43 protein-coding genes and 1 pseudogene are annotated in these 44,171 nt (G+C 72.7%); 22 read left to right on the top strand and 22 right to left on the bottom strand.

Features of this window, described 5'->3' with window-relative positions:
- On the top strand, positions 1–1,130 hold a 1,130-nt coding region (locus HUW36_RS02095), incomplete at its 5' end, for a heavy metal translocating P-type ATPase (RefSeq protein ID WP_174526501.1).
- Positions 1,131–1,216: 86 nt separating this feature from the next.
- On the opposite strand, the gene HUW36_RS02090 is transcribed toward HUW36_RS02095, so the two are convergent.
- The 6 genes from HUW36_RS02090 to HUW36_RS02065 form a co-directional block, all read right to left on the bottom strand.
- Positions 1,217–2,083, bottom strand: a complete 867-nt coding sequence (locus HUW36_RS02090) for a universal stress protein (RefSeq protein ID WP_174526500.1) — start codon at positions 2,081–2,083, stop codon at positions 1,217–1,219.
- The gene (locus HUW36_RS02085; protein WP_174526499.1) at positions 2,080–4,482 is read right to left on the bottom strand and encodes a phosphoketolase family protein; all 2,403 of its coding nucleotides are present in this window, start codon (positions 4,480–4,482) and stop codon (positions 2,080–2,082) included. Before HUW36_RS02085 ends, HUW36_RS02090 begins: the two co-directional genes overlap by 4 nt.
- Positions 4,483–4,610: 128 nt before the next feature.
- Entirely contained in the window at positions 4,611–5,441 is an 831-nt protein-coding gene (locus tag HUW36_RS02080) for a universal stress protein (protein WP_174526498.1), read from the bottom strand.
- A gap of 66 nt (positions 5,442–5,507) precedes the next feature.
- The gene (locus HUW36_RS02075; RefSeq protein WP_174526497.1) at positions 5,508–6,332 is read right to left on the bottom strand and encodes an oxidoreductase; all 825 of its coding nucleotides are present in this window, start codon (positions 6,330–6,332) and stop codon (positions 5,508–5,510) included.
- Positions 6,329–6,895: a TetR/AcrR family transcriptional regulator gene (locus tag HUW36_RS02070; RefSeq protein WP_174526496.1), complete on the bottom strand. Its 567-nt coding sequence runs from the start codon at positions 6,893–6,895 to the stop codon at positions 6,329–6,331. The genes HUW36_RS02075 and HUW36_RS02070 overlap by 4 nt, the downstream gene beginning before the upstream one ends.
- A gap of 67 nt (positions 6,896–6,962) precedes the next feature.
- On the bottom strand, positions 6,963–7,763 hold the full coding sequence (locus HUW36_RS02065; RefSeq protein ID WP_174526495.1) for a PP2C family protein-serine/threonine phosphatase: 801 nt from the start codon (positions 7,761–7,763) through the stop codon (positions 6,963–6,965).
- 104 nt (positions 7,764–7,867) lie between these two features.
- Here HUW36_RS02065 and HUW36_RS02060 point away from each other — a divergent pair, with 104 nt between their 5' ends.
- The 6 genes from HUW36_RS02060 to HUW36_RS02035 all read left to right on the top strand — a co-directional run bounded on the left by HUW36_RS02060 (position 7,868) and on the right by HUW36_RS02035 (position 13,141).
- A complete protein-coding gene (locus HUW36_RS02060; RefSeq protein ID WP_174526494.1) occupies positions 7,868–8,104 on the top strand; it encodes an HTH domain-containing protein in 237 nt (78 codons plus the stop codon).
- Positions 8,104–8,679 (top strand): Clp protease N-terminal domain-containing protein, encoded by a 576-nt coding sequence (locus HUW36_RS02055; protein ID WP_174526493.1) that lies wholly within the window; start codon positions 8,104–8,106, stop codon positions 8,677–8,679. The genes HUW36_RS02060 and HUW36_RS02055 overlap by 1 nt, the downstream gene beginning before the upstream one ends.
- Before the next feature lie 91 nt (positions 8,680–8,770).
- Positions 8,771–9,778 carry a diacylglycerol/lipid kinase family protein gene (locus HUW36_RS02050; RefSeq protein ID WP_174526492.1) on the top strand — a complete coding sequence of 336 codons (1,008 nt, stop codon included), beginning with the start codon at positions 8,771–8,773 and terminating at the stop codon, positions 9,776–9,778.
- A complete protein-coding gene (locus HUW36_RS02045; protein WP_174526491.1) occupies positions 9,771–10,772 on the top strand; it encodes a YihY/virulence factor BrkB family protein in 1,002 nt (333 codons plus the stop codon). The genes HUW36_RS02050 and HUW36_RS02045 overlap by 8 nt, the downstream gene beginning before the upstream one ends.
- 76 nt (positions 10,773–10,848) lie before the next feature.
- Positions 10,849–12,339 (top strand): phosphatase PAP2 family protein, encoded by a 1,491-nt coding sequence (locus HUW36_RS02040; RefSeq protein ID WP_174526490.1) that lies wholly within the window; start codon positions 10,849–10,851, stop codon positions 12,337–12,339.
- A gap of 4 nt (positions 12,340–12,343) precedes the next feature.
- On the top strand, positions 12,344–13,141 hold the full coding sequence (locus HUW36_RS02035) for an endonuclease/exonuclease/phosphatase family protein (protein ID WP_174526489.1): 798 nt from the start codon (positions 12,344–12,346) through the stop codon (positions 13,139–13,141).
- Here HUW36_RS02035 and HUW36_RS02030 read toward each other — a convergent pair.
- Positions 13,138–13,773 carry a GAP family protein gene (locus HUW36_RS02030; protein ID WP_174526488.1) on the bottom strand — a complete coding sequence of 212 codons (636 nt, stop codon included), beginning with the start codon at positions 13,771–13,773 and terminating at the stop codon, positions 13,138–13,140. The genes HUW36_RS02035 and HUW36_RS02030 overlap by 4 nt on opposite strands.
- A gap of 224 nt (positions 13,774–13,997) precedes the next feature.
- Positions 13,998–14,960 carry a TIGR03557 family F420-dependent LLM class oxidoreductase gene (locus HUW36_RS02025; RefSeq protein WP_174526487.1) on the bottom strand — a complete coding sequence of 321 codons (963 nt, stop codon included), beginning with the start codon at positions 14,958–14,960 and terminating at the stop codon, positions 13,998–14,000.
- Positions 14,961–15,323: 363 nt separating this feature from the next.
- Between HUW36_RS02025 and HUW36_RS02020 the strand changes: the two genes are divergently transcribed.
- A complete protein-coding gene (locus HUW36_RS02020) occupies positions 15,324–16,724 on the top strand; it encodes a cellulase family glycosylhydrolase (protein WP_174526486.1) in 1,401 nt (466 codons plus the stop codon).
- Positions 16,725–16,893: 169 nt separating this feature from the next.
- Here the strand turns inward: HUW36_RS02020 and HUW36_RS02015 are convergent, their stop codons facing one another.
- Together HUW36_RS02015 and HUW36_RS02010 are read right to left on the bottom strand one after the other, a co-directional pair.
- The gene (locus HUW36_RS02015; RefSeq protein ID WP_174526485.1) at positions 16,894–17,328 is read right to left on the bottom strand and encodes a hypothetical protein; all 435 of its coding nucleotides are present in this window, start codon (positions 17,326–17,328) and stop codon (positions 16,894–16,896) included.
- Positions 17,329–17,364: 36 nt separating this feature from the next.
- Complete coding sequence (locus HUW36_RS02010; RefSeq protein ID WP_246247794.1) at positions 17,365–18,633, bottom strand: magnesium transporter MgtE N-terminal domain-containing protein; 1,269 nt, start codon at positions 18,631–18,633, stop codon at positions 17,365–17,367.
- A 349-nt stretch (positions 18,634–18,982) separates the two neighbouring features.
- On the opposite strand from HUW36_RS02010, the gene HUW36_RS02005 reads away from it, so the two are divergent.
- Together HUW36_RS02005 and HUW36_RS02000 are read left to right on the top strand one after the other, a co-directional pair.
- A complete protein-coding gene (locus tag HUW36_RS02005) occupies positions 18,983–19,267 on the top strand; it encodes a hypothetical protein (RefSeq protein WP_174526483.1) in 285 nt (94 codons plus the stop codon).
- Positions 19,268–19,429: 162 nt separating this feature from the next.
- The gene (locus HUW36_RS02000) at positions 19,430–20,002 is read left to right on the top strand and encodes a hypothetical protein (RefSeq protein WP_174526482.1); all 573 of its coding nucleotides are present in this window, start codon (positions 19,430–19,432) and stop codon (positions 20,000–20,002) included.
- A 30-nt stretch (positions 20,003–20,032) separates the two neighbouring features.
- Here the strand turns inward: HUW36_RS02000 and HUW36_RS01995 are convergent, their stop codons facing one another.
- From HUW36_RS01995 to HUW36_RS01985, 3 genes are all read right to left on the bottom strand, one after another.
- Entirely contained in the window at positions 20,033–21,295 is a 1,263-nt protein-coding gene (locus HUW36_RS01995) for an RNA polymerase sigma factor (RefSeq protein ID WP_174526481.1), read from the bottom strand.
- Positions 21,292–21,684 carry a YciI family protein gene (locus tag HUW36_RS01990; protein ID WP_246247792.1) on the bottom strand — a complete coding sequence of 131 codons (393 nt, stop codon included), beginning with the start codon at positions 21,682–21,684 and terminating at the stop codon, positions 21,292–21,294. The genes HUW36_RS01995 and HUW36_RS01990 overlap by 4 nt, the downstream gene beginning before the upstream one ends.
- 118 nt (positions 21,685–21,802) lie before the next feature.
- A complete protein-coding gene (locus HUW36_RS01985; protein ID WP_174526479.1) occupies positions 21,803–22,213 on the bottom strand; it encodes a RidA family protein in 411 nt (136 codons plus the stop codon).
- 79 nt (positions 22,214–22,292) lie between these two features.
- Between HUW36_RS01985 and HUW36_RS01980 the strand changes: the two genes are divergently transcribed.
- The gene (locus HUW36_RS01980) at positions 22,293–22,670 is read left to right on the top strand and encodes a winged helix-turn-helix transcriptional regulator (protein ID WP_174526478.1); all 378 of its coding nucleotides are present in this window, start codon (positions 22,293–22,295) and stop codon (positions 22,668–22,670) included.
- 3 nt (positions 22,671–22,673) lie between these two features.
- Here the strand turns inward: HUW36_RS01980 and HUW36_RS01975 are convergent, their stop codons facing one another.
- The 4 genes from HUW36_RS01975 to HUW36_RS01960 are packed head-to-tail and all read right to left on the bottom strand — an operon-like array spanning position 22,674 to position 28,092.
- Positions 22,674–24,905: an alpha-galactosidase gene (locus tag HUW36_RS01975; protein ID WP_174526477.1), complete on the bottom strand. Its 2,232-nt coding sequence runs from the start codon at positions 24,903–24,905 to the stop codon at positions 22,674–22,676.
- Positions 24,902–25,786: a carbohydrate ABC transporter permease gene (locus tag HUW36_RS01970; protein WP_174526476.1), complete on the bottom strand. Its 885-nt coding sequence runs from the start codon at positions 25,784–25,786 to the stop codon at positions 24,902–24,904. Before HUW36_RS01970 ends, HUW36_RS01975 begins: the two co-directional genes overlap by 4 nt.
- Positions 25,783–26,739 (bottom strand): carbohydrate ABC transporter permease, encoded by a 957-nt coding sequence (locus HUW36_RS01965; protein WP_174526475.1) that lies wholly within the window; start codon positions 26,737–26,739, stop codon positions 25,783–25,785. Before HUW36_RS01965 ends, HUW36_RS01970 begins: the two co-directional genes overlap by 4 nt.
- A 21-nt stretch (positions 26,740–26,760) precedes the next feature.
- Positions 26,761–28,092 carry an ABC transporter substrate-binding protein gene (locus HUW36_RS01960; RefSeq protein WP_174526474.1) on the bottom strand — a complete coding sequence of 444 codons (1,332 nt, stop codon included), beginning with the start codon at positions 28,090–28,092 and terminating at the stop codon, positions 26,761–26,763.
- Positions 28,093–28,321: 229 nt separating this feature from the next.
- Here HUW36_RS01960 and HUW36_RS01955 point away from each other — a divergent pair, with 229 nt between their 5' ends.
- The 3 genes from HUW36_RS01955 to HUW36_RS01945 all read left to right on the top strand — a co-directional run bounded on the left by HUW36_RS01955 (position 28,322) and on the right by HUW36_RS01945 (position 32,175).
- Positions 28,322–30,313, top strand: coding sequence for a beta-galactosidase (locus HUW36_RS01955; protein WP_174526473.1), 1,992 nt, complete (start codon positions 28,322–28,324; stop codon positions 30,311–30,313).
- A complete protein-coding gene (locus HUW36_RS01950) occupies positions 30,313–31,089 on the top strand; it encodes a DeoR/GlpR family DNA-binding transcription regulator (RefSeq protein WP_174526472.1) in 777 nt (258 codons plus the stop codon). Before HUW36_RS01955 ends, HUW36_RS01950 begins: the two co-directional genes overlap by 1 nt.
- Positions 31,090–31,206: 117 nt before the next feature.
- Positions 31,207–32,175, top strand: coding sequence for a sporulation protein (locus HUW36_RS01945; protein WP_174526471.1), 969 nt, complete (start codon positions 31,207–31,209; stop codon positions 32,173–32,175).
- Positions 32,176–32,240: 65 nt separating this feature from the next.
- On the opposite strand, the gene HUW36_RS01940 is transcribed toward HUW36_RS01945, so the two are convergent.
- Positions 32,241–32,576 (bottom strand): hypothetical protein, encoded by a 336-nt coding sequence (locus HUW36_RS01940; RefSeq protein WP_174526503.1) that lies wholly within the window; start codon positions 32,574–32,576, stop codon positions 32,241–32,243.
- 318 nt (positions 32,577–32,894) lie between these two features.
- Here HUW36_RS01940 and HUW36_RS01935 point away from each other — a divergent pair, with 318 nt between their 5' ends.
- Positions 32,895–33,317, top strand: a complete 423-nt coding sequence (locus tag HUW36_RS01935) for a hypothetical protein (RefSeq protein WP_174526470.1) — start codon at positions 32,895–32,897, stop codon at positions 33,315–33,317.
- A gap of 55 nt (positions 33,318–33,372) precedes the next feature.
- On the opposite strand, the gene HUW36_RS01930 is transcribed toward HUW36_RS01935, so the two are convergent.
- Positions 33,373–35,658 (bottom strand): HelD family protein, encoded by a 2,286-nt coding sequence (locus HUW36_RS01930; protein WP_174526502.1) that lies wholly within the window; start codon positions 35,656–35,658, stop codon positions 33,373–33,375.
- Positions 35,659–35,827: 169 nt separating this feature from the next.
- On the bottom strand, positions 35,828–36,970 hold the full coding sequence (locus HUW36_RS01925) for a LolA family protein (RefSeq protein ID WP_174526469.1): 1,143 nt from the start codon (positions 36,968–36,970) through the stop codon (positions 35,828–35,830).
- A 95-nt stretch (positions 36,971–37,065) separates the two neighbouring features.
- On the opposite strand from HUW36_RS01925, the gene HUW36_RS01920 reads away from it, so the two are divergent.
- The gene (locus HUW36_RS01920) at positions 37,066–37,722 is read left to right on the top strand and encodes a response regulator transcription factor (protein WP_174526468.1); all 657 of its coding nucleotides are present in this window, start codon (positions 37,066–37,068) and stop codon (positions 37,720–37,722) included.
- Positions 37,722–38,687: pseudogene (locus HUW36_RS01915) on the top strand (histidine kinase dimerization/phospho-acceptor domain-containing protein); the annotation flags it as partial. The gene HUW36_RS01920 and the pseudogene HUW36_RS01915, both read left to right, overlap by 1 nt.
- A gap of 30 nt (positions 38,688–38,717) precedes the next feature.
- Here the strand turns inward: HUW36_RS01915 and HUW36_RS01910 are convergent.
- Together HUW36_RS01910 and HUW36_RS01905 are read right to left on the bottom strand one after the other, a co-directional pair.
- Complete coding sequence (locus HUW36_RS01910) at positions 38,718–39,794, bottom strand: adenosine deaminase (protein ID WP_174526467.1); 1,077 nt, start codon at positions 39,792–39,794, stop codon at positions 38,718–38,720.
- Between the two features lie 47 nt (positions 39,795–39,841).
- On the bottom strand, positions 39,842–40,261 hold the full coding sequence (locus tag HUW36_RS01905; protein WP_174526466.1) for a PPOX class F420-dependent oxidoreductase: 420 nt from the start codon (positions 40,259–40,261) through the stop codon (positions 39,842–39,844).
- A 48-nt stretch (positions 40,262–40,309) separates the two neighbouring features.
- Here HUW36_RS01905 and HUW36_RS34265 point away from each other — a divergent pair, with 48 nt between their 5' ends.
- The 5 genes from HUW36_RS34265 to HUW36_RS34020 all read left to right on the top strand — a co-directional run.
- Entirely contained in the window at positions 40,310–40,495 is a 186-nt protein-coding gene (locus tag HUW36_RS34265) for a hypothetical protein (RefSeq protein WP_246247790.1), read from the top strand.
- A 383-nt stretch (positions 40,496–40,878) separates the two neighbouring features.
- Positions 40,879–42,468 (top strand): DHA2 family efflux MFS transporter permease subunit, encoded by a 1,590-nt coding sequence (locus HUW36_RS01895; protein WP_174526465.1) that lies wholly within the window; start codon positions 40,879–40,881, stop codon positions 42,466–42,468.
- Between the two features lie 138 nt (positions 42,469–42,606).
- Positions 42,607–42,834: a hypothetical protein gene (locus tag HUW36_RS01890; RefSeq protein ID WP_174526464.1), complete on the top strand. Its 228-nt coding sequence runs from the start codon at positions 42,607–42,609 to the stop codon at positions 42,832–42,834.
- 36 nt (positions 42,835–42,870) lie between these two features.
- Positions 42,871–43,959: a PIN domain-containing protein gene (locus HUW36_RS01885; protein WP_174526463.1), complete on the top strand. Its 1,089-nt coding sequence runs from the start codon at positions 42,871–42,873 to the stop codon at positions 43,957–43,959.
- Positions 43,960–43,988: 29 nt separating this feature from the next.
- On the top strand, positions 43,989–44,171 hold a 183-nt coding region (locus tag HUW36_RS34020; protein WP_217428750.1), incomplete at its 3' end, for a hypothetical protein.

Genomic DNA, 44,171 nt, shown 5'->3' with positions numbered 1-44,171 from the left:
CTCTTCCGATCTGCCAGCTCGACGGCGAGCCGCCGGAGTGGGCGGACCGGGCGCGGGAGCGGGCCGAGCGGGCCGGTCTCTCCACGGTCTGGGTCAGTGACGAGCACGGGCCGCTCGGCGCGATCCTGCTGGAGGACCCGGTCCGCGCGGACGCCCGGCGCACCGTGCGGCGGCTGCGCGAGGCGGGGCTGACCCGGCTGGTCATGGTGACCGGCGACCGGCCGCGCACCGCCGCCCAGGTGGCGCAGGTCGTCGGCGTCGACGACGTGATCGCGCGTTGCTCGCCGGCGGAGAAGGCCCGACGGGTACGCGAGGAGTCCGCCCGGGCGGTGACCGTGATGGTCGGCGACGGGGTGAACGACGCCCCGGCGCTGGCCGAGGCGCACGTCGGGGTGGCGATGGGCGCGACCGGCGCGACCGCCTCCGCCGACGTGGCCGACGCGGTGCTCACCGTGGACCGGCTGGACCGGCTCGCCGACGCGGTCGAGATCGCCCGGTACGCCCGCCGCATAGCGGTGCAGAGCGCCACCGTCGGGATGGGCCTGGCCGTGCTGGCCATGCTGGTGGCCGCCGCCGGCCGGCTGCCCCCGGTCGCCGGCGCGTTCCTCCAGGAGGGCATCGACGTGCTGGTGATCCTCAACGCGCTGCGCGCCCTCGGTGGCGGCCTGCGGCGGCGCGAGGTGCCCCCGCACACCCGGGACATGCTCGACCGGTACTCCGGCGAGCACGGCGGCGTGCGGGACGTGCTGGCCCGGCTGCGGGACACCGCCGACCTGGTGGCCACCCGGCCGGACGACCCGGAGTGCGTGCCGGCGCTGCGGGACGTGCACCGGCGCCTGGTCGACGAGGTGCTGCCGCACGAGGCGGCCGAGGAACGGCAGCTCTACCCGGCCCTGGCCGGGCCGCTGGGCAGCGACGAGGCGACCTCGACGATGAGCCGGGCGCACGTCGAGATCGCCCGGCTGGTGGAGCGGATCGGCGGTCACCTCGCGGCGTCGCCGGACGGCCGGCTGCGCCGCGAGGAGGTGACCGACCTGCTGGCCGCGCTCTACGGCCTGGACGCGGTGCTGCGGCTGCACCTGGCCCAGGAGGAGGAGGACTTCTTCTCCCTCAACCCGTCCGACGCCTGAGGCGTCCCCGATCGCTGACGGGTCACCCCCGGCGGTGCGCTCGGGCCTCACCCACGGTGAGGACGGTGTGCACGGGCACCGGCGGATCAGGGCTCGCGGACCACCGCCACCGGGCAGTGCGCGTGCTGGATGAGCTGTTGGCTGACCGAGCCGAGCAGCATGCCGCGCAGCCCGCCCCGGCCCCGGCTGCCGACCACCACCAGCTGTGCCGACCGGCTTGCCTCCACCAGCAGCGCAGCCGCGCTGCCGGGCACCGCCTCGATCTCCACCGGCACGTCGGGGAAGCTCTCCCGCCAGGGTGCCAGCTCCGCCTCGGCGGCGGCGCGCTCGGTCGCGGCGGTCTCCTCCGGGTCGAAGTCCGGCGGCACCCAGCGGTCGCCGGGCGGCTCCCAGACCCGCAGCACCCGCAGCGGCACGTCGCGCTGGGCCGCCCGCTCGACCGCGAAGCCGAGCGCCCGCAGCGCCGACTCCGAGCCGTCCGAGCCGACCACCACCGGCCCCGACGTGGCGGCCTGCCCGTCGCGGACCACCACCACCGGGCAGTGGGCGTGCGCGGTCACCGAGACCGCGGTGGAGCCGGCGAGCAGCCCGCCGAAGCCGCCGTGCCCCCGGCTGCCGAGCACCAGCATCCCCGCCCCGGTGGAGCGTTCCTGGAGCACCAGCGCGGGCGGACCGTCGAAGACCTCGCCGTGCACGGTGAGGCCGGGCCGCTCGGCGGCGGCGTCGGCCGCCGCCTTGCGGACCAGCTCCTCGACCTGCCGGCGGGCCGTCTCGTCCGGCCAGACCCCGGGGGCCACGCCCGGACCGATCCACCCGGCCACGGTCAACCACTCGAACACGTACGCCAGCCGTACCGGCCGGCCGGAGCGGCCCGCCTCGTCCAGCGCCCAGTCCAGCGCCACCGACGCGTCGGTGGACCCGTCGTAGCCGACCAGGATCTCGTCGCCGCTCATTCGGCACTCCTCACCGCGGGGTCGGTCTCGCGGATCCAGCGCCACTCGGCGACCCGGGGGTCGTCCTCGCCGTGCTCGCGGGTGTAGTCGCGGCAGGCCTGGCGGGCGTCCACCATCTCCTGACGCAGGTGCGCGGCGCGCGAGCGCAGCCCCGGCACCCGGTCGATGACGTCGATGACCAGGTGGAAGCGGTCCAGGTCGTTGAGCATCACCATGTCGAACGGGGTGGTGGTGGTGCCCTCCTCCTTGTAGCCGCGCACGTGCAGGTTCTCGTGGTTGGTCCGGCGGTAGGTCAGCCGGTGGATCAGCCACGGGTAGCCGTGGTAGGCGAAGATGACCGGCCGTTCGCGGGTGAAGATGGTGTCGAACTCGTTGTCCGGCAGGCCGTGCGGGTGCTCCGACGGCGGTTGCAGGCGCATCAGGTCGACCACGTTGACCACCCGGACCTTCAGGTCCGGCAGGTGCCGGCGCAGCAGGTCGGCCGCGGCGAGGGTCTCCAGCGTCGGCACGTCGCCGGCGCAGGCGAGCACCACGTCCGGCTCGGCGTCGTCGTCGGTGCTGGCCCAGTCCCAGATGCCCAGGCCGCGGCGGCAGTGCTGGACCGCCTCGTCCATGGTCAGCCAGTTCGGTGCCGGCTGCTTCCCGGCCACCACCACGTTGATGTAGTGCCGGCTGCGCAGGCAGTGGTCCATGGTGGACAGCAGCGTGTTGGCGTCCGGCGGCAGGTAGACCCGCACCACCTCGGCCTTCTTGTTGACCACGTGGTCGATGAATCCCGGGTCCTGGTGCGAGAACCCGTTGTGGTCCTGTCGCCAGACGTGGCTGGAGAGCAGGTAGTTCAGCGAGGCCACCGGCTCCCGCCAGGGGATGTGCCGGGTCACCTTGAGCCACTTGGCGTGCTGGTTGACCATCGAGTCGACGATGTGGATGAACGCCTCGTAGCTGGTGAACAGGCCGTGCCGGCCGGTCAGCAGGTAGCCCTCCAGCCAGCCCTCGCAGAGGTGCTCGGAGAGCACCTCCATCACCCGGCCGTCGGGGGAGAGGTGGTCGTCCTCCGGCAGCCGGCGGCCGACGAATGCGCGGTCGGTGACCTCGAACGCGGCACCGAGCCGGTTCGAGGCGACCTCGTCCGGGCCGAACAGGCGGAACGTCTGCGGGTTGCGGGCGATCACGTCGCGGACCCACGGGCCGAGCGCGCCGGCCGCCCCGGCCACCGTGGCGCCGGGCTCCTCGACCTCGACCGCGTACTTTCGGAAGTCGGGCAGGTCCAGGTCGCGCAGCAGCTTGCCGCCGTTGGCCACCGGGTTGGCGCTCATCCGCCGGTCACCGCTCGGGGGCAGCGCGGCCAGCTCGGCGACCGGGCCGCCGGTGGCGTCGAACAGCTCCTCCGGCCGGTAGCTGCGCAGCCAGCGCTCCAGCTCCGCCAGGTGCGCGGGGTTGTCGCGCACCTCGGCGATCGGCACCTGGTGGGCGCGGAACGTGCCCTCGACCTGCTTGCCGTCGACGTCCGCCGGGCCGGTCCAGCCCTTCGGCGTCCGCAACACGATCATCGGCCAGCGGGGACGCGTGACGTCGTCGCCGGAGCGGGCCCGGCGCTGGATGCCGGTGATCTCGTCGACCGCCCGGTCCAGCGTCGCGGCGAGCAGCTGGTGCACCGCCACCGGGTCGTCGCCCTCCACGACGTACGGCTGGTAGCCGTAGCCGCGCATCAGGTCGAGCAGGTCGTCGGTGGGGATCCGGTCCAGCACCGTCGGATTGGCGATCTTGTAGCCGTTGAGGTGCAGGACGGGCAGCACCGCGCCGTCCCGGGCCGGGTTGAGGAAGACGTTGGACAGCCAGCTGCCGGCGAGCGGGCCGGTCTCCGCCTCGCCGTCGCCGATCACGCAGGCGACCAGCAGGTCGGGGTTGTCGAACGCGGCGCCGTAGGCGTGGCTCAGCGCGTACCCCAGCTCGCCGCCCTCGTGGATCGAACCCGGCACCTCCGGCGCCACGTGGCTGGGGATGCCGCCGGGGAACGAGAACTGCCGGAACAGTCGCTGCATGCCTGCTTCGTCCCGGGGGATGTGGTGGTACAGCTCGCTGTAGGTGCCCTCCAGCCAGGTGTTGGCGACCAGCGCCGGGCCGCCGTGGCCGGGGCCGGTGACGAAGATGGCGGACAGGTCCCGGTCGACGATGACGCGGTTGAGGTGGGCGTAGAGCAGGTTGAGACCGGGGCTGGTGCCCCAGTGGCCGAGCAGGCGCGGCTTGATGTGCTCGGGCCGGAGCGGCTCGCGGAGCAGCGGGTTGTCGAGCAGGTAGATCTGCCCGACGGTGAGGTAGTTAGCCGCCCGCCAGTAGGCGTCCAGCCGGCGCAGCTCGTCTTCGGTCAGGGGGCTGTGCAGGTCGAGAGCGGTGTCCATGCTGCGTTAGCCTCTCGTGGCTCGGGGTCGTCTGCCACTCGGGGACGCGGTCGTCGTCCCCGGCGCGTCCAGCCTGGCCTGCCGTCGGGGTGGTCGGTCAGGGCCGTAGGTCCCGCGTCGGGCGGGCGTCACGACCCGTCCCCGGCGTCGTCGCCGACGCCGCGCACGACGATCAGCGGGGCCGGCGAGTGGTAGAGCAGGGCCTGGCTGACCGCGCCCAGTGTGGACCGCACCGGCCCGTCGCCGCGCGCACCGACCACGGTGAGCTGCGCCGACCGGGACCGGTCGAGCAGCACGGCACCGGCGTCGCCGTGGACGGTCTGGCAGGAGGCGGCCACCCGGGGGTGCCGGGCGGCGTGCCGGTTGACCGCCTCCTCCAGCAGGCCGTCGTCGCCGTCGCGCCGCTGCGTCTCGACCACCCGGACGGCGAGCAGCCGGGCGCCCCGGCGTTCGGCGCAGTCGAAGGCGTAGCGGAGCGTGGCCCCCGAGTCGGGGGAGCCGTCGTAGCCGACCAGCAGCGGCCCGGGCGGCGCCACCTCGGTGCGCCCGACCAGCACCGGGCAGCCGGCTCTCGAGGCCAGCTCCACCGCCGGCGCGTCCGCCGGCACGCAGGTGGGACAGGTCGCCATGCCGCCGTCGCCCAGCGCCACCAGGAACGCGGCATCGGCGGCCCGCAGCAGTGCCTCGACCGGCGAGCCCTCGACGATCTCCCCGCTGACCGGCACGTCCGGCGCGGCGTCCGCGGCCACCTGCCCGGCCTTCTCCAGCAGGTTCTCCGCGTCGATCCGGGTGCCGCCGGCCGGTGCCGGCCCCGTGGAGGCGGCCCAGTTGAACGCGTGCAGCAGGTGCAGCGGCCGGTGGTGGGCCGCGGCCTCACCGGCGGCCGTCCGGACCATCGTCAGGTCCTCCGCCGACCGGCCGACGCCGACCACCACCGCGCCGTGGCTCGGTGCCGCCATCCCGGCTCACCTCCCGACCGCGCTTTCCACCCACGGTAGTCGTGGGGCCGGGTCGGTCGGACCGGGTCAGCGGAACTGAAGCCGGTTGACCGCGTCGAAGAACCGGGCGCCGAGCAGCCGGCGGGTGTGCACCATCGCCCACGCGGCGGCGGTGACCAGGTAGCGGGTACGCGGGCGGCGGGCGACGACGGACCGCTCGATCACCCGGGCCACCGCCTCGGGCGGCGCGGCGAGCAGCGGGTTGCGGTAGGACTTCGCCATCGACGCGTCCACCGCGGCGACCATCCGGTGGTACGGCCCGGTCGGGTCCGCGCCGGCGCCGAGCGAGGACGCGGCCACCGCGCCGAAGCCGGTACGGATCAGACCCGGCTCGATGATCGCCACGTCCACCCCGAACGGGCGCACCTCCTGCCGCAACGCGTCGGAGAGCGCCTCCACCGCGTACTTGCTGGCGTGGTAGTAGCCGCCGCCGGGGAAGACCAGCCGGCCGCCCATCGAGCTGACGTTGACGATCCGGCCGCGGCCGGCCCGGCGCATGCCGGGCAGCACGAGCTGGGTGAGCCGGGCGAGCCCGAAGACGTTGGTCTCGAACTGGGCGCGCACCCGCTCCATCGGGGTCTCCTCGACCGGGCCGTACTCGCCGTAGCCGGCGTTGTTGACGAGCACGTCGACCTGGCCGTGCGCGGCCTCCACCGCGGCCACCGCGGCGCGCATGGACGCCTCGTCGGTGACGTCGAGGGGGAGGAGCCGGGCGCCGGTGTCGGCCAGGTCGGCGATCGCGTCGACCTTGCGCGCGGTCGCGTACACGGTGAGGTCGGGGCGGCGGGCGAGCCGGCGGACGGTGGCCCGGCCGATGCCGGAGGAGGTGCCGGTGATCAGGACGGCGGTCATCTGTGGTCTCCCTGAGGTCGGGGCAGTCCCGCGACGACCAGCGCGACGCCGTCGCGTAGCCGCCGTCGGGGCAGGTCGGGGTCGGTGAGCTCGGCCTCCAGGCCGCGGGTGAGCGCGACGAGCACGTCGGCCACCGCGCGGGCCCGCGGCCCGGCGGCGTCGGTCAGCGTGGCGGCCACCAGGTCGGTCAGCCCGGCGGTGTACGCGTCGACGAGGTCGCCGGTGAGCTTGCCGCTGGCGTCGAGCAGCTCGGTGGCGTGCCGGCTCTCCCGGTGCAGCGTGAGGGTGAGCTCCAGCTTGGCGGCGAGTACGTCGTACACCCGGTCGGCCAGCTCGCCGCCGGGCGTGGTGGCGGCCCGCCGGGCCCGGTCGAGCGAGTCGGCGAAGAGCCGCTCGGCCAGTCGCCGGTAGGCGTCGTCCTTGTTGCGCACGTACTGGTAGACCGCCGGCCGGGACATCCCGGCGGCCGCCGCGATGTCGTCCATGGTGGTGCGCCGCATTCCGTGCCGGGTGAAGCACTCGTACGCGGCGGTCAGGATCGTCTCCAGCCGGTCGTTCGACATGCTGACGATTCTTGCACAGAATGTCAGGGCGTCACACGTGTTCCCGGTCACGCGGGGGTGAAGCAGCTCAGCGCGGCGCGGGCAGGGCGGGGTGGACGCGCAGCACGACCGCCGTGGCGTTGTCGTCGCCGCCCGCGTCCAGGGTGGCGGCGAGCAGGGCGCGGACGGTCTGTGCCGGGTCCCGGCGGGCGGCCAGCAGGTCGCGCAGTCGGTGGTAGCCGAGTTGGTCGCTCACCCCGTCGGTGCAGAGCAGCCAGGTGTCCCCGCGGCGCAGCGGCACGGCGAGCAGGTCCGGTTCCGGCCGGTCCGGGTGACCGACGTAGCGCAGGAGCTGGTAGCGGGCCCGCGCCGCCTCCGGCGAGTCCGCCGGCCACCAGCCGTGCAGCAGACCCAGCCAGGCCATGGTGTGGTCCACCGTGACCAGCTCCAGCAGCCCGTCGCGCAGCCGGTACGCCCGGGAGTCGCCGAGCTGCGCCAGCCAGCCCTGACCGCCGTCCGGCTCGACCACCAGCGCGGTGAGCGTGCACCCGGTCAGCCCGGTGTGCCCCGCGCCGGCCCGGCGTACCCGCTGTTGGGTCTCGGCGACGGCGGCGCGCAGGCCGGCGGCGTCGACGGCGGGCCACCCGGCGCGGACCTGGGCCACGAACGTCTCCGCCGCGGTCGTGCCGGCCGCCCGGCTGCCCTCGCCCTCGCCCATGCCGTCGCAGACCACGGCCAGCGGCAGCTCCGGGTCGAGATGAAGCACGTCGTAGTTCTCCGGGTAGCGGTGCCCGACCACGCTGCCGCCGGCGATCTCCAGGGTGAGTCGCCCGACGGTGAGCCGGCGCGCGGCCTCGACCGGCCGGTCCAGAGGGCGGCGGCGGAACACCAGCGGACCGTAGCACCGGCCCGGGTCGCGGATCGGCAGGTCGCGGCCGTGTCACCTGTCAACCGGGGTTGACAACCCCTCGATTGTCAACCTACATTGACAGCATGAGTCGGGCGACGGAACTCGCGGCGGCAGCCGGCAGCACCGATCCCAAGGTCGGTCTGCGGGCGGTTCTCGCCCTGCGCCGGCTGCTCGAACGGCTCGAGGTGGTCCAGGTCGACAACGCCCGGCGACAGGGCTGGTCGTGGCAGGAGATCGCCGACGCCCTCGAGGTCAGCCGGCAGGCGGTCCACAAGAAGCACGCCGGTCGACCGGCGGTGCCCGGAAGCTGGGAGGCGTGATGTTCGAACGATTCACCGACCGGGCCCGCGCGGTCGTGCACCACGCGGTCGAGGAGGCCCGGACCGAGGGCCGGCGCCCCGTCGGCACCGAGCACCTGCTCCTCGGAGTGCTGGCCGACGGCGACAACCTGGCGGTCCGGCTGCTCGCGGCCGGCGGAGTCACCGCCGACGACCTGCGCGCGGCGGTGGCCCGCCACACCGCGCAGGGCGTCGACGGGCTCGGCGCGGCGGACGCGGCCGCGCTGCGCGAGATCGGCATCGACCTCGCCGCGATCGTGGCCCGGATCGAGGAGTCCTTCGGCCCCGACGCGCTGCGCGAGGCGGCACCGCGCCCGCGTCGCTGGTGGCGTCGCCGGCCCCACCTCGGCACGTTCTCGCCCCGGGCGAAGAAGGTGCTGGAGCTGTCGTTGCGCGAGGCGCTCCGGCTGCGCCACCGGCACATCGGCACCGAGCACATCCTGCTCGGCCTGCTCCGGGAGGGCAACGGACTGGCCGCGTCGGTGCTGACCGAGGCCGGGGTCGACCTCGACGACCTGCGGCGGCGGGTCGAGGCGGCGCTGCGCGGGGCGGCCTGAGGCCGGGCCGGATCCCAAACCTGTTTGCGGTCCTCGCAACGTCCGCCCCCGCCGGGTCGCCGCCGCGCCCCGCGTCCTGCACACTGGCGCCGTGGACGGTGCAGACGACAAGCGCCCGGTGACCGCGGAGAACCGCACCCCGCGCTCGGCCGTGGTGGTCAACCCGGTGAAGGTGGCCGACCTGGACGAGTTCCGGCAGACCGTGGACGGCGCGCTCGACGCTGCCGGCTGGCCGGCGCCGACCTGGTACGAGACCACGGTCGAGGACCCGGGTCGGGGCCAGGCGGAGGAGGCGGTCAAGGCCGGTGCGGAGGTCGTCTTCGCCTGCGGCGGCGACGGCACCGTGATGGCCTGCGTGACCGCGCTGGCCGGCACCGACGTGGCGCTGGCCGTGCTGCCCCAGGGCACCGGCAACCTGCTCGCCGCCAACCTCGGCCTCTCCAACGACCTGGCCGCCGGGCTGGAGGTGGCGGTCGAGCGCGGGATGCGCCGCCTCGACGTCGGCGTCGTCGGCGACAAGTGCTTCGCGGTGATGGCCGGGATGGGCTTCGACGCCCAGATGCTCGACTCCACCTCCGAGACCACCAAGAAGCGCATCGGCTGGCCGGCCTACCTGGTCGGCGCCGCCCGACACCTGCGGGACCGGCCGATGCGGGTCTCCGTGCGCATCGACGGCCGGCCCCCGCTGCGCCGCCGGGCCCGCTCGGTCCTGGTCGCCAACGTCGGCCGCCTCCAGGGCGGCGTGCGCCTGCTCACCGACGCCGAGCCGGACGACGGCTGGCTCGACGTGGCGGTGCTGACCCCGCGCACGCTCGGCCACTGGCTCGCCATGGGCTGGGCGGTGGTGCGCCGGCGGGGCAGCGTGCCCCGGATGGAGGTGTTCCGGGCGCGCACCGTCGAGATCGCCAGCAACCGCCCGCAGCCGCGGCAGCTCGACGGCGACCTGATCGAGCCGGGCCGGTCGCTGACGGCCACCATCCGGCCCGAGTCGCTCTGGCTCTGCGTACCGCGCCCGGAGGACGACCCCGACCTGGCGGTGGACGCCGACGCGGCGGCGGAGCGCGGTGAGCAGCTGATCGAGGAGGCGCGCCGTGAGTAGCACCAAGCTGGTCCCCGAGACCCGGTTGATGACCTCCGACGAGCTGTCGGCCGACGACGCCTGGCGCACGCTGCGCCGGCACGGCGGCTGGTGCCTGCTGCGCGACGCCTTCATCCGGTTCCGCTACGGCGACGGCTTCAGCCACTCCCGTGCCCTGGGCCTGCAGCTCTGCCTGGCCGTGGTGCCGTTCCTGATCGCGCTCACCGGCCTGATCACCGACCTGGGCGCGGACGAGGGCGGCAAGGTCGTCGCCGACACCGTGCTGGCGATCACGCCCGGCCAGAGCGAGTCGATGGTGCAGGAGCTGCTGGCCGACACCGACCGCACCGAGGACGCCGGCGAGCTGGCGCTGACCCTCGGCCTGCTCACCGGCCTGGTCGCGCTGACCACGACGATGGCGCAGATCGAGCGTGGCGCGAACCGGATCTACGGCGTCGAACGGGACCGCCCGGCGCTGTGGAAGTACGTGCGGGCGACGGTGCTCGCGCTGGTCGCCGGCGTACCCGCGCTGTTCGGCTTCCTGATCCTGGTCGGCGGTGGAGCGCTGGGCGACTCGGTGCGCCGGCACTACGAGTGGGGCGACTTCGCCACCGCCGCGTGGGACGTGATCCGCTGGCCGCTGAGCCTGGGCCTGACCGTGCTCGCCGTGGCGGTGCTGTTCCGGCACGCGCCCCGGCGCAAGCAGCCCGGCCTGTCCTGGCTGCTCTTCGGTGCCGGCATCGCCATCGCGCTGTGGTGGCTGGCCAGCCTGCTACTCGCCGCGTACGTGAAGTACAGCGGCGGATTCGGCCAGACCTACGGCGCGCTGACCGGCATGATGGCGCTGCTGCTCTGGGCCAACCTCACCGGGATGGCGCTCTTCGGCGGGCTGGCCTTCGCCGCCCAGCTGGAGGCGATGCGGATCGGGGTCGAGGAGCCGGCCCAGCCGGACCTGTGGGAGCCGGAGGCGCAGCGTGAGGAGCTGCTCGACACCGGCGAGATGACCGCTCTCTGACGCCGCGCCGGCACGGCGTGTACGAGACACGCGGATCGGGTACAGCGCGCCTCGCAGAAGAAAAGGGAGGTGCGGTGTGACCGCGGTCAAGGAAACCGGGCGCCGGCCGCTCGGCCACTTCGCCGAGCGGAGCCTGGTCGGCCTGCTCGCGGTGGCCGGCGCGGGAGTCGCATTCGGTGTGCTGCTCATGCTCGTCCGGTTCCGCTGGAGCCCGCTCCAGGACGCCGACCACGAGGCGGCCGAGTGGTTCAACAACCTCGTGGCGCCGCACCACCCGCTGGTCACGGTGCTCCAGGCGATCACCGATCTGGGCGGCCGGCCGGTGCTCATCTGGCTGATCACCATCGCCGTGGTGGGCCTGCTGATCCGCCGCCAGTCCCGGCTGGCGGTCTACCTGATCGTCACCGGGGTGGGCGGGCTGGTCCTCGACCCGTCGCTCAAGGCGCTGGTGGGGCGGCTGCGTCCGGTGGTGGACGTGCCGGTGGCGAGCGCTCCCGGCAACAGCTTCCCCAGCGGTCACGCGCTGGGCTCGTTCGTCGCCTACGGCGCGCTGCTGCTGGTGTTCCTGCCGGCCATGTCGCCGCGCTGGCGCAAGCCGGCGATCGCCATCGCCGCCGTGCTGGTGTTCCTGGTCGGGCTGACCCGGATCGCGTTGGGCGTGCACTTCGTCTCGGACGTGCTCGGCGGCTGGCTGCTCGGCGCGGCCTGGCTGGGCGTCACCGCGTACGCGTTCCGGCTCTGGCGGCGCGAGCGCGGCCGGCCGGTGCCACCACTGACCGAGGGCCTGGAGCCCGAGGCCGGTGAGGAGATCACGCCCGCCCCGGCCGAGGAGAAGGTGCTGGAGCACCCCCGTTCGGCGGTGGCCGAGCTGCTGGTCGGCTGGGTGCTCGTCTTCGGCGCGCTCTACGCGTTCGGCATGTACGTCAGCTACCACGCCAAGGGCACGTTCTTCGCCACCCTCGACACCGACGTGCCGCGCTGGTTCGCCGCCCGGCACACCGACGCGCTCACCGAGCTGAGCTGGTGGTGGAGCAAGTTCGGTGACACCCACGCCATCCTGCTGGTCTCGCTGGTGTTCTGCCCGATCGTGCTGGCCGTGTGGCGGCGCTGGCGCCCGGTGCTCTTCGTGGTGCTGGCGATGTTCGGCGAGCTGAGCCTCTTCCTGGCCACCGCGCGGGTGGTCGAGCGGCCGCGTCCGCCGGTGGAGAACCTGGACGGGCAGATGCCCACCTCGTCCTTCCCGTCCGGGCACATCGCGGCGACCATCTGTCTCTGGGTCGCCATGGCGATCATCGTGTTCCCGCGCACCGACAGGTGGTGGCGGTGGCTGTTCGTGGCGATGGCCGTGATCATGCCGGTCGGGGTGGCCACCTCCCGGATGTACCGGGGGATGCACCACCCGACCGACTTCATGGGCGCGATCCTGCTCGGCACGCTCTGGCTGTCGCTGCTCTACTGGGTGGTCCGGCCGAACGCCGACGTGTACGAGGGCAACCGGCCGGCGATCGAGTCCGAGCAGGTGGACGAGCTGGACGACGAGCTGGCCAAGGCCGGCCGGCCGGACTGACCCGATGCTGCGGATGATGACCTGGAACATCCGTACCGGCGGTCGGGACCGTGACGGCACCGACCGCCGGGACCGGATCGTCTCGGTCGTCGCCGCGCAGCGCCCGGACGTGTTGGCGCTCCAGGAACTGCGCGGCCTGGACCGGACGCTGCCCGGGCTGGCGGAGCGGATGGGCCTGGTGCCGTACCTGGCCCGGTCCTGCTTCGGCCAGCCGGTGGCGGTGCTGGTCCGGCCGCCGCTGCGGGTGCTGCGCTCGGGTCGGGTACGCCGCCCGTTCCACCACGCCGCGGCCCGCGTCCAGGTGGCCACCGGGGCGGGACCGCTCACCGTGTTCAGCACCCATCTCGACCCGTACTCCGGTGGTCGGCGGCGGATGGAGGCGGACTGGCTGGCGGCGGCGGTGCGGCGGACCGGGGGAGGGCTGGCCCTGGTCGCCGGCGACCTGAACACGCTGGAACCGGCGGTGGACCACGACGCGCGCCTGGCCGGGCTCGCCGCCCCGTACCGGCGGCGGCACCTGCGCCGGGACGGCCGGACGGTCGACACCCGGGCGGTGGCCCGGCTGCTCGACGGTGGTCTGGTCGACCTCTGGCCGCGCTCCGGCGGTGACGAGCCGGGCGGGTTGACCGTGCCGACGCGGCACGGCGGCGCGGAGTTCGCCGGCATGCGGCTGGACTACCTGCTCGCCACACCGGCGCTGGCCGAGCGCGCGTACGCGGTGCGGGTGGTGCGCGGCGGGGACGCCGACGACGCCTCCGACCACTACCCGGTGCTGGCCGAGCTGGACCTCGACGCCGCCTAGAGCAGGTCGGACCCGACGATCGCCACGAAGATCAGGATGACCAGCTCGTTGATGATCCAGGAGTGCGCGTTGGACCAGTCGCGCACCTGGGGAAGCAGCCGTTCGGCGCGGCTGCCGAGCAGCACCAGCGCGAGCAGCGGCAGCGCCAGCAGCAGTACGGTCAGCACCAGGAACGGCAGCAGGTGCCACCAGGGCTTGTCGTGCCCGGCCAGGCTGCCCGCGACCGAGGCCATGGTGACCTCGTCGCTGGGCATGGCGATGAAGAGCAGCAGGCCGAGCCCGAAGGCGAACGCGGGCCGGGGGTCCTCCAGCCGGCGCATCCAGCCCGGCGGCTGGTTGCGCCCGCGCCTGAGGAACGTGATCACCATCAGGACCAGCAGCAGCACCAGCACGATCCAGTCGATCAGGTGCCGGCTGCCGCTGTCCCTGGTCCCGTTGCCGGCGCTGTGCCGCACCAACCGGAACACGCCGTACCAGACGGTCAGCGGGACCAGCACGCCCAGCGCGGCGCCGGCCAGGTAGGCCACCGAGCTGCGTCGCGGATCGCGGCTGGCGGCCAGGAAGACCGCGCTGATCAGCTGCGGACCGGCCACCATCACCAGGGCCAGCGGCAGCACGGTCAGCAGGTTCACGACCTCATTGTGTTGCCGCCGGCCGGTCGGTGAGGGCGGTTCTACAGGACCAGGTTGAGCAGCACGGTGAGCACCACCGAGGCGACGATCGAGAAGAGGATCATCAGAAGACAGCCGAACCCGCCGCCGGCGGGCCTGATCTCGGTGTTTCCGATACGCATGACGTCAGCTCCTCCGGGCAGGTCGGGGCGTTGCCGCGCGCACCGCGGCAACGCCCGGGCGGGTCACAGCTCGCGCAGTCGGGGCAGCAGCTGCTCCTGCGCCCAGTCGAGGAACATCGGCTGGCTGTCGCCGCCGACCTGGACCAGCGCCACGTGGGTGAACCCGGCGTCGACGAACTTCTTGAACGCCTCGACGTGCCGGTCGACGTCCGGGCCGCAGGTGATGCCCTCGGCCACGTCCTCCTCGCGGACGAACTGGGTGGCCGCGTCGAACGCGTCCGGGTCGGGCAGGTCGGCGTTGACCTTCCAGCCCATGCCGAACCAGCGGAACTGGTCGTGCACGATCTTGCGGCACTCGGCCTCGTCCGGGCCGTAGCAGATGGCCACCTGCCCGTAGCGGGGACGACCCGCGCCACCGGCCTCCTCGTACATCTCGACCAGGTGCGACAGCGGGTCGGTGGCGATCATGGCGTCCGCGTACTCGGCGGCCAACGTGGCCGACTGCCGACCGGACGCGGCCACCGCCATCGGCACCGGGTGCTCCGGCCGGTCCCACACGTACGCGTCGGGCACGTCGAAGTGGTTGCCGGAGAACGTCAACGTCTCGCCGTTGAGCAGCGGCCGGATGATCTGGAGCGCCTCCTCGAACATCTCGTGCCGCTGCTGCACGTGCGGCCATCCGCCCACCACGTGCTCGTTGAGGTTCTCCCCGGCACCGAGGCCGAGCGTGAACCGGCCGTCCGAGAGCACCCCGATGGTGCTGGCCTTCTGCGCCACCACCGCCGGGTGGTAGCGCCGGATCGGGCAGGTGACGAACGACAGCAGCTCGGGCCGGCTGGTGGCGTGCGCGACCGCGCCGAGCACCGACCAGGCGTACGGCGAGTGGCCCTGCGACTCCAGCCAGGGGTAGTAGTGGTCGGACATGACCAGGTGGTCGAAACCGGCGGCCTCGGCGCGCACGGCGTGGTCCACCAGTTCCTTCGGGCCGGCCTGCTCGCACATCAGGGTGTAGCCGACGTTCACCATGGCGCATCTCCTTCCGGGTGGATCGTCTTCCGATACCCCGCCGGAGGCGGATCAACCCGGCTGTCCGCTTCCCGGGCCGCCCGTCTTGACGTCCGGTCGGATGCTGCCTACAGTCCGGCTTAACCGGTTCAGGCCGGGGTGGCGCACCATCCTGTGGTGGGGATGACCGCCCCTGCGGCGGCCCGTGACTGCGCGGGCCGCCGCAGGACTTAACCGGTTGCCTTCCGCGCCCCATCGGCCTACGCTGATGCCGGCGTCCGCCGGGAGTCACGGGCGCGGCTGTCGGGCTCAGCCGCCACCGCTTCGTCACCATCACCGCACCCCCGCTCGGGCACGGGGTGACACCTTCCCCTGAGGACAGCCATGAAGAAGTTGCTCTCCGTCGCGGGCGCCGCCCTGCTGACGGCCCTCGCCGCCGTCTTCGCCTTCGGGCAGCCGGCGCACGCCGCCGCCGGTTTCTCCGTCTCGAACGGGCGGCTCTACGACGCCAACGGCACCGAGTTCGTCATGCGTGGGGTCAACCACGCGCACACCTGGTACCCGCAGCAGACCAGTTCGTTCGCGAACATCAAGGCGCTCGGCGCCAACACGGTCCGGGTGGTGCTGGGCAGCGGCGACCGCTGGACCAGGAACAGCGCCGCCGACGTGGCCAACGTGATCTCGCTGTGCAAGGCCAACCGGCTGATCTGCGTGCTGGAGGTGCACGACACCACCGGCTACGGCGAGGACGGCGCCGCCACCACGCTGGCCAAGGCCACCGACTACTGGCTGAGCATCGCCGACGTGCTCAAGGGCCAGGAGAAGTACGTCATCGTCAACATCGGCAACGAGCCGTTCGGCAACCAGGGCTACGGCGCCTGGACCACCGACACCTCGAACGCGATCAAGCGGCTGCGGGCCGGTGGCCTCACCCACACGATCATGGTGGACGGGCCGAACTGGGGCCAGGACTGGTCGTTCACCATGCGCGACAACGCCGGCACCGTGTTCAACGCCGACCCGCAGCGCAACACCGTCTTCTCCATCCACATGTACGGCGTCTTCGACACCGCCGCGGAGGTCAGCGACTACCTGGGCCGGTTCCGCTCCGCCGGGCTGCCCATCGTGGTGGGTGAGTTCGGGTTCAACCACTCCGACGGCAACCCCGACGAGGACGCGATCATGTCCTACAGTCAGGCCAACGGCATCGGCTACCTGGGCTGGTCGTGGAGCGGCAACGGCGGCGGCGTCGAGTACCTCGACATGACCACCGGTTTCAACCCGGCCCAGCTCACCAGCTGGGGCCAGCGGATCTTCAACGGGGCCAACGGCATCGCCGCGACCGCCCGCGAGGCCTCCGTCTTCGCCGGCAGCACGCCGAGCCCGACCACCAGCCCGAGCCCGACGACGAGCCCCAGCCCGACCACCAGCCCGACCACCAGCCCGAGCCCGACCACGCCGCCGACCACCACGCCTCCGCCGGCCGGTGGCTGCACCGCCACGTACACGATCGTCAACTCGTGGCAGGGCGGCTTCCAGGGCGAGGTCAAGGTGACCGCCGGTTCCGCCGCGATCACCGGCTGGACCACGAAGTGGACGTTCGCCAACGGCCAGGCCGTCAGCCAGTCGTGGAGCGCCACGGTCAGCAACAGCGGGGCGGCGTACACCGCCCGTAACGTGGACTACAACGGCCGGCTGGGCGCCGGCGCCAGCACCAGCTTCGGCTTCATCGCCAGCTGGAACGGCACCAACGCCGTGCCCGCGGTGACCTGCGCCGCGAGCTGACCGACCCCGTACGCCGGTGGCCGGGCCCGCACGGGCCCGGCCACTTCGGTCATTGCCGGGAATGACGGATGCCAGGCAAGAGAAGACGTCGCCGAGCGGCCACGGAGCTCACTCACTCAGGGGCGAGGTCCTCGTCTGGCCTGATCCGGAACTTCTGGTCGCCGACGAGTCACTGGTATCCCCGGCCGCGGTTGTGGACGTGCAGGTTGCCACCCGCCTGATTGACCTGAGACGTGCCCGACGCATGCGCGTGCAAGTTGATCGTCTTCGTCTGCGCTGGCGGAAGCGCCGGCAACAGATCCTCGCGGAGCAGGCGACGGAGCTCCTCGGAAGCATCTGGGTCCGTAGCGAGCAACCTCCGGACCTTCCCCTGCCACTCGCCGACCAGATCCTTCTGTACGGTCGCGTCACCGCTCCGGAGGGCCGTCAAGAGTGCGGCACGGGCCTCCCCGAGCTCGTCCGCGACGAAGCCGGACCGCTGCGGATGAACTCGCTTCCACAACGCGACCATGGCGTCTCGTGCCGTCGTCCAACTGTCGGTGACCAGCAGGCTAACCACCGTCGTGCCTGCGGTGGACGCCAACGCCACCAGTTCAGCCTCCACTGCGTGACCTCCGGGCAGAGTGACAGACCAGGTCGGTCAACGGATCGAGCGCGCGTAGCTCCGTACGCGACGGCGGCTCTCGCCGGACATCCTGCGCATCACCTCGCTGGACCGTCCATAGGGCTGCATCGCCTCGAGTGCTGCCGCCGCCTCACGAGCGGGCATCTCCTCAGCGACTACCGCCGCGAGTTCGAGCGTGAGTCGCGACAGTACGCGGGCGGCCTTGGCTATGGGCATGTGCCCCAGCGCGCGGCCGGCGACCTCAGCCGGTAGCTCACCGAGCACCTCGCAGACCAGAGAGACGGGAAGCTGGGGAACAGTGAGCACCGCCGACTCATCGGACATCGCCGCAAGCACCTCGATGGCTCTCGCCGACGGGAGCTGTGCCAAGACGGAGGCGGCCGCATCACCTGGAAGCGCGGTGGCTATCGCGACTGCGCAGCCTTCGGGAAGCCTCACCGCGATCTCCGCAGCTTGCACTGCCGGCAGCAGCGCGGCCAGAGCGACCAGTTCAGCTGCTGGGAGGAGAGATAGTGCCTGATCAGTGGAAAAGCGCTCGACGATGTCCGCCCGGCGCCGCTCGGTCAACCTCAGGAGTAATGATCGGAGGCGCCCCTCCGGAACAACCGCGGAGATTGCTGATGCGTAGGCAGCGGTCGTCCCATCGAGGATGGCGGCGAGCATCTCGTCGGAAAGTCCCGAGATCACATTCTGCAGTTCCCGAAGATCATTGGCTGACTGCAGAATGAGGGTTGTCTGGCGCAGCGGAAGGCCGGTCAGCACAGCGGCGCCGGTCTCCGCCGGCATGGCACGCAGCAACTCCACCGCCCGTGGCATCAGCATCGCCGAAAGCAGCGCAGCCCCGTTGACTTCGTCAATTGCACGTATGAGTTCGGCCGCCGGCCGCGTCGGCATCTCGATGAGGAGTGCCGCGAGGTGAGAAGGCGGAATCTCGGTGACAAGACCGCACGCAACACCAGGTGGTATGTCGGCGAGCACCGACGCGGCCACGTCGGTTGGCATGTGGGTGAGTCGTTCCGCGGCGAGTCGCTCATCCATCATGGCCAGCAAGCGACCTGCCCGGCTCGTCGGCATCAGAACGAGGCGTCGGACGGCAGCGGAGAGATCCATCTCCGCAACGACCGCAGCTGCCTCTGTCTCTTCCATCGCCAGCAGTGCCGCCGCTGCCGTCCGTGCGGGCATGGCCGTCAGCGTCTGCGCTTCGCTGCGATCCTTGCCGAAGGTCACGTAGGCGTCGCCGGCCGCCTGCACCACCCGCGCCGAGCCAGCCCCGGTAGCGGTCATGGTCACGAAGCCGGGCGGAGGCGGTTGTCGGGGCGGGCCCACGTGTGCAGCGGCCTGCTGCCCACTGTCCGGAGACGATTTCGGGTCGTCCTTGTGGCGAGGCGTGACTGGCCCGCCTGCCGTCCGGTCCTGCTCGTCGCTGTCCACCTTGTATCTCCGTAGCTATGGTCTCTGCGAATCAGCTGCGGGTGAAGCGAACGCCGGGTAGAAAAAGCTAAGTCGCTCGGCTTGTGCTCTGGCACCAAGGTCCTGCCATTGTGCACGCTGCGTCTCAAGTCAGCGCCTCCCGTTCCTGTCGGTCACCCGACACTGCCCTCGGGATGGCCGCGACGACGATGAGACTGCCCAGATGGAGAAATGGGAGTACGGCAGCCTTTTCACCCTGTATCCGCAGTTCGTTGGTACCGCAGTCGGCCCGGTGTGTGTCTTTCAGAGCGGTGCCGGGGAGCGGGTGATGGAGCATGTAGGTCTAGCTGCCTTCAATGAGCTGGGTCTGGATGGATGGATCATCGATGCAGCCGGACCGTTGCTCTCGAATCCGCCGGGCTGGCTGATGAGCACAGCTTTCAGTCCAGCAAGCGCCGTGCGATCGGCCCAATGGAGCGTCCAGTTCTCGCGCCGCCGGCTCTCCTAGCCGATTCGCGTGCTCGCTTTCCCGAGAGACAATCCGGCGTCGTCCTCCTGAACCAGAAGGCGACTACCTCGCATCTGGTGGCCGGACGTGGGGGCGGAGACCTGCCGTACGATCTGCCGCGCGCCGACCGACCGGACGGCGCGACCGTCGGGAGGGGACGCCATGACTGCGCCGGGGACCAGGGGACGACCGTCGGGGCTCGTGGTCGGCTCGCTGGTGGCCGTCTCGTTCGGGACCGTCTTCGTCCTGGTCAACAGCGGTGGCCTGGCCGCGCCGTGGCCGCTCGTGGTGCGGGTGGCCGGTCTGCTGGTGGCCGCGCTGCTCCTGGTCGGCGTGTTCCGGGTGGCCCGCCGGGAGACGCCCGCCCCGGCGCAGGAGGCGGCCGGCTTCATGGACCGCCGCTACTGGCTCGTGGTGGCCCTGGAGGCGGTCGCCCTCTTCGGCGGCCTGTCCGTGATCAACAACGTGCTGGACCGGCCCGAGGTGGCGGTCGCCTGGGTCGCGGTGGTGGTGGGCGTGCACTTCTTCGGCCTGGCCGCGGTCTGGCGGATGCCGCGTTACCACTGGCTCGGCGCCGTGATGACCGCGCTCGGGGTCGCCGGCTTCCTGGTCCACGCGCTCGGCGGCAGCGCCGCCGCGGTCGGCCTGGTCTCGGGCGTCGGCTGCGGCGCGGCCCTGTTCGCCACCGTGGCCCTGGCCCTGCGCGACGCCGCCACCCCCCGCCCCACCGCCTGACGACCGAGGAGTCCGACGCGAACTCCCGGGTCAGCGTCGAGGGGGTGGCGTGGCCAGGTGGGCGGCGCGCATCCGGAGGTACTCCTGCTCGGGACGGCTGGTGGTCCGCGCGGCGGCGGCGCGGTAGTGGGTCACCGCGGCCTCGCGGTCGCCGGCCATCTCGTACAGGTGGGCGCGGGCCGCGTCGAGCCGGTGCGAGCCGGCCAGCCGGGAATCACCGGCCAGGCCGGTGAGCGCGTCCAGTCCGGCCGTCGGGCCGTGCACCATGGCGGTGGCGACGGCGCGGTTGAGCGCCACCACCGGGCTGCCGGTGAGTCGTTCCAGCACCCCGTAGAGCGCGAGGATCTGCGGCCAGTCGGTGTCCGCCGCGCTCGGCGCCTCGTCGTGCAGCGCGGCGACCGCGGCCTGGAGCTGGTACGGCCCGACCGGCCCGCGAGCCATCGCGGCGGTGACCAGCGCCGTCCCCTCCGCGATCGCGGCGGCGTCCCAGCGGGAGCGGTCCTGCTCGGCCAGCGGGATCAGCTCACCGGACGGGCCGGTGCGGGCGGCGGCGCGCGCGTCGGTGAGCAGCATCAGGGCGAGCAGCCCGGCCACCTCGCTGTCGTCGGGCAGCAGCCGGTGCATCTCCCGGGCCAGCCGGACCGCCTCCTCGGAGAGGTCGACCCGGCGCAGGTCGTCGCCGAGGCTGGCGGTGTGTCCCTCGGTGAAGATCAGGTAGAGCACGTGCAGCACGGCGGCGAGCCGGGCCTGCCGGTCGGCCGGCTCGGGCATCCGGAAGGGCAGCCCGGAGTCGCGGATGCGCTGCTTGGCCCGGCTGATCCGCTGCGCCATGGTGGCCTCGGGGACGAGGAACGCGCGCGCGATCTCGGCGGTGCTCAACCCGCCCACCGCGCGCAGGGTCAGCGCGATCGCCGACGGGGTGCTCAGCGTCGGGTGGCAGCAGAGGAAGAGCAGCACCAGCGTGTCGTCCCGCTCGCCGGTCAGCGGCTCGTCGGCGGCCGGGGCGGTCCGCCGGTCCTCGCCGGAGCGCCGGGCCGCGCGTTCCTCCCGCTCGCGCCGCGCCGTCTCGGCCCGCACCAGCTCGATCATCCGCCGGTACGCCACCTGGGTGAGCCAGCCACGTGGATGCTCCGGCAGCCCTTCGGCGGGCCATTGCCGGGTCGCCGCCAGCAACGCCTCCTGCACCGCGTCCTCGGCGGTGGCGAAGTCACCGAACCGGCGGGCGAGCACGCCGAGGACCTGCGGCGCCAGTTCGCGCAGCAGGTCCTCGACGGCGTGGTCGGTGAGCGTCACACCTCCTGCGGCGGGCCGGACATCACCGGGTGCACCTCGATCGGCATGTTCAGCGGCCGTCCGCCCGGGCCGGGCGCGGTGGAGATGAACGCGGCGATCTCGGCCGCCCGCTGCGGGGTCTCGCAGTCGACGATCCAGAAGCCGGCCAGGAACTCCTTGGTCTCCGCGAACGGTCCCTCGGTGACCACCGGCGCGCCGTTCGCCCCGGCCCGGACGATCCGGGCCTGCTGCGGCCCGCCCAGCCCCTCGCCCTGCACGAACTCGCCGTCGGCCACGAGCTTGGCGTTGACCTCGCCCATGAAGTCGATGTGCGCCCGGAACTCCTCCGGGGTCCAGGTGTCCACGGACGGGAACTCGGCCCCGGCGGCGCTGAACTGCATCAGCAACATGTACTTCACGATTCGCTCCTCACGCCCGAGCACCGATTGTCGGTGCTTCCACCCTCCGGTAGAAGCTGCCACCCCGGTTCTCGACATCCGTCGGCGAGGAAGTTCGGGGAAAGTCCGGTCACCCCGTGATCGCGGTCGCCTCCAGCTCGACGAGCACGTCGGGCTCGAAGAGGTGCTCCACGCCGATCAGCGAGGCCGGCGGCAGCGGACGGGGCAGACCCAGTTCCTCGGCGACCGACTCGATCCCGGCCATGAACGGCCCGATCCGCTCGGGCTTCCACCCGGTGACGTAGAAGGTCAGCCGGACCACGTCGTCGAAGGAGGCGTCGGCGCCGGCGAGGGCGACGGCGGTGTTGCGCAGCACCTGCGCGACCTGTCCGCTCAGGTCGTCCGGTGCGACGGGCGTGCCGTCGCCGCGTCGGGCGATCTGTCCGCTGACGTGGATGTGGCGCGACCCGGTGGACACCGCCACGTGGTCGTAGGGCGTGTGCGGCTGAAGGCCGTCGGGGCTGAAACGGATGACAGGCATCAGGTCTCCTCTGGTGGACGTGCTGAGGTTTACCATTGATACCTAGTTGACGGAGGACACTTCAAGGAGACCTGGTTTCATGCGCGATACCACCGCCCCCCGGGCCGGTGAGCTGCGAATCGACGCGCCTCACCGCGACCTGCTCGACCAGGTGTTGGACAAGTGGTCCCTGAGCATCCTCAACGAGCTGTGCGAGCGGCCGTGCCGCTTCAACGAGCTGCGCCGCGCGATCCCGGCCGTGACCCAGAAGTCGCTGGCCGCGACGCTGCGGCGACTCGAACGCAACGGCATCGTCGAACGCCGCGTCGTGGCGACCCGCCCGGTCGCGGTGGAGTACCGGATCACCCCGCTGGGCAAGGCGCTGCGCGGTCCCGTCGACACGCTCCTCAAGTGGGCCGACGCACACCTGCCGCAGATCGAGAACGCCCGCAAGGCGTTCGACGCCGCGGAGGACTGACGCTCAGGCGGCGACGGCCTCCAGCAGCAGCGCCTGCTCCGGGTGCAGGGCGGGCAGTTGCAGACCGACCGAGGCGAGCACCGACCCGCTCAGCGTCACCCCGGCACCGGACGCCAGCCAGGGTGGCGGGACCAGCTCCAGCACGGCCGGCTCCGGCACCCCGGCCGGCGGCCGCACCCGGTAGCGCCGGTCCGGGTCCAGCCCCGGCAGGCGCACCACGCCCGGCACCTGTGCCGCCGAGGTGGCCAGCCGGCTGACCGCGTACACCGCCGCGGAGCGGTCGTGGGCGACCACGCCGTGGGCCTGCACGGCCGGGTCGGGATGGTCGACCCGGACCACCCGGCCGCCGTGCAGCAGCGGACGCAGCCGCTTGTGCAGCGCCACCCAGGCGGTGAGTTCGGCGCGGGTGGTCGCGTCGATCGCGGTGATGTCCCACTCGATGCCGTGGTGGCCGAAGAACGCGGTGACCGCCCGGAACCCGAGGTCGTGCACCCGGTGCGTGGTGTGCGAGCGCTCCGGCCCGATGTGCGTGCCGACCAGCTCCGGCGGCAGCAGCAGGCCGGTCCAGCGCTGGATGGACAGCCGTTCCAGCGCGTCGTTGCAGTCGCTGGCCCAGACCCGGTCGGTGCGGCGCAGGATCTCCAGGTCGACCCGCGCGCCGCCGGAGGAGCAGCTCTCGATCTCGACGCCCTGGTGCCGGGCGCGCAGCTCGTCCAGCAGCCGGTAGACGGCGCGGGTCTGCGCGTGCACGGCGGGCCGCCCGGCGTGCCCGGCCTCGGTCAGGTCCCGGTTGTGGTCCCACTTCAGGTACGCGATCCCGTCGTGCCCGCTCAACACCGCGTCGAGCCGGTCGAGCAGGTACGCGTACGCGTCCGGGTCGACCAGGTCGAGCACCTGCTGGTGCCGCCACTCCGCCGGCAACCGGCCCGGCGCCTGGAGCACCCAGTCCGGGTGGGCGCGGAACAGGTCGGAGTCGGGATTGACCATCTCCGGCTCGACCCAGAGCCCGAACTGCATGCCGCGTCCGCGTACGTGGTCGATCAGCGGCTGCAACCCGTCCGGCCAGACCTCGCCGTCGACCCACCAGTCCCCGAGCCCGGCCCGGTCGTGGCGCCGGCCGCGGAACCAGCCGTCGTCCAGCACGAACCGTTCCACCCCCACCTCGGCGGCCGCGTCGGCGAGCGCCCGCAGCCGGTCCAGGTCGTGGTCGAAGTAGACCGCCTCCCACACGTTCAGCGTCACCGGTCGCGGCGTGCGCGGATGCGACGGGCGGGCCCGCAGGTGCGTGTGCAGCGCGTCGCTGAGCCCGTCCAGCCCGTCGGCCGACCACACCGCGTAGAGCAGGGGAGTGGCGTACTCGTCGCCCGGTCGGAGCACGACCTCACCGGGCGCCAGCAGCTCGCCTCCGCCGAGCGTGGCCTCACCGGTCGGGCGACGCTCGGCCACGGTGACGTGGTCGCCGCTCCACGCGGTGTGCACCGCCCACACCTCGCCGTGCCCGAAGCCGAAGCCGGGGGCGCCGGCGACCAGCAGCAGCGTGGCGTCGTGCCCGGTGCGCCCGTGCCGTCCCTCGCGCACCCAGGCGCCCATCGGCCACGGGTGCCGCTGCGGCGCGCGTTCCCGGCACCAGCGGCCGGTCAGGTCGAGCAGCTCGGTGGCGACCGCCGGCACCGGCAGCACCGGCGTCAGCTCGCGCAGCTCGTAGCCGCCGTCGCCGTCGTTGCGCAGCCGCTGCCGCAGGGTCAGCACCCCCGCCGGGTCGAGCGTGATCTCGACGGTCAGGCTCAACCCGGCGTCCGGGTCCGCCGCCCGCACCGTCACCCGCCCGGAGGAAAGGAAGGGCCCCTTGTTAACGCCTGGTGCAGGTAAAGGGGCCCCTCCTAACAGGTCGGGCCCGCTCGCGGCGGCATCGTCGGGCGAGGGCGCCGCGGGTTCGTCGTGCACGTCGAGGTCGACCAGGCGGAACGCGGTGGACCAGTCCCGGCCGTCGCGGTGACCGGCGAGACCGGGCCGCCCGCTCCAGCCGGCGCTCGCCTCGGGCAGCAGCGACAGCACCGTGGGCGCGTCGAAGCTGCTCGGCACCACCGGCGGCACGGTGGCGTCGACCAGCGCGGGCAGGTCCTCGACAGGCAGCGGCCCGAGGTCGGCACCCCAGTGCACGACCCGGGGCAGCCCCGGGCCGCGCGCGTCGAGCACCAGGCTGGTCCGCGCGCGGCGCAGGTGGACGATCGTCATCCCTTGGAGGCTCCCAGCGTCAGGCCCCGGACGAACTGCCTCTGGAGCAGGAAGAAGATCACCAGGGTGGGGATCGCGACCAGCACCGAACCGGCCGAGACCAGGTTGTTGTCGGTGAAGAACTCGCCGCGCAGGTTGTTCAGCGAGCTGGTCACCGGGAACTTGTCCCCGGTGCGCATGAGCACGGTGGCCCAGAAGAACTCGTTGTAGATCCAGGTCACCTCCAGCGTGGCCAGCGCCGCCAGGGCCGGCCGGCACAGCGGCATGGTCACCTGCCAGTACTGCCGCCACACGCTCGCCCCGTCGACCATCGCGGCCTCGTACAGCTCGTGCGGCAGGGCCTTCATGTAGTTGCTCAGCACGAACACGCAGAAGCCGCACTGGAACGCGACGTTGACCAGGATCAGGCCCCAGTAGCTGTCGTAGAGCAGCTCCGAGTCGCTCATCCAGGCCGGCAGCGGGATCTCGGTGAACATCCGGAACAGCGGGATGAGCAGGGCCTGCTGCGGCAGCAGGTTCGCGGCGGTGAACAGGCCGAGCAGCGCGATGTTGAGCTTCCAGCTGAACCGGGCGATCACGAACGCCACGCACGAGGCGAGGAAGAGCGTGAGCAGCACGGCCGGGACCGTGATGTAGACCGAGTTGAGGAAGTGCTTGCCGAACTCGGCGGTACGCCACGCGGTGACGTAGTTGTCGATCGTCCAGCCGCCGAGCGAGACGTAGCCGTTGGTGGCGGTGTACTCGTAGGAGCGGAACGACGTCAGCACCGCCCAGAGGATCGGGAACAACCAGCCGACCGCGACCGTACCCAGGAAGAGGTGCAGGACCACCCGGGCCGGCCGCAGCGGCCGGCGGCGCCCGGTGGAGACGGCGGCGGTCATCGCTTGTCCTCCCGCATCACGGTCCAGAGGTAGAGGGTGATGAAGACCAGCGAGACCATCAGCATGATCGTCGCCAGCGCCGAGCCGAAGCCGATCCGGCTCGCCTCGCCGACCACGTTCTGGGTGACCAGCGCGGAGATCAGCTCCAACCCGTTGCGGCCCTTGTTGATGACCCAGACCAGGTCGAACGCGCGCAGCGACTCGATCACGGTCACCACCAACACGATGATGTTGATCGGGCGCATCACCGGGAACACGACCCGGAAGAACGTGCTGGTCTCCGAGGAGCCGTCCACCGCGGCGGCCTCGCGCAGCGACGGGTCGACGCCCTTCAGGCCGGCCAGGTAGAGCAGCATGATGTAGCCGACGTGCCGCCACCCGGCGGCCACCAGCACCGCCCAGATGTTGACGTTCGGGTCGCCGTACCAGTCGGTGTCGCCGCCGAACACGCCGTTGAGCAGGCCCTGGTCGCGGCTGTAGATGAGCTGCCAGACGAAGCCGATGAGCGCCAGCGACAGCACCACCGGCAGGTAGAGCGCGGTCTGGTAGAACCGGCTGCCCCGCAGCTCCTTGTCCAGCAGCACGGCGAGGAACATGCCGAACGGGGTGGCGACCACGAACAGCGCGGCCAGCCAGAGCAGGTTGTTCTGCACGGCGGGGACGAACGGCGGGTAGATGTTCACCACGTCGTCGTAGTTCTTGGCCCCGACCCACTCGATCTCGCCGATCGGGCCGATGCCGTCCCAGTTCGTGCCGGAGAGCAGCACCGTCGCCACCGCGGGCAGCCAGACCAGGCCGGTGACGAGCAACAGGGGCACGAGCACCATCAGCGTGATCACCACGCGGTCGGTGCGGGACAGGAGCCGTAGCCGGCGACCGCGACCACCGTTCGTGGTGGTCGCGGCCGGCGGCGGCACGGCGCGATCCGCTTGGATCAGGGGCAGGTCGGACATGATGTCCTCCCCCTTCCGCCGTCAGCTGGTGAAGATCGACTTCTTCTGGTTCTCGATGCTGGTGAGCAGCCCGCCGATGTCCTTCGGGTTCTTGATGAACTGCTGGAGAGCCGGGATGATCACGGTGGAGGCGAAGTCCGGCCGGGTGTCCCGGTCGAGGAACTGGGCGATCTCGGTGGCGGAGCCGACCAGTTCGGCGGCCTTCTTCTGCAGGGCGGTGTAGCCGGCGGTGTCCGCGCCGCTGTTGGCGACGAGCGTGCTGGGGTCGTTCTTCACCGTGATGTTCGCGGCGTCCTTCGAACCCAGGTACGTCAGCAGCTTCTCCGCCGCGTCCTTGGACTTCGGCTTGCGCGCCATCATGTAGCCGTCGATCGGCGCGTCCAGGGCCTTCGCCCCGATCGTGGAGTCGATCTCGGGGAAGGTGAAGAAGTCCAGGTCCTCCAGGTCGGCGCCGCTGAACTGCTGGGCGACGAAGAGGCCGAGCAGGTACATGCCGCTCTTCTTCTGCTGCAGCGACTGGGCGGCCTCCTGCCAGGTGCGGCCGAGCGAGTCCGGCTGGTGCAGGGGCAGCAGGCCGGCCCAGGTGTCGAAGACCTTCTTGACCTTGTCGGAGGTCCACGCCTCCTTGCCGGCCATCAGGTCGACGTGGAACTGGTAGCCGTTGATCCGCAGGTTGAGGATGTCGAACGTGCCCATCGCCGGCCAGCCGTCCTTGTCGGCGAAGGCGATCGGGCTCAGGCCGTCCTTCTTCATCTGCGCGCCGAGCGTGTTCAGGTCGTCGAGCGTCTTGGGCACCTGGTAACCGCGCTGCTGCCAGACCGACTTGCGGTAGAAGACGGCCCACGGGTAGTACGACGCCGGCACGAAGTACTGCTTGCCGTCGTCACCGGTGGACGCCTTCTTGAACGCGTCGGAGTAGCCGTCGAGCTTGCCCCACACGTCGCTGAGGTCGCCGGCCAGGCCCTTGGCCGCGAAGAACCGCATCCGGTAGCCGGCGAACCAGGTGAACACGTCGTCCGGTTTGCCCTGCAGGTAGTTGTTGATGTTCTCCTGGAACGTGTTGTGGTCGACCGTGTTGATGTTGACGGTCACTCCGGCGGACGTCTTGAAGCCGTCCATCACCTTGGCGACGACGTCCTTGGGCTTCGGGTCCGACTGGTTCGAGCCGAGCGAGACGCTCTTCGCGTCCCCGCCGGAACCGGAGTCGGAGTCGCCGCAGCCGGCGAGCAGGCCGGTGCCGAGCAGCGCGCCCGCGCCGGCCGCGCCGGCCAGCAGGGAGCGCCGGTTCAGGCCGGCGACGGAGGGGGGTACGAGCCGAGCGAGGTACTCGGCCTGCGAGCGGGGACGGGACACTGTGCCTCCTGCGTGGAAGAGGTGCGCGACGAGATTCACCGAGAATCCACATGTCCGAACAGAAATAGCCGGTGGCGGTTGAAGCTACCCCTTGGTTCGGCGCTGTCAAGAGGGCAAACGGGCGGCGACAACCGGGCTGAGACAGCGGAAAGAGCTGGTAAACGTTGTAAGTTTTGTCGATGTTGGAAAGTGTTGACTTGGGTGCCGGCCGGGGGCACGCTCTGCTGTCATGCGGAACTGGCACGGCGAGGGCATCTGGTACGGCGCCGACTACAACCCGGAGCAGTGGCCCGAGGAGGTGTGGGCCGAGGACGTCGCGCTGATGCGCCAGGCCGGGGTCAGCCTGGTGTCGGTGGGCATCTTCTCCTGGGCCCTGCTCGAACCCGCCCCGGACCGGTACGAGTTCGGCTGGCTGGACCGCGCGCTCGACCTGCTGCACGCCGGCGGGATCCGGGTCGACCTGGCCACCGCCACCGCCAGCCCACCGCCGTGGCTGGCGCACCGGCACCCGGAGACGCTGCCCCGGCGGGCCGACGGCACCGTGCTGTGGCCCGGCGGCCGGCAGGCCTACTGCCCCAGCTCACCGGTGTTCCGGGAACGGTCGCTCGCCCTGGTCGAGGCGGTGGCACGGCGCTACGCGACGCACCCGGCGGTCGTGCTCTGGCACGTCTCCAACGAGCTGGGCTGCCACAACGTGCACTGCTACTGCGACGTCAGCGCCGAGGCGTTCCGGCGCTGGCTGCGCGAGCGCTACGGCGACCTGGACGCGCTCAACGCCGCGTGGGGCACCGCCTTCTGGAGCCAGCGCTACCACGACTGGGCCGAGGTGAACCCGCCGCGCACCGCGCCGACGTTCGCCAACCCGACCCAGCAACTGGACTTCCTGCGGTTCTCCTCCGACGAGCAACGCGCCCAGTTGCGTGCCGAACGGGAGCTGCTGAACCGGCTGGTCACGCAGCCGGTGACCACCAACTTCATGATCGGCACCGGCATCAAGTACCTGGACTACCACTCCTGGGCCCCCGACGTGGACGTGGTCGCCAACGACCACTACCTCACCGCCGCCGACCCCCAGCCGCAGGTGAACCTCGCGCTCGCCGCCGACCACACCCGGGGCGTGGCCGGCGGCGCGCCGTGGCTGCTGATGGAGCACTCCACAAGCGCGGTCAACTGGCAACCCCGCAACGTGGCCAAGACGCCCGGCCAGATGCGCCGCAACAGCCTGGCCCACGTGGCGCGCGGCGCCGACGGCGTGCTGTTCTTCCAGTGGCGGGCCTCCCGGGCCGGCGCGGAGAAGTTCCACTCCGCGCTGGTGCCGCACGCCGGGGCGGACACCAAGGTGTTCCGCGAGGTCTGCCGCCTCGGCGCCGACCTGCGGGCGCTGGCCGAGGTACGCGCCAGCCGGGTCGACGCCGACGTGGCGATCCTGTTCGACTACGAGGCCTGGTGGGGCGCGGAACTCGACTCCCACCCGAGCGTCGACGTCACCTACACCGACCGGCTGTCGGCGCTGCACGCCGCGCTCTGGCGGGCCGGGGTCACCGCCGACGTGGTGCACCCGTCGGCGGACCTGTCCCGCTACCGGCTCGTCCTGGTGCCGACGCTCTACCTGGCCCGCGACGCCGACGCCGACGCGCTGCGCCGCTTCGTCGAGGCGGGCGGCACCGCGCTCGTCACCTACTTCAGCGGCATCGTCGACGAACACGACCACATCCGGCTCGGCGGCTACCCGGGCGCGTTCCGCGAGCTGCTCGGCGTGCGTACCGAGGAGTTCTTCCCGCTGCGCGACGGCGAGACGGTCCACCTCGACGACGGCGCCCGCGCCGACGTGTGGACCGAGTGGCTGCACGCCGAGGGCGCCGAGGTGCTCGCCGCGTACGCCGACGGGCCGCTGCCGGGTGTGCCGGCGCTGACCCGGCACACGGTCGGCGCGGGTGCCGCCTGGTACGTCGGCACCCGCCTCGACGAGGCCGCCACCGACCGCCTGGTGGCCCGGCTGACGGCCGAGGCCGGCGTGCGCCCGCCGGTGACCGCGCCGGCCGGGGTGGAGGTGGTCCGCCGGCGCTCGACCGACCGGAGCTGGCTGTTCGTGCTCAACCACACCGACGACGCGGCCCGCCTGCCGGTCACCGGCGTCGAGCTGCTCACCGGCGAGCGGTGCGACGGCGAACTGGTGGTGCCGGCGGGGGAGGTGGCGGTGGTCCGCGAGGTGGAGGTCTGATGCTGGCCCAGCAACGGCAGAGCGCCATCCTGGAGCTGATCCGCCAGCGCGGCGGCGTGCGGGTCAGCCACCTGGTCAGCCGGTTCGGCGTGTCCGACATGACCATCCGGCGGGACCTGGAGGTGCTGGCCGATCGCGGCCTGGTCGACAAGGTGCACGGCGGGGCCACGCTGGCCGGCCCCGGCTCGACCGAGGAGCCCGGCTTCGCGGCCAAGTCGGCCCGGCAGCGGGTCGAGAAGCAGGCCATCGTGGAGCGGGCCGCCGGGCTGGTCGAGCCGGGCATGGCCGTGGCGCTCTCCGCCGGCACCACCACGGCCGCGCTGGCGGCCCGGCTCGCCGAGGTACGCGGGCTGACCGTGGTCACCAACTCGATCCCGGTCGCCGACGCGCTCTACCAGAACCCCCGCGCCGACCAGACCGTCGTGCTGACCGGCGGCATCCGTACCCCCTCGGACGCGCTGACCGGCCCGGTCGCCGAGGCGGCGATCGCCGCGCTCAACGTCGACCTGCTCTTCCTCGGCGTGCACGGGATGAGCCAGCGCACCGGCTTCACCACGCCCAACCTGCTGGAGGCGGCGGTGAACCGCCGCCTGATCGGCGCCGCCCGCCGCCTGGTCGTGCTCGCCGACCACACGAAGTGGGAGACCATCGGCATCGCCACCATCGCCCCGCTGGAGCAGGCGGACGTGCTCGTCACCGACGGCGGCCTCCCGGTCGAGGCACGCCGCCAGCTCGGCGAACAGGTGGGCGAACTGATCGTGGTCCCCACCGACTGAGCGTCCGCGCCGCTGTGCCGTCCGCTTTCAGGCACTTCTCAGCCGTCCCATTTAGGGTGCCCTGCACGGCCCGCGTGCTCCAGGGTGGAGCGCGCCTACGGCGGAAGCGGAGTGGCGATGGTCTTCAAGAAGATGCTGAGCGCGTTCGGCGTGGGTGGCCCGAGCGTCGACACCGTGCTGGCCAACCCGAACACCCGGCCCGGTCTGGCCCTTGACGGGCACGTCAACCTGGTCGGCGGCGACGCTCCGGCGCGGATCGAGCAGATCACCGTCGGCCTGGTCACCCGGGTCGAGATCGAGGGCGGCGACACCGAGTACGCCGGCATCATGGAGTTCCACCGGATGCCGGTCAGCGGTGCGTTCGAGCTGGCCCCGAAGCAGCAGCTCGCCATCCCGTTCCAGATGCCGGTGCCGTGGGAGACCCCGGTCACCGACGTCTACGGGCAGCGGCTGCGCGGCATGACCATGGGCCTGCGCACCGAGCTGGCGGTGGCCCGGGCGGTGGACAAGTCCGACCTGGACCAGGTGTCGGTGCACCCGCTGCCGATCCACGAGCGGATCCTCGACGCCTTCCAGGCGCTGGGCTTCCGGTTCAAGCACGCCGACCTGGAGCGCGGTCACCTCTACGGGGTCCCGCAGACGCTGCCGTTCTACCAGGAGATCGAGTTCTTCGCCGCGCCGCAGTACGCGCAGACGGTGAACGAGGTCGAGCTGACGTTCGTGACCAGCCAGCAGGGCGTCGAGGTGATCCTGGAGTGCGACAAGCGCGGCGGCTTCCTCAGCGCCGGCCACGACGCCTTCGGCCGGTACTCGATCCCGCACAGCGACGCCGCGCGCACCGACTGGACCCAGGTGGTCGACGGCTGGCTGCGCGAGACCACGTCCCGCTACGGCGGCCTGCGCGCCCAGGGCTTCGGCGCGCCGCACGGCCATCACGGCTACCCGGGGCACCACGGTCGCCGGGGCTCCGGCATGGGCGGCATGATGGCGGGCGCCGCGCTCGGTATGGCCGGCGGTCTGGTCGCCGGCGAGATGCTCGAGGACGCCTTCGAGGGCGACGACGGCGGGGACTTCGGCGAGGAGTGACGGCACGCGACGACGCCCCCGGGACCCAGATCCCGGGGGCGTCGCCGTTGGCGTGATCGCGAGGGTCAGTGCCGGCCTCGACGCTCCTTGCCGGAGCGACGCGCGCTGCCCGCCTTCGACAGGCCCCGGCTGACCAGGTACGCAGCGGTCAGTCCGGTCAGGTACCACCAGGCCTGGTTCGGGTTGTTGATGTTCAGGCCGTTGGTGGCGGCGCCCCGCCAGAACGCGGCGATCACGACGACCGCGACGGCTGCGGCGTACACCCAGAACTCGGTGGTGAGGAACGCCTGCTTCGTCTCGGTGCCGGGGCTGGGCATCTGCTCCCGGTGGCCGTCGTGCATCGACGGCATCTGACGGGTCGACGTGTCCTGCATGCTCGCCCGGTTCTGGACGTCGGACATGGGCCGGTTCATCGGCCTGGTGGATGCAGCCTGCGTGCTCATCTGGTCCTCCTCGGGATTTGATGAGTCGTTTCCTGCACACCCTCGCCCCGCTACCGCAGGTCGGCCACGGCACGGTTCGCGCTCTGTGGCGGGGGCACCCTCCGACTACCCGACCCCGGAGACAAGCTAACGGCCGGATGCCCGGCCGTCGGCGGCCCGACGCGGAACCGGACGATCGGGCACAGACCCGGCGCCACCGAAGGCCCGCCGGTTTCAGCCACCGGCCGTCGGGCACGCACCAGGGACACCCGACACCGGAGCGACGAGGTGGTTGACGTGCGTGAGGACGACATGCGGCAGGACGCCGCCCGGCAGGCCGAGCAGCGGGTCGCCGGAGGCGTGTACGGCGAAGGCGCGCTCGACGAGGTCACCGTGCCGCAGACCGACGTGGAGCGGATGATCCAGGAGTCGGATCCGGACGACCCGGCGCACGTCCCGGTCGACCCGACCGTGCTGCGCGACGGCGGCCCCACCCGGGGCCAGGGCGCGGTCACCACGACCGGCGGTACGGCCGGTCCGGCCAGCGTGCGGCGGGTGGCCCGGCAGCCGGAACGGCACCCGGGCAAGGTGGCGCCGACCACCACCGGGGACGCCACGACCGGTGGGATGAGCACCCCGGCCGGCGGCTCCACCAGCGACGCCTCGGCGAGCGGGGCCCAGGTCGGCAACTTCACCGACGAGGGCGCGAACCCGGGCTGACCATCGTTAAGAAGGGGCCCCTCCTCTACCGGATGCGTTAAGGAGGGGCCCCTCCTTACGCCCGGAGGATGCCGAGGCGTTGGGTGGCGCGGGTGAGGGCGACGTACAGGTCGCTGTGCCCGCGCGGCGACTCCGCGACGATCCGGTCCGGCTCGACCACCAGCACCGAGTCGAACTCCAGGCCCTTGGCCTGCTCGGTGGTCAGCACCACCACCCGGTTCGCCAGCTCCGGCTGCTCACCGACGGTGGCCTCGGGCAGTGCCGCGACGACCGCGGCACCCAACTCGGTCACCCGCCCGGAGGGCACGATCACGCCGAGCCGGCCGTCGCCGAGTCCGGCCGCCTCCCGCGCGGTCGCGTCGACCACCGCGTCGACGAGCGCGGCCGCCGCGACGGTGCGGTCCCACGGCGGTACGCCGGTGGCGCGTACCGAGCGGGGCGGGCGCAGGGCCGGGTCGATCTCGGCGAGCACGTCGGCGGCGACCGCCATGATCTCGGCGGGGGTGCGGTAGCTGACGGTCAGCTCCTCCAGCCGCCACCGGTCCGCCACGTACGGCGCCAGCGCCTCACCCCAGGACGGGGTGCCGGCCAGCGCGCCGGTCTGCGCGACGTCCCCGACGACGGTCATCGACCGGCTCGGGCAGCGGCGCATCAACAGCCGCCAGGCCATGGGCGAGAGTTCCTGCGCCTCGTCGACGATCACGTGCCCGAACGCCCAGGTCCGGTCCGCGGCGGCGCGCTGGGCGGTGGTGAGCCGGTCGGACTCCTCCTGCCGCTCGGAGAGCCGGGCGGCGTCGATCAGGTCGGTGACGCCGAGGATCTCACCGCCGTCGGCCTCGTCCTCCACGTCGATCGAGCGGGAGCCGCGCCAGATCTCCAGCACGCCCTCGGCGTACTCGCGTTCCATCGCCCGGATCCGCTCCCGGCGGGCGGCGGCGGCGCGTTCGTCCTCGCCGAGCAGTTCGGCGGCCTCGTCCAGCAGCGGCACGTCGGCCGGCGTCCAGCCGCCGGGCTCCCGGTGCAGGGCAACCCGCTCGGCGTCGGTGAGCATCGGCGCGGCGGTGGCGATCCGCTCCGGCGACGCGAACAGGTCGGCGAGCAGGCGCTGCGGGGTCAGCACCGGCCACAGCTCGTCCAGCGCCGCCCGGATCTCCGGCTCCTCGCGCAGCTCGCGGCGGATCTCGGCCCGGTCCGCCTCGGAGAGCAGGTTCTCCCCGCCCAGCGGGTCCGCGCCGATCCGCTCGGCCACCTGGTCGGCGAGCGCGTGCACGATCTCGATGTCGAACAGCGCCCGGGCCAGGTTGTGCGGGCGGCCGGTGCGGCGGACCCGGTCGCGGGCCTGGCGGACGGTCTCCGGGTCGAGCGTGAGCACCTCGCGCTGGGGCAGCTCGATGGTGATCGGCTCGGCCGGCACCCACTGCCGGTCCCGGACCGCCGCGGCGAGCACCTCGGTCAGCACCGCGCGGCCCTTGAGCGCGGCGGTGGTGGCCGGCTCGACGCGACGGGCGTGCACCCCGGGGAAGAGATCGGCCTGGGTACGCAGCAGCACGCCGGTCTCGGCCAGCGCCGGCAGCACCTGGGAGATGTAGCGCAGGAAGGTGGCGTTCGGGCCGACCAGCAGCACGCCCCGGGTGGAGAGCTGCTGCCGGTGCGTGTAGAGCAGGTAGGCGGCCCGGTGCAACGCCACCGCCGTCTTGCCGGTGCCCGGCCCGCCCTGGACCACCATCACGCCGGGCAGGTCGGCGCGGATGATCCGGTCCTGCTCGGCCTGGATGGTCTCGACGATGTCGCGCATCCGGCCGGTACGCCCGGCGTTGAGCGCGGCGAGCAGCGACGCCTCGCCGGTGACCTCCTCGTGGGCGGTGGGGGAGGCGGCGGTGATGTCCAGCACCTCGTCGTTGAGCCCGGTGACCTTGCGCTCGCGGGTGCGCAGGTGCCGCCGCCGGCGTACGCCCTGCGGGTTGGCGGCGGTGGCCAGGTAGAACGGGCGGGCGGCCGGGGCGCGCCAGTCCATCAGCAGCGGGTCGTAGTCGCCGGAGGTGTCGAAGATGCCGATCCGGCCGATGTAGCGGGCGGTGCCGTCGTCGCCGTCGAGGCGGCCGAAGCAGAGGCCGGACTCGACCGCGGAGAACTGCTCGACCTGGTCGGCGTACATCGCGACGGTGGCGTCGCGCTGCGACCGCGCCTGCTGGGTGCCGCCGGTGAGGCGCAGCTCCTCGTCGAGCCGGCGGGCGGCCTGTTCCCGCATGCCGTCCAGCCGGTCGTAGAGCATCGAGACGTACTCCTGCTCGCGACCGATCTCGTCGTCCTGGTGCAGGTCACCCGCCACGTCGGAGTGCATTGACAAGCCGGCTCCTCATCGACTAAAATTGCTGCAGGAATGGCGTGAAAAGGCCATTCCTTTTTTGTGCCTGAACTGAGAAAGATAGCGCGTCGCCCGCCACCCGACCAAGCCCGGGCACGGCTCGGGGCCCGGTCGACGTGCGCCGACCGGGCCCCGAGCGCGGCCGTCAGCCCTTGGCCGCCTGGTAGAGCCGCTCCGGCGTGACCAGCCCGGCGATCACCCGGCCGTCGTCGGTCAGCAGCACGCTGAACAGCTTGCCGCTGAGCAGCCGGCCGCTGCCCCAGTCGCCACTGACCTTCGGCAGGTCGCCGAGCACCCGGCCCAGCATCTCCGCGTCCGGCGCGTCCGCGCCGGCCTTCGCGCCGCCCGCGCCCGCGCCGAGCGCCTCGTCGAGCTTGGCGACCACCACCGTGGTCCAGCCGGTGCCGACGGTACGCACGTCGGGACGGTCGGCGTCCGCCCCGCGGGGGGCCTTGCCGGCTCCCGGCGCACCGGGCATCCGACCGGCCGGCCCGGGCCGCTCGTCGGCCGGCGCCTCGGTGACCTTGACGCCGGGCGGCGGGTTGAAGCGGAACTGGTCGGCGTCCGGGGTGCGGAAGTCGACCTGGGTGAACGCCACCTCGAACGCCGGCTCGTCGGCCCCGTCGGCGAGCACCTCGAAGCGCAGCGGCACGTGCTCCTTCGCGTCCAACGCGATCCGCACCTGGTGCACCAGCGACGCCTTGTCACGCGGCGTGAGCACCAGCTCGTACACGTCCCGCCCGGCGACCGTGGCCGAGCGGCCCACGGTCACCGCGGTGGTCGGGTCGATCGCGGCCAGCGCCTGCTCGGTGGCGTCGGCCGGGGTGGCCGGCGCGGACGGCACGTCCTTGCCGTCGGCCGGCAGCCTGCGGTGGACGGCGGTGTTCTCCCGGCTGTTCCAGGTCCAGACGTCGCGCCCGTTGCGTAGCACGTCCTGCTCGCCGAGCGTGTCGACCAGGGCGAGCCGCTGCCGGTCCTCGCCGCCGTACCACACGCGCAGCGTGTGCGTGCCGGAGACGAGGCCGGCGAACTGGTTGCCGGTGGCCTGGCCGGCGAGCGCGGCGATCGGCGGCAGACCGAGGTCGGCGCGCTGCACCACGGTGCCGGAGAGCCCGTCCAGGCGGGACGTACGCAGGTCCTCCAGCAGTTGGGCGGCGCTGCGCGGCGGCAGGGCCGGGTCGGCGCCGGCGGCGAACGTGCCGACGGCGGCGCCTCCGCCGATCACGGCGACCCCCGCGGTCACCGGGACCAGCCAGCGCAGCACGGCGCGGTTCTTCATCACGGACATAGTGTGCACCTCCTGCGCTCCATGCTGCGCGATCGTCGCTGTGACGACGCTGAGGAGATCCCCTACGGGTGACCCGGTGGTGGCACCCTGGACCGGTGCGGTTGCTGGTGGTGGAGGACGAGACGCGGCTCGCCGCCGCGCTGCGCCGGGGCCTGTCCGCGGAGGGCTTCGTGGTCGACGTGGCGGCCACCGGCCCGGCCGGGTTGGACGCCGCCCGGCACGGCGAGTACGACGCGATGATCCTCGACGTGATGCTGCCCGGCCTCTCCGGCTACGAGGTGGTGCGCCGGCTGCGCGCCGAGCAGCGCTGGCTGCCGGTGCTGATGCTCTCGGCCAAGGACGGCGAGTACGACCAGGCCGACGGGCTGGACTGCGGGGCCGACGACTACCTGACCAAACCCTTCTCGTACGTGGTGCTGCTGGCCCGGCTGCGGGCGCTGCTGCGCCGCGGCGCGCCCCGGCGGCCGGCCGTGCTGACCGTCGGCGACCTGCGCCTGGACCCGGCCCGCCGGCGGGTCACCCGGGACGACGTCGAGGTGGCGCTGACCAGCCGCGAGTACGCGCTGCTGGCGTACCTGATGCGCCGCGCCGGCGAGGTGGTGTCGAAGACCGAGCTGCTGGACCACGTCTGGGACGCCTCGGTGGACACCGCGCCGAACGCGGTGGAGGTCTACGTCGGCTACCTGCGCCGCAAGATCGGCCGGGAGCGGTTGGAGACGGTCCGCGGCGCCGGCTACCGGCTGGCCACGTGATCCGCCCGCTGCGACGCCTGGGCCTGCGGGCCCGGCTGCTCGCGCTGGGCGTGCTCGGGCTGGCGCTCGGGTTCGCGCTCGGCGGCGCGCTGCTGCTCGGCGCGCTCGGCTGGACGCTGCAACGGTCGGTGGACGAGGAGGCGCTGCGCACCGCCGACGCGGTCGCCCTGCTCACCGCCGAGGACGCGCTGCCGGACCCGTTGCCGGTGGCCGGTGGGCAGCTGCGGGTGCAGGTGGTCGACGGGCAGTCCCGGATCCGGGCCGCGTCGATCGACGCGGACCGCCTGGTGCCGATGCTCGGCCCGGACGAGCTGCGGCCCGGGCAGCGGCAGCGGCTGGTGGTGGACGGGCGGCGGGTCGGGATGTCCGGGCCGGTGCGGGTGGTGACGGTGCCGGCGGGCACGCCGCAGGAGCCGCGCACGGTGCTGGTGGCCAAGTCGCTCTCCGACGTCCGGCACAGCCTGCACGTGGTGCGCAACCTGCTGCTCGTCGGGTTCCCGCTGCTGGTGGCCGGGTTGGCGGTGGTGGCGTGGCGGGTGGTCGGCGCGACGCTGCGCCCGGTGGAGGAGTTGCGCAGCGGGGCCGCCGAGATCACCGGCCGGGCCGGTGCGGAACGGTTGCCGGTGCCGGCCGGGCAGGACGAGATCCACCGGCTCGCGGTGACGCTCAACGACATGCTGGACCGGTTGGCCGCGTCCCGGGACCGGCAGCGGGCGTTCGTGGCCGACGCGGCGCACGAGTTGCGCAGCCCGCTGACCAACATGCGTACCGAGCTGGAGGTGGCGCGCCGGCTCGGCGACGGCACCGACTGGCCGGCGGTGGCCGACGACCTGCTGGCCGACACCGAGCGGCTCGGCCGCCTGGTCGACGACCTGCTGCTGCTGGCCCGCCTGGACGAGCAGGACGCCCGCCCGTCCCCGGTCGGCCCGGTGGAGCTGGGCGGGCTGCTGCGCGGGGTGGCCGCCCTGCTCGCCGGCCACCCGCGCCGCCGGTGATCAACCGATCAGCTTGGCGTACGCCGGCTTGATCACCTCGTCGATGATCCGCAGGCGCTCGTCGAACGGGATGAACGCGCTCTTCATCGCGTTGATGGTGAACCACTGGAGTTCCTTCCAGCCGTAGCCGAAGGCCTCCACCAGCAGCGCCATCTCCCGCGACATCGAGGTGCCGCTCATCAGCCGGTTGTCGGTGTTCACCGTCACCCGGAAGCGCAGGTCACGCAGCAGCCCGATCGGGTGGTCGGCGATCGACGCCGCCGCCCCGGTCTGCACGTTCGACGACGGGCACAGCTCCAGCGGGATGCGCTTGTCCCGCACGTACGCCGCCAGCCGGCCCAGCGCCGGCGGGTTGCCCGGGGTGATGTCGTCCACGATGCGCACGCCGTGACCCAGCCGGTCCGCCCCGCACCACTGGATCGCCTGCCAGATCGACGGCAGCCCGAACGCCTCGCCGGCGTGGATGGTGAAGTGGAAGTTCTCCCGCTGGAGGTACTCGAACGCGTCCAGGTGCCGGGTGGGCGGGAAGCCCGCCTCGGCACCGGCGATGTCGAACCCGACCACGCCGGTGTCGCGGTGCCGCACCGCCAGCTCGGCGATCTCCTGCGAGCGGGCCGCGTGCCGCATCGCGGTGAGCAGGGTGCCGATCCGGATCGGCGTGCCCGCCTCGGCGGCCAGCGCGCTGCCCTCCCGGAACCCGGTGACCACCGCGTCGACCACCTCGTCGAGGGTCAGGTTCTGCTCCAGGTGCTGCTCGGGCGCGAACCGGACCTCGGCGTAGACGACACCGTCGGCGGCCAGGTCCAGCGCGCACTCCCGGGCGACCCGACGCAGCGCGGGCGCGGTCTGCATGACCGCGACGGTGTGCGCGAACGTCTCCAGGTAGCGCTCCAGCGAGCCGGAGTTCGCCGCCTCGGAGAACCACCGGCCCAGCGCCTCCGGCTCGGTGGTGGGCAGTTCGTGGCCGGCCTCGGCGGCCAGCTCGACGATCGTCGCGGGCCGCAGGCCGCCGTCGAGGTGATCGTGCAGCAGCGCCTTGGGGACCTTGACGATGTCCTCGTACGAGATTGCGACCATGCTCAGACCCTAGTCACCGGCGGTACCGGTCCGGCACCGGACCGGCGTCAGGGACGCCAGCCGTAGATCCGCTCGACGGCCAGGCGCAGCACCAGGCGGCCGTCGGCCACCATGGCGGACCGGTAGTCCGCCCAGTCCGGGTGCTCGCCGCGGATCCGCCGGTAGACCTCGACCAACTCGTCGACCGTCGCGTCGTCGGTCGCGGCGGCCGGCGGGGTGAGCGTCACCGTGCCCTCGGCCACCGCGTACGCCCCGCCGTCGGCGGTGGTCACGTGGAAGCTGGCCCGGGGGTCCCGCCGCAGGTTGCGCACCTTCGCCCGGTCGGCCGTGGTGGAGCAGCGGATCAGGCCCGGCTCGGCCAGGTAGTCGAGGTTGGACAGCTGGGGCCGGCCGTCCCGCCGCAGGGTGGCCAGGACACCCCGTCCGTGCTCGCCGAACAGTTCCCACAGCCGCTCGCTGGTCGCCATGGCCCCAATCTAGATCCGCCGCCCGGGCACCGGAATAGGATCTTCGGCGTGGCCGATCCCGCTCTGCTCCCGTCGGTGCTGGCCCGGCTGCGCTGCCCGGTCTGCGCCGAACCGCTGGCCGAGGTCACCGCCGGCACCAGCGATCGGGTACGCGACCTCGCCGCCCGCATCGACCGCTCCCGCACCGCCGAGGTGGCACTCATGGCGACCCTGCGCGCCGCGCCCCGGCGCTGAACTCGTCGATCTCGGCCTTGTGGCGCCTCGGATGTCGGTGATGCGCCCTTCGTCACCGAGATCGACGAGGCGGGCGGGGTCGGGCCGGGGGCGGGCGGGGGCATGACGTTCGTCACGGGGGTGGTGGGCGGGGGTGCGGTGCGGGGCGGTTGGGGGGAGTGGCGAAACCGGGCGGATCGGGGTCTTCTTCTCGAGGAGGCGGCTCGGTGGGGGCCGGCGCCGGGCGCGGCGGGCGGGGGCGGGGTGCGGGGGCGTTCGCCTCTGGGCAAAACCGGCCGCGCGATGTCGCAGGCCGTGACTAGGCTTTCGCCGGACCTTTCCGCCGCACGCCCCGCGCGCGGCGCCGCCACCCCTCGGACCGGACCGGAACCAGGAGACTGTCTGTGACCCAGCAACCCGTCGCGACATCGAACAAACTCGACGCCGCGGTGCTCAAGGTGGCCGGCGTCGTCGTGCTCGGCGCGATCATGTCGATCCTCGACGTGACGGTCGTCAGCGTGGCCATCCCGACGTTCCAGAGCGAGTTCGACGCCTCGTACGCGCGGGTGGCGTGGACCATGACCGGCTACACGCTGGCGCTGGCCACGGTGATCCCGCTCAGCGGCTGGGCGGCCGACCGCTTCGGCACCAAACGCCTCTACATGGTGGCGTTGGCGCTGTTCACCATCGGCTCCGGGCTCTGTGCCACGGCCGACTCGATCGGCGAGCTGATCGCCTGGCGCGTGGTCCAGGGCCTCGGCGGCGGCATGCTCATGCCGCTCGGCATGACGATCATGACGCGGGCCGCCGGCCCGCACCGCATCGGCCGGCTGATGGCCGTGCTGGGCATCCCGATGCTGCTCGGCCCGATCGGCGGCCCGATCCTCGGCGGCTGGCTGATCGACACCGCGAGCTGGCACTGGATCTTCCTGATCAACCTGCCGATCGGCGTCGTCGCCCTGATCTACGCCCAGCTGGCCCTGCCGAAGGACGCCCCCGAGCCGTCGGAGTCCTTCGACTTCCTCGGCATGCTGATGCTCTCGCCGGGTCTGGCGCTGTTCCTCTACGGCGTCTCCTCGCTGCCCGAGGCCGGCACGGTCACCGACACCGAGGTCTGGCTGCCCATGCTGGTCGGCGCCGTGCTCGTGGTCTCGTTCGTGCTCTACTCGTTCCGCCCGCGGCACCCGCTGCTCGACCTGCGGCTGTTCCGCAACCGCAACCTCACCCTCGCGGCGGTGACGCTGTTCGTCTTCATCATCGCGTTCATGGGCGCGGGCCTGCTCTTCCCGAGCTACTTCCTGCAGATCCGCGGTGAGTCGACGCTGACCGCCGGCCTGCTGATGGCGCCGCAGGGCATCGGCGCGATGCTGACCATGCCGATCGCCGGCATGCTCGCCGACCGGGTCCCGGTCGGCCGGACGGTGCCGTTCGCGTTGGTGCTCATCGCGGCCGGGTTCTTCACCTTCACCCAGCTCGGCACCGACACGTCCTACCTGCTGCTCTGCGGCTCGCTGTTCGTGATGGGCCTGGGCATGGGCGGCACCATGATGCCGATCATGACGTCGGCGCTGAAGACCCTGAGCGCCGCCGAGGTGGCACGCGGCTCGACGCTTGTGAACATCCTCCAGCAGATCGGCGGATCGGTGGGCGCGGCGGTGATGTCGGTGATCCTCACCAGCGAGCTGAACGGCTCGCGGGTCATCCCCGGCGTGACCGACCCGGGCACCGGCGCCCCGGTCACCGAGGCCCAGCTCGCCATCGGGGTGCAGCAGCAGCCCGAGCTGGCCCAGCAGCTCCCGGTGCCGCCGTCGCTGATCGAGCGCGGCCTCGACTTCGCGGCCAACTCGTTCGCGACCACGTTCTGGGTCGCCTTCGCCCTGGTGCTGCTGACCTTCGTCCCGGCCGCGTTCCTGCCGCGCAGGCGGGAGCCGTCGCACCTGCTCGACGGCGAGGCGGGCGAGGAGCAGCCGCGCACCCCGGTGCCGGTCCACTGACCCGCACCCACCCGTCCCTCGGGGGCCGGACGCCTCGGCGTCCGGCCCCCGAGGCGTCTGACCCGGGATCCGCCACCGGCGGACCCGGCAGCGCCTAGGCTCGACGGGGAGCGGAAAGCCGGGGGAGAGGCGGGCACGGTGGACGCGGACGGCGGCGATCGGTCGGCGCGGCGGCGCAACCGGCTGCTGCTCGCCGGCCTGCTGGCCGTGGTCGGGCTGATCCTGCTGCTGCTCGGCCTCACCGTCGCCACCGGCACGGTCGCCGGTGTCGAGCTGGTGCTCGCGCTCCTGCTCCTGGTCGCGAGCTACGCCATCCAGCGGGTGGCCCGCCGGGAGACCGTCTACCGCGACGAACGGCGGCGCTGACCGGCGCCGCGACCCGACCGGGCTAGGCTGACCGGCGTGGATCACGAAGACCGGATCGCGCTGTTCCTCGACTACGAGAATCTGGCGCTGGGCGTACGCGACCATCACGGCGGCAGGCCGTTCGACTTCCGTCCCATCGCCGACGCGCTTGCCGAACGCGGCCGGGTGGTGGTGCGCCGGGCGTACGCGGACTGGTCGTACTTCGACGAGGACCGGCGGATGCTCACCCGGTCGCACGTCGAGCTGATCGAGATCCCGCAGCGGATGGGCGCCTCCCGGAAGAACGCGGCCGACATCAAGATGGCCGTGGACGCGGTCGAGCTGGCCTTCGAGCGCGGCTACATCTCCACGTTCGTGATCTGCACCGGGGACAGCGACTTCACTCCGCTGGTGCACAAGCTGCGCGAACTCAACAAGCGGGTGATCGGGGTCGGGGTCGAGAAGTCGACTTCCGCGCTGCTGCCGCCGGCCTGCGACGAGTTCCTCTACTACGACCGGCTGGAGGGGGTCGACGTGCCACCCTCCGCCGGCCGGCGGACCCGGCCGGCCCGTCCCGAGCCGGCGGCGCCCACCTCGCCCGCCGGACCGGTTCCCGAGCCGGCCCTGGACGCCGCGCCCGCCGAGGAGGCACCCCGCGACGTCGACACGCTCGCCGTCCAGCTCGTGCAGACCGTGGCCGGCATGCAGGGCAGCGCCGGCGGCGAGGTGACCGCGTCCGGTCTCAAGCGGGCCCTGCTGCGCAAGGACCCCACGTTCAGTGAGTCCGACTACGGCTTCCGCACCTTCGGCGAACTGTTGCGGCACCTGGCCGGGCACAACGTGGTGGAGCTGGCCCCCGGGCCGGCCAAGGGCGACCCGGAGGTCTCGCTGCCGGAGCGGGGCGACCGGGAGGTCGCGTTCGCGCTGCTCCGGTCCGTGGTGGTCGACCTCGCCGGTGAGGGTGGCGCGGTGGCCCTGTCCGGCCTGAAGGACCAGCTCCGGCGCGCCCGACCGGACTTCAGCGAGAAGAAGCTCGGCTACCGCAGTTTCCTGCAGTTCTGCAAGGCCGCCGCGACCGGCGGTGCGGTGGAGCTGCGGTGGAGCCCCGACGACGGCGACTACCTGCTCACCCCGCAAGCGCCCTGACCACCGCTCCCGCCGGCGTCGGCGGTCGCGTGACGCCACCACCTCGACGTCGTGGAGCCGATCAGGCCGGGGGAGTCGCCGTCGGCGGACTCTCCACCGACGTCGCGCTCGCGCTCGGGCTCGGCTCGCCGGGCGGGCCCGGGCTGCCGGTCGGCGACGGCTCGCCGGTCGGGCTCGGGCTCGGGGTCGGTTCGGCGGAGGCCGTCGGCGGG

Source organism: Micromonospora maritima (assembly GCF_902825405.1).
GTDB lineage: Bacteria > Actinomycetota > Actinomycetes > Mycobacteriales > Micromonosporaceae > Micromonospora > Micromonospora maritima.
Note: the sequence above shows the minus strand (reverse complement) of the source record. Positions and strands in the feature narration are given on the sequence as shown.

What these genes read in the sequence shown, in the direction of transcription:
- HUW36_RS02055 (WP_174526493.1), top strand. Translation starts at nt 8,104, where the DNA reads ATGTTCGAACGATTCACCGACCGGGCCCGCGCGGTCGTGCACCACGCG.
- HUW36_RS02035 (WP_174526489.1), top strand. Translation starts at nt 12,344, where the DNA reads ATGCTGCGGATGATGACCTGGAACATCCGTACCGGCGGTCGGGACCGT.
- HUW36_RS02085 (WP_174526499.1), bottom strand. Translation starts at nt 4,482, where the DNA reads ATGGACACCGCTCTCGACCTGCACAGCCCCCTGACCGAAGACGAGCTG.
- HUW36_RS01945 (WP_174526471.1), top strand. Translation starts at nt 31,207, where the DNA reads ATGGTCTTCAAGAAGATGCTGAGCGCGTTCGGCGTGGGTGGCCCGAGC.
- HUW36_RS02060 (WP_174526494.1), top strand. Translation starts at nt 7,868, where the DNA reads ATGAGTCGGGCGACGGAACTCGCGGCGGCAGCCGGCAGCACCGATCCC.
- HUW36_RS01955 (WP_174526473.1), top strand. Translation starts at nt 28,322, where the DNA reads ATGCGGAACTGGCACGGCGAGGGCATCTGGTACGGCGCCGACTACAAC.
- HUW36_RS02075 (WP_174526497.1), bottom strand. Translation starts at nt 6,332, where the DNA reads ATGACCGCCGTCCTGATCACCGGCACCTCCTCCGGCATCGGCCGGGCC.
- HUW36_RS02020 (WP_174526486.1), top strand. Translation starts at nt 15,324, where the DNA reads ATGAAGAAGTTGCTCTCCGTCGCGGGCGCCGCCCTGCTGACGGCCCTC.
- HUW36_RS01910 (WP_174526467.1), bottom strand. Translation starts at nt 39,794, where the DNA reads ATGGTCGCAATCTCGTACGAGGACATCGTCAAGGTCCCCAAGGCGCTG.
- HUW36_RS01950 (WP_174526472.1), top strand. Translation starts at nt 30,313, where the DNA reads ATGCTGGCCCAGCAACGGCAGAGCGCCATCCTGGAGCTGATCCGCCAG.
- HUW36_RS01970 (WP_174526476.1), bottom strand. Translation starts at nt 25,786, where the DNA reads ATGACCGCCGCCGTCTCCACCGGGCGCCGCCGGCCGCTGCGGCCGGCC.
- HUW36_RS01925 (WP_174526469.1), bottom strand. Translation starts at nt 36,970, where the DNA reads ATGTCCGTGATGAAGAACCGCGCCGTGCTGCGCTGGCTGGTCCCGGTG.
- HUW36_RS01980 (WP_174526478.1), top strand. Translation starts at nt 22,293, where the DNA reads ATGCGCGATACCACCGCCCCCCGGGCCGGTGAGCTGCGAATCGACGCG.
- HUW36_RS02090 (WP_174526500.1), bottom strand. Translation starts at nt 2,083, where the DNA reads ATGAGCGGCGACGAGATCCTGGTCGGCTACGACGGGTCCACCGACGCG.
- HUW36_RS01940 (WP_174526503.1), bottom strand. Translation starts at nt 32,576, where the DNA reads ATGTCCGACGTCCAGAACCGGGCGAGCATGCAGGACACGTCGACCCGT.
- HUW36_RS02025 (WP_174526487.1), bottom strand. Translation starts at nt 14,960, where the DNA reads ATGGTGAACGTCGGCTACACCCTGATGTGCGAGCAGGCCGGCCCGAAG.
- HUW36_RS01985 (WP_174526479.1), bottom strand. Translation starts at nt 22,213, where the DNA reads ATGCCTGTCATCCGTTTCAGCCCCGACGGCCTTCAGCCGCACACGCCC.
- HUW36_RS02070 (WP_174526496.1), bottom strand. Translation starts at nt 6,895, where the DNA reads ATGTCGAACGACCGGCTGGAGACGATCCTGACCGCCGCGTACGAGTGC.
- HUW36_RS01990 (WP_246247792.1), bottom strand. Translation starts at nt 21,684, where the DNA reads ATGTTGCTGATGCAGTTCAGCGCCGCCGGGGCCGAGTTCCCGTCCGTG.
- HUW36_RS01930 (WP_174526502.1), bottom strand. Translation starts at nt 35,658, where the DNA reads ATGCACTCCGACGTGGCGGGTGACCTGCACCAGGACGACGAGATCGGT.
- HUW36_RS01975 (WP_174526477.1), bottom strand. Translation starts at nt 24,905, where the DNA reads ATGACGATCGTCCACCTGCGCCGCGCGCGGACCAGCCTGGTGCTCGAC.
- HUW36_RS02005 (WP_174526483.1), top strand. Translation starts at nt 18,983, where the DNA reads ATGGAGAAATGGGAGTACGGCAGCCTTTTCACCCTGTATCCGCAGTTC.
- HUW36_RS02000 (WP_174526482.1), top strand. Translation starts at nt 19,430, where the DNA reads ATGACTGCGCCGGGGACCAGGGGACGACCGTCGGGGCTCGTGGTCGGC.
- HUW36_RS02010 (WP_246247794.1), bottom strand. Translation starts at nt 18,633, where the DNA reads ATGACCGCTACCGGGGCTGGCTCGGCGCGGGTGGTGCAGGCGGCCGGC.
- HUW36_RS01965 (WP_174526475.1), bottom strand. Translation starts at nt 26,739, where the DNA reads ATGTCCGACCTGCCCCTGATCCAAGCGGATCGCGCCGTGCCGCCGCCG.
- HUW36_RS01905 (WP_174526466.1), bottom strand. Translation starts at nt 40,261, where the DNA reads ATGGCGACCAGCGAGCGGCTGTGGGAACTGTTCGGCGAGCACGGACGG.
- HUW36_RS02080 (WP_174526498.1), bottom strand. Translation starts at nt 5,441, where the DNA reads ATGGCGGCACCGAGCCACGGCGCGGTGGTGGTCGGCGTCGGCCGGTCG.